Genomic DNA, 56,710 nt, shown 5'->3' on the forward strand with positions numbered 1-56,710 from the left:
GTGAACTGCACTGGACCAGCCCCACGGGCAGGCGCTACGTCGACCGACCGCCGAGCCGCGTGAGGTTTATAGAGACCGGGCCACCGGGGCCGACGCGACGAATCGAACGCCGAGAACCCGAGCGTGAACGCAGAGAACCCGAGCATGAACGAGACTTCGCGCATCACCCGTTCTGACGCGGGCCCTAACCTTGCGCATCTTCATTCCCATCATCAGGGCTACCGAGCATCCCAGCGCTCCAGCACCCGAGTGTCCAGTGCCCCTGTAGCCCCTAGTGTGGGTCGAGTGAGCCCGTACGCAGCACCGAGCCCCCCTGACGAGCGCTCCTCCGGAACAGCACCGCGGACCGCCGCCGGGCACCGCCGACGCGCGGGGCGAGTCATCGGAATCGGTGCAGGATCCCTCGCAATCGTGCTCGCGGCAGGCTACGCCGTCGTCTGCGCCATCGCTCCGCTGCCAGAACCGGTGGTGACGTTGGACGCACCCGCGGCGGTCACGATCTCGGCCGACGATGCCGGCGTGCGACGGGCGGTCGATGCCGAGCCGGAGCCGACCGCGATCGGATGGCTGCACGACGACGAGATCTGGACGAACACGCAGCGCCCAGCGCCGATCGCGAGCATCTCGAAGCTCGTCACCGTGCTCGTCGCGCTCGATGCAGCACCCGTGGCTGCGGGCGCCGATGGGCCGACGCACGTCTGGACGGCCGAGGACGCCGCGCGGCAGGCACGGTACGTCGCCGACGACGGCGTCGCGTTTCCCATACCCGTCGGCACCGAGGTGACCGCGCGTCAGATGCTGCAGCTCGCGCTCGTACCGTCGGCGAACGACTTCGCAGCCGCCTACGCGTACTCGGTGTTCGGCGGCAATGATGCGTTTCTCGCCGCGGTCCGGGCCTGGCAGGACCGCGAAGGTCTCGCATCGCTCTCGCTGTTCGAGCCGACCGGTATGGACGAGCGCAATGCGGCCACCGCGTCCGACGTGCTGCGCCTCGCGCGCCTCGCGCTCGCGAACGACACGGTCGCCGAGATCGTCGCGATGCCGCAGGTCTCCCTTCCATGGGGCATCGGCACCGTGGAGAACACGAACCCGCTGTACGGAGCGCTTGACGGTGTGATCGGCATGAAGACCGGGCGCACGAGTGTCGCCGGCTACAACCTCGCGGCGGCGCGCACGAGCGATGCGCTGGGTCGCGACGTCGTCCAGCTCGCCGTCGTGCTGGGCCGAGCGACGGCCGAGGATCGCCTGAGCGCGAGCCTCAGCATGTTCTCCGCGCTGGACGCCGCGCCCGCTCGCACGCAGATCGTGGCGCACGACGAGCGGGTCGGCACGGCGAGAACGGTCGACGGCGTCGAGATCCCGATCCTGATATCGGGCGACGGCGCCGAAGTCGTGCTCCTCCCCGGAGAAGCCGCAGAGCGAACGGTCGCCCTGGAGACGGGCGGGTTCTCCGAGGCCGGCGCGCCGGATGCCGGACTCACGGGGGCCGATGCCGAAGCCGGGCGACGAGTGGGCATCCTGCACCTCTCGGGCCCCACCGAATCCGACGAGCGCGCCTTCGACGTCGTCACGGGTGCCGCGATCACCGCGCCCGACTACGGCTGGCGCCTCACGCACCCCCGCGAGCTCTTCACCTGGAGCTGAGCCGGGCCCAGATCCGGGCCATTGCAGAACGGGGAATCGACCCCAACGACCTCAATCGAGCAGCGCGCCACCGGCGAGCCGGCGCACGACGCCGGTGAGATGGTCGACTCCCGCGACGAGATCGGCTTCCTCCGTGAACTCGTCGAGGCTGTGGGAGATGCCCGCGACGCTCGGCACGAAGAGCATGACGGTCGGCACCGTGTCCTTCATGTTGGTCGAGTCGTGCCCGGCGACCGTCATCACGCGATCATGGGTGAGACCGAGCTCCTCCGCGACCTCACGGGCGAGCTCGACGCCGGCTTCGGGGTACGGGTTCTGATCCCAGCTGTGCTCGGCCGTGACGGCGATCTCCACGCGATCCTCGCGCTGCACCCGCTCGATCGTGCGCTGCAGCGAGGCATGGGCCTCCCGGATCACGTCGGCGCTCGGCGAGCGCAGGTCGAGCAGCAACCGCACCTCACTGGCGACGACCACGGGCGAGTTGGGATACACGTTGAGCTCACCGCACGCGGTGTGCAGCGCGCCCGGCTCGAACTCGTCGACGAGCTCGCGCGCCGCCACGACGAGCCTGGCCGCGCCGAGCAGGGCGTCGCGCCGATCGACCATCAGCGTCGACCCGCTGTGCGCCTGCGCCCCGGTCACCGTGAATTCGAACTTGTGCGCCGCCCACGTCGCATTCACGAGACCGATCGTGACGCCGTCCTCCTCCATGCTCCGACCCTGCTGCACATGGATCTCGGCGTACGAGGCGACCTCGCGGCCCGAGTCGCCTCCGAATACGTCACCGGCGCCACGTTCCCCGATCGCATCGAGCGCGTCGCCGACCGTCACCCCTCGCGGATCGGTCGTCGCGAGCGCTGCGTCGAGCGGCATCTTGCCGGTGAACACCGAACTGCCCATCATCGAGGGCTTGAAGCGCGACCCCTCCTCGTTGAACCAGTTGACGACCGCGAGATTCACACGGGCAGCCGACGGATCGGCACGAAGCTCATCGGCCACGCGGAAGCACGCGTGGGCCGACGCCATCACGCCGAAGGCGCCGTCGAAGCGGCCGGCGGTCGGCTGCGAGTCCAGGTGCGACCCGGTCAGCACGTAGGGCGCACCGGGCACGAGTTCCAGCAGCCCGAACTGGTTGCCGGCCGCGTCGCGCTCGACCGTGAATCCGTGCTGCTCGAGCAGCTGCGCGAACCAGGCGCGCTGCTCGCCGTCGGCTGCGCTCGCGGCCTGCCGGTCGACGCCGTTCGTGCCCGGCACGGCACCGAAGCGCGAGTGCACGGCCCAGTCGGCGAGGAATGCGTCATCGAGGTGCTGCGTCATGGTCGTCTCTGTTCTCTCGTTCTTCACTGTCGTCTACTGCGCGACTGCCTCAGGCCGCGATCTCGTCGGATGCCGGTGGCATCACCCTGTCCGAGATCAGCACATGAATCAATGCGGGAGCATCTCCCGCGAGTGCGCGATCCAGCGCCCCCGCAAAATCCTCTGTGGCCTCGACGCGCTCACCGTGCCCTCCGAACGACCGCATCCAGGCCGCGAAGTCGGGATTCGCCATCCGCGTGCCCGACGGTCGACCCGGATAGTGCCGCTCCTGATGCTGCACGATCGTCCCGTAGATCCCGTTGTCGACCACGATCACCAGCGGCTTCCCGCCGTGCGCGACCGCGGTCGCGAGCTCCTGCCCGTTCATCATGAAATCGCCGTCCCCGCACACCGCGACCGCACGTCGATCGGGAAACACGAGTGATGCCGCGACGGCCGCCGGAACGGCGAGGCCCATCGCGCCGTTGCGCGCGCCCACGAGGCTCGCCGGGGTCAGGTGCTTCACGAACCGGTGCGCCCAGATCGTCGCGTTCCCCGCGCCGAAGGTGAGCACCGCCTCGCCCCGCAACCGCTCGTCGAGCTCGCCGAAGGCGACGCCGAGGTCGACTCCCGGATTCTCGACATCTGCCGGGATCCCCGAAGCGCCGGCGACACCGGGCACCGACGCGTCAGGTCGATGCGCCGCGAACCGCGCCTGAGCCACTGACCGGTCTCGCATCCACGAATCGTCGCGGTCGCCGCGAACTGCAGCGGCATCGACACCGGAGAGCGCCTTCGCGAAGGCCTCCGGCGTTGCGAGCAGGTGCTGATCGAGTCGCCCCGCATGCATCGTCGCCTCGGGATCGACGCCGACGAGCACGGTCTCCGCATCGAATCCGAGTCGGTATCCGTCGCTCATCACGTCGGATCGACCGCACCCGACGAACACGAGGAGGTCTGCCGCCGCATACGCGGCAGCGACCGCATCCGCGCGGCCGTACCCGAGCCAGCCAGCCCACGCGGCTCCGGCGTGCGGCACCGCGTCGTACGCACGCCAATCCGCGAACACCGGGACGCCTGCGGATTCGGCGAAAGCGAGCACCTCTCGGCCAGCTCCTGCATGCCAGCCGTCACCTCCGACCACGAACGCCGGGCGCTCGGCGCGGGCGATCCGTTCACCGAGCTCCTCGATCTCGGCACGTGACGGCTGCGGGTTCGGGGAGGCGATCCGCCCACTCGGCGCAGCCTCGGTCACGTGCACGAGCACGTCCTCCGGCAACCCGACCACGACCGGACCGGGGCGGCCGGAGGCCGCGACCCGCATGGCCTCCGCCACGAGCTCCCCCGCACGATCGGCGTCGTCGATCGTGAGCACCCGCTTCGCGGTCGACCCGAACCATCCGGTGAGACTGAACTCCTGGAACGAGTCCCGCTCACGGTCGGCCACCGGAATGAGCCCGACGAACAGCACCAGAGGGGTCGCGTCCTGCCACGCCGTGTGGATCGCGATCATCGCGTTCGACGCCCCCGGGCCGCGCGTCACCATCGCGATCCCCGGCACGCCCGTCAGGCGCCCCTCGGCGAGCGCCATGAACCCCGCACCGCCCTCCTGCCGACACACGACCGTCTCGATCGACGAATCGTGCAGACCGTCGAGCACGTCCAGGTAGCTCTCCCCTGGCACTGCGTAGACACGGGAGACCCCGTGCTGCTCGAGCGTGCGAACGATGAGATGACCGGCCGACTGCGACATACGATAATCCTTCCAAAAACGGTGTGAGTGAGACTGTGAAGTCCGGGGTCAGGGGCCGATCGGGAGCAGGGATGCGAGCGATTCGCCCGCGGCGATCCGCGCGAGCAGCTCGGGCTCGTCGCGATCCGATGCCTGAGCCGCGCTGAGCACCTCCGGGTCGATGCGGCCGCCCGGGAGGACGAGCACGCCGTGCGCGTCGCCGAGCACGAGGTCCCCGGTCGACACGGGCACGCCGCCGATGACGACGGGCTGGTCGACAGCGCTTCCCGCCAGTGCGCCGGTGCGTTTCGTCGTTCGAGCGGTGAGCCCGGTCGCGTACACGGCGAGCCGATCCTGCGTCTCGCGCAGCGCCTGGACGTCGGTGACCGGGCCGTCGACCACGATGCCGACCGCACCCTGCGCGATCGCAGCTCGCGCGGTGACGGCTCCGACGGGCGCGTGCGCACCGCCCGCGACCCGGATCACGAGCACCTCGCCGGGCCGGGCTGCGAGAAGCGCTCGGTTCACCTCGTACGCGTCGGGTTCGCGCAGGTCGAGGGTCCTCGCGAAACCGACGAGTTGCGGGCTCCGCGTGACCGGATGCACCCGGGGGTCGACGAACCCGTCTTCGATGAAGTGGCCGAGCGTCGGCAGCTCGACCTCGCGCAGAGCGTCGAGAAGCTGAGCGTGCTCGAGCGTCATGCGACGACCTCGGGCACCACCGCGACGCACTCGATCTCGAGCGCGATCTCCCAGATCGACACGCAGACCGTCGTCCTCGCGGGCAGGTCGTCGGTGAAGTACCGCGCGTACACGCGGTTGAACGGTTCGCGCTGCTCCGGAGATGTCAGGTAGGCGTTGACTTTGACGACGTGCTGCAGGCCGCTTCCCGCCGCAGCGAGCACTGAGACGAGGTTCTCGAGGCAGCGCGCCACCTGGTCTTCGAAATCGTCCGGCGCGGAGCCGTCTGCGCCGAAGGGCACCTGGCCCGTCGTGAAGACGAAGCCGTTGGCGACGACCGCCTGCGAATACGGACCCAGCACCGGGGCGAGCCCCGGTGCTGCGCTGATCCGCCGGATCACGGCGCGACGTCCACGCTGGTGGTCGCTTCCACCCGGTCGATGTTCTTCTGGCTGTTCTCCCCCAGCAGGAAGAGCGCCACGAACGACAGCCCTGCTGAGGCGGCGATGTACCAGGCGATCGAATCGCTCTGCCCGGTCAGGTTGAGGAGCCACACGGTCACGGCGGGGGTGATCGCCGAGCCCAGCAATCCCGAGAGCATGTATGCCACGGACAGCCCCGAATACCGCACCTTCGCTCCGAACAGTTCGGCGAGGAAGGTGGCGATCGGCCCGTAGTTCGCCGAGAAGGCGATCATCATCAGGCCGTACGCGAGGAACACGGCCGCGGGGTTGCCCGTGTTCAGCAACCAGAAGAATGGGAACGCGAGCAGGGCCTCAGCAGCGATACCCGCGGCGATGATCGGCTTGCGTCCGACTCGGTCGGAGAGCCGCCCGAAGAACGGGATGAAGAAGATGCCGAGCAGGCAGGCGACGAGCACGACCCAGAGCATGAGGTTCGCGGAGTACCCCTGCTCGCTCGTGCCGTAGTTCACTCCGGATGCGACCATGAGCGTGAAGCTCGAACCGGTCGACAGTGTCGCCACACCGCCGAGGATGACCTGCTTCCAGTAGTGGCGCATGAGGTAGGCGAACGGGAGCTTCGCCTTGGCGCCCTGTTCGCGCACCTGCTGGAAGCTCGGCGTCTCCTCGATGTTGAGTCGGATGTAGATGCCGACCGCGACGAGCAGCACCGATGCGATGAACGGAACGCGCCAGCCCCACGTGTACAGCGCTTCCGTCGACACCGTCGCCGTGACGATGAGGAAGGCGACGTTCGCGAGGAGCGTTCCGAACGGGACGCCCACCTGGACGAGCGATCCGTACCAGCCGCGGCGCTCCTGGGGAGCGTGCTCGACGGTCATCAGGACAGCGCCGCCCCATTCACCGCCGAGCGCGAGGCCCTGGATGATGCGCAGCGTCAGGAGGATGAACGGCGCCGCGATGCCGATCGTCGCGAAGTCGGGCACGAGACCGATGGCGAGCGTCGCGCCGCCCATGGTCAGCAGCGAGATGAGGAGCATCGATTTGCGGCCCAGACGATCGCCGAAGTGGCCGAAGAGGATCGCGCCGAGAGTGCGCGCGACGTAGGCGGCGGCGAACGTGAGGAAGGAGAGGATCGTTCCGACCGCCGGGGGCAGATCGGGGAAGAACACCTGATTGAAGACGAGCGCGGAAGCGGTTCCGAAGAGGAACAGGTCGTACCACTCGACCGTCGTGCCGATGACGCTCGCGGTGGCGATCTTCCTCATCTTGGATTGGTCCAGTCGTGCGCTGCGGACTTCCGTGTCCTGAGCGGGCGTCGTAGTCATCGAGTCTCCTGTGATTCGAGTGGCGATCGGGTCAGAGTTCACCCTCCCAGCGCTCCGAGGCCCCGACAAGCAGCATCTGCACACGAGTCCCGCGAAGTTCTAGTGAAATGCACAAGGGGCGAGCCGATCGATGGGCGATCAAGCAAAATGGGGTGTGTGATTGCTCAACCCTCCGCCGACACCCGCGACTGGTGGTCGGTCGCGCTGCAGCGGCTGGAGACCGATCTCCCTGCGCTCGTCGACGACTTCCTCGCCCGCCTCACTCGACTCAGGGGCGGGTACGCCTCCGTGCAGGAAGCCGACCTGCGGCAGACGGCCCATGACACGCTCTCCTACCTCATCGCGCGACTGGCCGGTCGACCGGTACCGCGCGGCCTCGTCGATCTGCCGCAGCGGCTCGGGGTGAGGCGCGCACGGCAAGGAGTCGATCGCGATCAGTTGCTGGAAGCCGTGCGGCTCGATTACCGGGTGCTCTGGGCCGGCCTCGTCTCGATCGCCGGCGATGCCCATGCCGACGAACTGGTGCAGCACGCTGAACCCGTGCTGACCTCGGTGGAGGACTACATTCACGCGGTGCAGGTCGCGTTCCTCGACGAGCGAGAAGCGCTCGCCTCCGACAGCCGCACCCAGGAGACACGGGCGTTCGCGCAACTGCTGGCCGCAGACGACCCGGCGGGCATCGCCGCCGAGATCGCTGCACGACTGCGGTTTCCGGCCGATGCGATATTCGAGATCTGCCTCATCCCGACGTTCTCGGCTGCTGACGCCCGCCGCATCGCCATCACGTTCGAGCGCACCCGGCAGCGCTTCTTCGCCTGGGACTTCGACGACAGCGTGCTGTTCGTCAGACCGCGCGTGGCAGGCGATCATCCGCTGACGAGCATCGGCGGCGTGCAGATCTCCACGGTTCGAGGCCTCGCCGCAGTGCCGCCTGCCGTCGAGTTCGCCCACCAGCTGCTCCCCTTCGCGACACCCGGGCGGCTGAGCGATGAGAACGACCTCTGGCTCGCCCTCGCGTCCGACACGGTCCTGTCAGCGATGCCGCAGGTCTTCTCCCATGCGCGTCACGCGATGCAGCAGGTTCGCGCGGACGAGCGCGCGCGGCTGCTCGACACGTTCGCGCGGTTCTGCGCGAACGGCTCGATCAAGCGCACGGCAGAGGAGATGTTCGTGCATCGCAACACCGTGGTGAACCGATTGCAGGCATTTCACCGCGTGACGGGGTGGGATCCGACCGTGCCGGCAGAGGCAGCGCGAGCCCTGCTGGCGTTCGGCCGGAACCCGGACCCGATCGATCAGGATCGCGAGTCGTAGCTCAGCGCACCGCCGAGCACGGTGGCGACGATGCCGAGTTCGGCCAGGTCGGGCGCCGTCAGCGGCGAAGCCGAGAACACGGTGAAATCGGCGAGCTTGCCGCGCTCGAGCGTTCCCTTGTCGGCGAACTGCCCCGTCGCGCGCGCCGCCCATTCGGTGTGCGTGCGCAGGGCTTCCTCCGGAGTGATGGCCTCGGCCTCGCCGAGCACGGTGTCGTTCTCCGTGCGGCGGTCGACGGCCGCCTGCATGCCGCGACGCAGATTGTTGTCAGCGACCGGCAGGTCGGAGGAGCCGGCGAGGATGATGCCGGCGTCGATCACGGACCGCCCGCGGTACAGCCAGTCCGCGCGGTCGCGGCCGACGCGATCCGCCATCTGATCGCCGAAGGCGCTGATGAACCCGGCCTGCGGCGTGACCGCCACCCGCAGCCGCCCGGCGCGCTCCACCTGGTCGGGTCGGGCGATGCCGAAATGCTCGATGCGGCACGGAACGTCGAGCCGTCCGTAGCGATCCTGCGCCTCCTCGATGAGATCGAGGGCGAGATCGATCGCCGCGTCGCCGATGGCGTGCAGGGCGAGCGGCCACCCGGCCCGGTATGCGCCGAGTGCGCGCTCGCGGTAGACCGCCGGCTCGTCGAGCAGATAGCCCGTGTTGTGCTCGTGCCCGCAGTAGTCCTCGGTCACGGCCGCTGTGGCTCCGAGCAGCGAACCGTCGAGGAAGACTTTGACGTGCCCGAAGCGCACGGCGTCATCGCCGAAGCCTGCACGGATGCCGAGATCGAGGCCCGCCCCTGCACCTTCGCCGGCGAAGTCGGTGGCGTGCCCGGTGAGCGGCCTGAGCGCGTCGATCGCGGGCATCAGCTGGGCGCGCGCGTGCAACCGTCCCCGCTCGGACGCCGCCTGGTAGGCCGCGACCTCGATGGGGCTGTGGCCGATCCATCCCCCGCCGACGCCTGCTTCGGTGAAGCTCGTGATCCCCTGCGCGGCGTACCGGCTGGTCGCCGCTTCGAGAGCCTCGACGAGTCGCTCGGTCGAGTAGGGCAGCAGCAGCGCCTGGACGAGCCCCTGCGCGGCTTCTTCGAGCAGACCGGTGGGCGCGCCCTGCGGGTCTCGCACGACGACGCCGCCGGTGGGGTTCTCGAAGTCGGCCCCGAACGCGCCGACGAGCCGGAGCGTGGCGCTGTTCGTGATCGAAGCGTGGCCGGAGGTGTGGCGCAGGTAGAGCGGGCGTTCGCCGGTGATCTCGTCGAGACGCGCGATGTCGGGGAACGCCCCGCCGTGGTGCGCCTGGTTGAAGCCCGTGCCGTGCACCCATGCGTCGGCGTCTCCGAGGGCGTCGAGACGCTCGACCTCGGCCGCGATCTGGGCGTACAGGGCATCGAGTCCGCGGGTCGTGCTGAGATCGATCGACGCGAGCCCGAGCCCCCACCAGGCGGTATGGCAGTGCGCATCGATGAGGCCTGGTGTGACGCACGCGTCGCCGAAATCGTGGGTCGTGACGGCTTCGAGGCCGGCGATCTCCTCGTCGAAGCCGACGATTCGGCCGTTCAGGACGCCGACCGATGTGACGGAGGGGCGCGCGGGATCCATGGTGAGGATCTCGCGAGCGGTGAGAATCAGGTCGAGTTGCATGGGGGTCTCCTCAGGCTGCGATCTCGTCGGCGGCGGGCGGCATGACGCTGTCGTCGATGAGCAGGTGGATGAGTGCTGGGCGGTCGGCTGCGAGCGCACGATCGAGCGCTCCGGCGAAGTCATCGGTGTGCTCGACTCGCTCGCCGTGCCCGCCGAAGGCGCGCATCCACTCGGCGAAGTCGGGGTTCGCCATGCGCGTGCCCGATGGGCGCCCCGGGTAGTGCCGCTCCTGGTGCTGCACGATCGTGCCGTAGATGCCGTTGTCGACGACGATGACCAACGGCGTGCCGCCGTGCGCGAAGGCGGTGGCGAGTTCCTGCCCGTTCATCATGAAGTCGCCGTCGCCGCAGACCGCGACCGAACGGCGATCGGGGAACGCGAGCGATGCCGCGACAGCTGCTGGCACCGCGAGGCCCATCGCGCCGTTGCGCGCGCCGACCAGGCTCGCAGGGGTGAGATGGGTGACGAATCGATGCGCCCAGATCGTCGCGTTGCCCGCGCCGAACGTCAGCACGGCCTGCCCCTCGAGGCGGTCGTCGAGTTCGCCGAACGCGACTCCGAGGTCGACGCCCGGGTGCTCGGTCTCCGCAGGGATCCCGGAGGCGCCGGCGACACCGGGCACTGACGCATCCGGTCGGTGCGCCGCGAAGCGCTGCTGCGCCTCCGACCGGTCGCGCATCCACGCGTCGTCTCGGTCGCCGCGGATGTCCGCGGCGTCGAGCGCGCCGAGCGCGGCGACGAACGACGCAGGGGACGACAGCACCTGCTGGTCGATGCGCCCGGCATGCATCGTGGCCTCCGGGTCCATCGTCACGAGCACCGTCTCGGCTCCGAAGCCGAGACGGTATCCGTCGCTCATCACATCGGATCTGCCGCACCCGACGAGCACCAGGAGGTCTGCCGCCGCGTACCCCGCCGCTACCGCGTCAGCGCGACCGTAGCCGAGCCAACCCGCCCACGCCGCACCCTCGTGCGGCACAGCGTCGTAGGCGCGCCAGTCGGTGAAGACGGGAACGCCCGCCGCGGCGGCGAACTCCAGCAGCGCGCGCCCCGCGCCGCCGTGCCAGCCGTCGCCGCCGGCGACAATCGCGGGCCGCTCGGCGCGGGTCAGCCGCTCGGCGAGCGCGGTGATCTCCGCATCCGAGGGCTGCGGGTCGGGTACCGCGATGGGCGCGCTCGGCGCGGCATCGGTCAGCTCCACCAGCACGTCCTCCGGCAGACCGATGACGACCGGGCCCGGACGACCGGCAGCTGCAGTGCGCAAGGCCTCTGCCACGAGCTCGCCCGCGCGATCCGCATCGTCGATGGTCATGACGCGTTTCGCCGTCGACCCGAACCAGCCCGTCAGGCTGAACTCCTGGAACGAGTCGCGCTCGCGGTCGGCGACCGGGATGAGGCCGACGAAGAGCACCAGTGCCGTCGCGTCCTGCCACGCCGTGTGGATCGCGATCATCGCGTTCGCAGCGCCGGGGCCCCGCGTCACCATCGCGACACCCGGCACGCCGGTGAGCCGCCCCTCGGCGAGCGCCATGAACCCGGCGCCGCCCTCCTGCCTGCAGACGACCGTGTCGATCGACGAATCGTGCAGACCGTCGAGCACGTCGAGGTAGCTCTCACCCGGAACGGCGTAGACGCGCTGCACGCCGTGCGCCTCGAGGGTGCGGACGATGAGGTGGCCTGCCGACTGTGACATGTGGTGCGATCCTTCCGGGGTACAACGGGATGAGAACGAGAAGGGCCGGTGCGGTCCCCTTCCGGAGATCCGCACCGACCCGTTCGATCAGTGCTTGAAGCCGGGCAGGTTCACGCTCAGGCGAGGCGCGACGGCGCCTGCGAATGCCGAGAAGAGGCTCAGGAAGATGAGCATCGCGGCAGCCGGCCACCAGTGGTTGGCTGCCGCGGCGACGAAGCCGGTCGCGAGCAGCGGGATGAAGCCCGAGAGCATGCCTGCGGTGTTCTGCGCCAGGCCGACGCCGGTGTACCGCGTCTTCGCCGGGAACAACCCGGTGAGCACAGTGCCGGAGGCCGCGTACGGCAGCGACAGGGCCGCGACGGCGAGCGTCATCGAGAGCACGACCAGCACGGGGTTGCCGGAGGCCAGCATGAGGAAGGCGGGGATCGCCACGACGGCGGACGTCACGCCGCCCCACAGGATGACCTTGCTCGCCCCGTACTTGGAACCGAGTACACCGCCCCAGATGAGGACGAAGATCTCGACGGTGGCGGCGACCATGCTGCCGAGCAGCATCAGCGAGGAGTCGTAGCCGAGCACGTTCACGCCGTAGTACACACAGAACGCGGTGACGAGGTAGAACCCGCCCACGCCGAGCAGTGCTGCTGCCATGCCGACGATGATCTGCTTCCAGCTGTGCTTGAAGGTGCTGGCCACCGGGGTCTTGTCGATCTCGCCCGACTCCTCGAGCTGACGGAAGACCGGCGATTCCTCGAGCTTCGAGCGGATGTAGACCGCGACGATGAGCAGCGGGAATGCGATCAGGAACGGGATGCGCCAGCCCCAGGAGCTGAAGCTCTCCTGCGACAGGATGAGCGTCATCACGAAGAATCCGCCGGAGGAGAGGATCGTGCCGATGGGCGAGCCGATCTGCGGGATCGCCGCGTACCGGGCGCGGAGGTGCAGCGGCGCGTTCTCGACCACGATCGTCATGGCGCCCGACCACTCGCCGCCGACGAAGAGGCCCTGGAGCACGCGCAGCAGCACGAGCAGGATCGGGGCGGCGATGCCGATGGCGGCGTAGGTGGGCAGCAGGCCGATGAGGCCGGTGACGATGCCGATGCCGACGATCGTGATCATGAGCACCTTGCGGCGACCGATGCGGTCGCCCATGCGCCCGAAGATGATGCCGCCGATGGGGCGCGCGGCGAGGCCGACGCCGAACGTCGCGAACGATGCGAGCGCCGCCGCAGTGGCGTTCTCGCTCGTGAAGTACTGGACGTTGAAGACCAGCGCGGCGGCGGCGCTGAACAGGAAGAAGTCGTACCACTCGAGTGCGGTGCCGATCAGCGCCCCGAGTGCGACCTTGTTGGCGTCTTTGACGCTGAGTTCTTGCGTGGCACCGTATTCGATCGATGCCGTGTGGGTTGTCTCGCTCATGCGTTCTCTCCGTCGAGGATGCGGGATCCGTGAGGTGCGGCTCTCGCGCGGTTGCGCGGGCGTCGGTACTCGATCATTGCAGGGAATCCGCACATCGCGGGTGCCATATCGCCCCCGAACGCGACAAGATTTCAGTGCATGTGCACATACACTGGCCGAATGGATGATCGTTTCGCCGACGCGCTCAGCGACACCCCCGAGGCAGCCGACCGGGATCGATGGCTCGAACTCCTCGCAGAGCTCGACCCGGAGTCGCTCACCGACCGGTTCCTCGCGCAGGTTGGGACGGTGCCCGGCTACGACCCGGCGCCCATTCCCGTCTCGGAACTGCGACGCACGGGCACGCTCTCATTCATCTCCCTGATCGAGGGGCTGCGCGCCGGCGGGTTCGCCGCGCCAGTGCCGGTCGCGACCGACGTCGGCGTGTCGCGAGCGCGCGCCGGCATCCCGCTCACCTCCCTCATGACGGCCATTCGACACGACTTCACCGTGCTGTGGGAAGCGCTCACCCGGGCGGCGACCGCCGAAGACGCGCAGCTCATCGTGCGGCACACGAACATCGTGCTGCGCACGGTCGACGACTACGTGCACCAGACCGAAGCGGCGTACCTCGCCGAGCTGCAGCGCATGAACGAAGAGCAGGCGTCAGTTCGGCAGGGCCTCATCGCAGCGCTCTTCCAAGACGTGCAACCGGGATCAGAGCGGCTCGAGACGATCGCCGCAGACCTGGGGCTCGGCGACGCTGCTCCGCTCCACGTCGTGGCCGCCGTCGATGACGACGTCGCCGCCCTGCGGGTGCACATCTCCGAGCTCGAGCGGGCGGGCGGGAAGGTGTTCACGCACCACCTCGGCGAGACGCTCATCGCATTCATGCGCCAGGTCGCCCTTCCCGGGTCGCGACTGTCAGAGGTCGCCGTGCGCGTGCTCGACCTGCGCGTCGGCATCACTCTCGCCCCCGGGGGCGTTGTCGACCTGCGACGCGCCGCCACCACCGCGGCGTCGCTCGCGCGCGCCTTCGTCGCCGACGAATCCGGCGCCATGACCTGGAGTCGCGGCTGGGCGCGGTTGGCCGCGCGCAGCCTGCTCGACGCCGGCAACCCGATCCTCGCCGATGTGCACGACGCGCTCGCCGGATGCACGCCGGCAGAGCGAGCGCGGCTCGAGGAGGCGGCGCGCAGCTACCTCGAGACCGGCAGCATCGGCGCGGCCGCCGATGCACTGTTCTGCCACCGCAACACGCTCGCGAACCGACTGCGCCGCTTCGCCGATCTCACCGGCGTCGACCCGCTCGTGCCCGCAGACGCCGCGCGCCTCGTCGTGGGGTGGGCCTAGGCGCCGCCCGACCCCGATCGCGTCAGGCGCGCACCGCTTCGAACGTCTTGCGATACCGGGACGGCGCGACGCCGTAGGCCGCGGCGAATCCCTGACGGAAGGTGACGGGACTGCCGAATCCGCACGCCTCCGCGATGTGCTCGACCGACCACTGGGTCGTCTCCAGCAGGCGACGGGACTCGTCGAGGCGGCGCGCACGCACCCAGGCGGCGGGCGTGGATCCTGTCGCTGCGTGGAATGCGCGCACGAACGTTCTGCGACTCATGTGCGCTCGGTGCGCGAGCCGGTCGACGGAGAGGGGTTGGTCCAGGTGGGCGAGCGACCAATCGAGCACGTCCGAGAACGGATCTCCGGCCGATGCCGCTGGGAGCGGTCGATCGATGTACTGCGCCTGCCCACCGTCGCGATGCGGGGCCACCACGAGACTGCGGGCGACGCGGTTCGCCGCGTCGGCGCCGAGACGTCCCCGCACGATGTGCAGGCACGCGTCCAGCCCGGAGGCGGTGCCCGCCGCCGTGAGCACGTCTCCGTGGTCGACGTAGAGAACCGTCTCGTCGAGATCGATGTCGGGGTGCCGCTCCGATACAGCGCCGAACGCCTGCCAGTGCGTCACGGCGCGGCGCCCCGCCAGGATTCCGGCGTCGGCCACGGGAATCGCACCGAGGCACAGACCGGCGATCGTCGCTCCTCGCGCGTGCCCGAGTCGAAGCAGGTCGAGGAGGCCGGAATCGGGCGACCGGCCGTCCTCGTACCACGAGGGCACCACGATGAGATCGGCCTCATCCGCGCGATCGGCACCGTGCACCCCGCTGAGCGTCAGCCCTTCAGCGGTGCGGATCGCGCCCGCCGTGTCTGAGAACAGCTCGGTGCGCCAATCGGCGAGACCGAGGCGGCGCACCTCGTCGAAGACCATCTGCGGGACAGCGAGATGGAACATGGTGACGCCGGGGAAGGCGTATATCGCGATCCGCATCGATGCTCCCGTCGTTCCGAGATTCAGTCTGGCCCGAAACCATCATATCGCGGCATTTCTGCCACTTGTGAGGGGGACTCCGATGACAGATCGTAGGGAGAGCATCCGCACCCGGATGCGCACCCGCTGACCTCCAGGAGCTTCCCATGGCATCCCCGCGCCGCGCCCTCGTCCTCGTCGACATCCAGCAGCAGTACTTCGACGGCCCACTCGAGATCCACTACCCGAGCATCACCGATTCACTCGCGAAGACCACCGCCGCGATCACGGCTGCGACCGAGGCCGGCATGCCCGTCGTGGTCGTGCAGCACGACGGCGGAGAGGGCGCCCCGGTCTTCAGCCCCGGCAGCGCGTCGTTCGCGCTGCACCCCGAGATCGAACGGCTCCGCACCGACGACTGGAAGCACGTCGTCAAGCAGTACAGCTCCGTCTACCCGGGCACCGGTCTCGCGGAGTGGCTGCGCGAGCGCGACATCGACACCGTCACGTTGGCCGGTTACATGACGAACAACTGCATTCTGGCATCGGCTGCGGAGGCAGAGGTGCTCGGCTTCACCACCGAGGTCCTGTCAGACGCGACCGGAGCGATTCACCTGTCGAACGCGGCGGGATCGGCCTCGGCCACGACCGTGCACCAGACGCTGATGGCGCTGCTGCAGTCCAACTGGGCCGCCGTCGCGTCGACCGATGAGTGGCTGACCGCCACCGCTGCCGGCACCTCGGTGCCCGCGAGCAACCTCATCGAGTCGGCCATCGCCGGCGCTCAGCACGCGGTGCAGTCGTAACGGGAGCCGGCTCCGAGCTCAGCGGAGACGATCGGCCACGATGCGCTGCAAGGCTTCGAGCGAGAGGGTGACCGACTCCACGTCGATGCGCTCATCGTTGCCGTGCACGCCCTCGCGGTACCGCTCATAGCTCCACTCGGGGCCGAGCAAGCCGAAGCCGTACGCTGGAATGCCGAGTTCGCGCAGCACTCGTGCGTCTGAACCGCCCGCCGCCATGATCGGTACGACCGGGGCGTCGGCGACCGCCTCGACCGCGCGCTCGATCGCGGCGAAGAGCGGCGTGTCCGACGGCGAGGCCGTGGCGGCCCACCCGCGCAGGTGCTCGATCTCGATGTCGTCGGCGAGGGGCCCGAGCACGGCGCGCAGCAGGCGATCGACCTCGGCGTCCGTCGTGCCGGGAAGGGTGCGGATGTCGAGGTCGATCGTGCCCATCGCGGGAATCACGTTGTGCGTCATGCCGGCGCGCAGCACCGTCGGCGACATGGTGATGCGCGAGACCGCGTGGGCGTATCCGGCGATGCCGCCGAGGTGCGGAAGCGCGGCGTCGAGGCGCACCGGATCGCGCAGTCGCTCGGCCAGCGCTGGATCCTGAATACGCGCGCCGACGAACGCGTTCCACAGCGGACCGAGCCGCGCGGCGGGCATCACCTCACCCAGACGCTGCAGCACCTCGCCCACGCGGTACGACGCGCTTTTCGCGCCGTACGGGATCGAGGCGTGGCCGGGTTTGCCGTGGATGATGAGCCGCCGACCGGCGGACCCCTTCTCGGCCACCTCGATCGCCACATGACGCCCCATGCGCATGCCACCCGACTCGGAGAGCGCTTCGGTGACGCGCACCGTCTCCGGGTGCTGCCGTACGAGCCAGTGGATGCCGTACTCCCCGCCGCCCTCTTCATCTGCGACCGCGAGCAGCACGAGGTCTCCTCGCGGCGGCTCCGGTGCCAGCGCCGCGTCGCGCAGCACGCAGGCGAATGCGGCGGTGAGGTAGAGCATGTCCACGGCGCCGCGGCCCCAGATCTCTCCGTCGATGAGATCACCGCCGAAGGGGTTTCTGGTCCACCCGTCGGGATCCACGGGCACGACGTCGAGGTGCCCGAGCAGTCCGAGCGAGGGAGCATCCGGGTCGGTTCCGCGCAGCCGCGCGACGAGCGAGGCTCTGCCGGGAGCCGATTCGAGCACGTGCGTCTCCACGCGGCCCGTGGCGACGGCCTCTGCGAGGAAGCGCTGCAGCACCCGCACGCTGCGAATCTCCTGCCCCGATGCGACACTGCCGTCGTTGACGCAGGCCTCGCGGATGAGCGATCGCAGCAGCGCGATGGTGTCGGCTGCCGACCCGCTCGCGGGGGCGGTCGAGGTCGGAGCACTCGATGCATCGCCGCGTTCAGACACCGCCAGCCACCTCCTCTTCCCGGGCCGCGCCCGCTTCACCCCTCCACCCTACTCGGGATGGAAACGGCGAGGATCAGGCCGTAACAGCGCGTTCGACGGAATCGAGGATCGCGGAGACGCCGGCGCGGTACACCGCCATGCCGTCGACTGCGAGCAGCGCATCGCGGTGGGCGTCCACGAGCGGGTAGTCGCTGAGGGTGATGGGCCCGAAGGTGCTGATCCAGGGAATCGATCCGTCGCGGGCGGCGTGGCCCCGCTGGAAGGCCTCGTTCGCCATCGCCGAGGAGTGCGCCAGCATGAACCCCGAGATCGCCGCGTAGAACCGGATGAGCGCGTCACCGCTCAACCCGGCCTCGACGAGCATTTCGAGCAGGAACTCGACGGCCGAGGCATCTCCGGGGCCGGCCGGGTCGGTGACCGCGCCCTCCTTGCCGATCGCCGGGTACTCGAGACTCAGCTCCGCGGTGCGCGTCACGACGATCTCGAGCCGTTCGCGCCACGTACCGGAGGATGCACGGCCGGCTTCTGACGCCCAGCCGCTGATGCGGTCGAGCGAGGCCCGCACCAGTTCGTCCTTGTTGCGGAAGTGGCGGTACATCGCCGAGGCGTCGACGCCGAGATGCTCGCCGAGACGCTTGAAGGTGACCCGCGAGGTCGGTTCGGTGCGGGCGAGCTCGAGCACCCCGTCGACGATGGTGCGCTGATCGAGCCGCACGCGTCTCGTGCTCGGACCACTCGCCACCATCGGCCTCCATCTTGATCGGTGCATCCGGCGCATTCCGGTGTGGGATCAGTGTAACCAGGCGGCGTCACGGAAAGTCAACGATCATGTCAACAACGTTGACTCAGCGCTCGATTGCGCATACCTTGAACACCTACGCATCGAAGAAGATACGCCGAAGGAGGCTGCGGTGACGCACACCCCGACCGCTGACACCGTGCTCGAGCACGGATGGGTCTACACCGGAACCGAGAGCTCCCCCGTCTACGGCGGGGTCGCCATCGCCGACGGACGCATACTCTCGACCGACCCCGACGAGGTGGCACGCGTCGCCGAATCAGCGACCACCCGCGTCGACCTCGACGGCCGACTGGTGATCGCCGGGTTCCAGGACGCGCACGTGCACCCCGTCATGGCGGGGGTCGAGCTGCTGAGCTGCGATCTCTCGGGCTGCGAGACGGCAGCGGACACGCTCGCCGTCGTCGCCGCGTACGCCGACGCGCACCCCGATCTCCCCTGGATCCAGGGGGCCGGCTGGTCGATGGACGCCTTCCCCGGCGGCACCCCCACCCGTCAGATGCTCGACGAGATCGTGCCCGACCGGCCGGTGCTGCTCGAGAATCGCGACCACCACGGCGCGTGGGCGAACACCCGCGCCTTCGAGCTCGCCGGGATCACCGCAGAGACGGCCGACCCAGCCGACGGGCGCTTCGAGCGCGAACCCGACGGCACCCCGGCCGGCACCGCCCACGAGGGAGCGATGAGCCTCTTCGGCGCCGTGCGGCCGCGGCCCACACTCGAGCAGGCGTACGCCGGGCTCCTCGCCGCGCAGCAGCACCTCCTCTCCTTCGGCATCACCGCCTGGCAGGACGCAGCGGTCGGCGAATTCATGGGCAGCCCCGACACGGTGCCGGTGTACCTGCGCGCGGCGCGGGACGGCGCGCTCAAGGTGCGCGTGCGCGGAGCGCAGTGGTGGAACCGGGAGGACGGCGACGCCCAGCTCGGGCCGATCCTCGCCCGCCGCGACGAGGTCGCGAGCCAGTGCCACCCCGACCAGCTCTCGCTCGCCTCCGTGAAGGTCATGGTCGACGGCGTCGCCGAGAACTTCACCGCTGCGATGCACGAGTGCTACCGGGATCACCACGGCAACGCGACCGAGAATCGCGGCATCTCGTTCTTCGACCCACGCGACATGGCGCGCTTCGTGGCCGCCCTCGACCGCGAAGGGATGCAGGTGCACTTCCACGCGCTCGGCGATCGCGCGGTCACCGACGCGCTCGACGCCGTGGAGCACGCCCGACAGGAGAACGGCGCGAGCGGAAACCGCCACCACCTCGCGCACCTGCAGGTCGTGCGCTCGGAGGACGTGGCCCGCTTCGCCCCGCTCGAAGCGACCGCGAACATTCAGGCGCTGTGGGCGTGCCACGAGGATCAGCTGGACACGCTCACGCTGCCCTTCCTGGCCGACGACGCCGAAGAGCACCACTACCCCTTCGGCGAACTCGTCGCAGCGGGTGCGCGCCTCGCAGCGGGAAGCGACTGGTCGGTCTCGAGCCCCGACCCCGTGCAGGCGATCCACATCGCAGTGAACCGGCGCTCGCCGCACAACGACCTGCCCCCGCTCGGCCCCGAGTCGCAGCGGCTCACCCTCGCGCAGGCGCTCGACGCCTACACGCAGGGCACGGCCCGAGTGAACCACCTCGATCACGTCACCGGACGCATCGAGCCCGGCTACTACGCCGACCTCACCATTCTCGACCGCAATCTCTTCGACCTCGCCCCTGCAGATCTGCACACCGCGCGCGTCGACGAGACATGGATCGGCGGCGAGCGCGTGTACTCGCGAGCGGAGGACGCAGCGTGACCCGCCGCCTGACCCGCCGCGGCATGCGCGGTACGGCCGCCCTCGGCACGGCGATCCTGCTCGTCACCGGCCTCGTCGGCTGCGGGCAGAGCGCCGTCGGCAAGGATGCCGGCACCTTCGAGCTGGAGGCGAGCACTCCCGCTCCCGTGGGCGAGATCGACTCGTACACGTGGGCGCTCGGCACCGAGCCGTATTCCCTCGACCCGGCGTACGCATTCGACTACGCCGACAACACGGTGCTCTCGAACGTCTGCGACTCCCTGCTCCGCTGGAACTCCGACCTGTCGGTCTCGCCCGGCCTCGCCACCGGTTTCGAGCACCCCGACCCGCTCACCTGGGTCTACACGATCCGCGAAGGCGTCAAGTTCCACGACGGCACCGAGATGACCCCGAACGACGTCGTCGTCTCGTTGATGCGGCACCTCGATCCCGAGGTGGCGTCGTTCTGGTACGACACCTTCAAGAACGTCGACACGATCGAGCAGACGGGCGAGCACGAGGTGACCGTGCGCACCGTCGTACCCGACTCGCAGTTCAATCAGCTGATGTCGGCGGCCCCCGGCGTCATCCAGTCGGCCGCGACCACCGAAGCGGCGGGTGCCGACTACGGCAACCAGTCGACCGGGGTCAACTGCACGGGCCCGTTCTCCTTCGGCGAGTGGCGCTCGGGCGAGTCGATCACCCTCGACCGCTTCGACGACTACTGGGATCCCGAGCTGCGCGCGAAGGCCGAGCAGATGACCTTCGTGATCCTCACCGACCCGAATGCGCGCGTCAACGCGCTGCAGACCGGCGAGATCGATGGCGCGTGGACGATCCCGAGCAACGCCATCGACGTGCTGCGGGCGAGCGACACCGGCAGCGTGCACTTCGGCCTGAACGCGACGGTGCAGAGCCTCATCGTGTCCGACATGGACGGCCCGCTCGGCGACGTGCGCGTGCGCCAGGCTCTGACCATGGCGCTCGATCGCGAGGCGCTCGTGCGCGCCGCCGTGCAGGGCTACGCGACGCCGACCGACGCGCTCACATCCGAATCGGTGTGGATCAACGGCGACCCAGAGGCCGCGAAAACCGCATTCGAGGACCTGCCGAACCACGACTACGACCTCGAAGAGGCGCGGCGCCTCGTCCAGGAGGCCGGCGCCGAGGGCGCGAAGATCACGTACGCGACCGCGTCGCTCGACGCCTCCTTCGATGTCATCTCCCAGGCGGTCGCGTCGGCGGGCGCCGAGATCGGCCTCGACATCGAGATCGACACCCGCACCCCGAACGCGTACACGCTGCTGTTCTCCGACCCCACCGCGCTCGAGGGCGTCGACCTGATGACGACGCGCTGGTACCTCTCGAGTACCGACCCGCTCGAGATGTACGCGGTGCTGCGCACCGGCGAGTTCTCGAACTACGGCCAGTGGTCGAACGACGAGTTCGACACCATCGTGAACGAGGCGCTGCAGACGGACGACGCATTCGAGCGCTCCCATCTGGCCGCCGAAGCGCAGCGCCTCACGAGCGAGGAGCTCCCCTGGATTCCGCTCTTCGACGTACCGACGACCCTGTGGCTCGGTGACCGGATCACGGGCGTCGATCCATCGATCTACTACATGTACTACCCCTGGGCCGCGACGATCGGGAAGGCGGAGTGATGACATCAACTGGCGCTGCTGCAAACGAGACGCGGGCCGTGCGACTGCGCGAGGACGGCACCTCGTCCGGCCCTCAGCGCGGGGGGCGCCGCAGTCGCGGCCGCCGCAGTGGGACGACCGCGCGGTTCGTGCTGGGACGCCTCGTCGGCCTCGTGGCGACGTTGTTCGCCGCCTCGCTCGTCGTATTCTTCTCCCGCTTCGTCGTGCCGGGCGACCCGGCGCGCTTCCTCCTGCGCGGCCGGAGCCCGAGCCCGGAGGCCATCGCCGAGGTCACGAAGCAGTACGGCCTCGACAAGCCCCCGATCGAGCAGTACCTCTCGTGGATCAGCGGCGTGGTGCGCGGCGACTTCGGCCGCTCGCTCCAATACCGCGACGACGTGTCGAGCGTGCTGCTGGCCCGGCTCCCGGTCACCCTCGAACTCGTCGCCCTCGCCGCGGTGATCATCGTGCTCTTCGGGCTCGCGGCCGGCATCTTCGCCAGTCTGCGGCGCGGCAAGCTGACGGATCGCGTGATCCTGATGACGTCGACGGCGCTCGGCGCGATGCCCGCCTTCGTCATCGCGATCCTGCTCATCGCGGTGTTCGCCGTGCAACTCGGCTGGTTCCCCTCCTTCGGCAGCGGAGACGCCGGCTGGGACCGCTTCATGCACCTGATCCTCCCCGCATTCGCCCTCGGCCTCGCGTTCGTCGCGCTCATCGCCCGGGTCACCCGCTCCTCGATGAACGAGCAGTTCGTGCGCGAGCACGTCGAGGTGGCCACCAGCCGCGGACTCACCCGGTCATCGGTGGTCTTGCGGCACGTACTGCGCAACGCGGTCGGTCCGATCCTGCTCGTCAGCGGCGTGCTCGTCGCAGGTCTCCTCGTCTCGAGCGCGATCGTCGAGCAGACGTTCGGACTCGCCGGCATGGGGTCGCTGCTCGTGCAGTCGGTCGATCGACTGGACTTCCCGGTCGTCCAGGCCATCGTGCTCGTCGTCGTCGTCGCCTTCGTCACCATCAACACCATCGTCGATCTCATCCAACCGCTGATCGACCCCCGCATCGCCGCAGGATCGGAGACCCGATGAGCACCTCTGCCTCCCAGGCCGCACCGCGGCCCGCCACCTCAGGATCGTCTCCGGATGTCCCGCCGAACGCCACCCGCGCCCTCACCGTGCCGAAGTCGCTGCGGCGCAGGCGCTTCTCCGTCCAGGCCACGGTGTCGCTCGTCTTCGTCGCGATCGTCGTACTCGCCGCGGCGCTCGCGACGCTGATCGCCCCCTACGACCCCGATCACGTCGACCTGCAGAACGTGCTCTCCGGCCCCAGCTGGGCGCACTGGCTCGGCACCGACGCGCTCGGCCGCGATCTGCTCACCCGACTGATGTTCGGCGCGCGCACCTCCCTCATCGGTCCGCTCATCGTCGTCATCGGCTCGACCGTGCTGGGCCTCCTGCTCGGCCTCATCGCCGCGTGGCGCGGCGGATGGATCGACGCCGTGCTCTCGCGCGTCTTCGACTTCCTGTTCTCGTTCCCGGCGATGCTGCTCGCGATTCTCGCGGTCGCGCTCTTCGGCAAGGGACTCTTCGCCCCGGTGCTCGCCATGACCATCGCCTACATCCCCTACGTCGCCCGGCTCACCCGCGGGCTCATCGTGGCGGAGCGCACCCGGCCCTACGTGCAGGCCTATCGAGTGCTCGGGTTCCGCGGATCGTGGATCGCCCTGCGCCGCGTGCTCCCGAACGTCGTGCCGACTGTCGGCGCCCAGTCGACGCTCAACTTCGGCTACGTGCTCGCCGACCTCGCCGCCCTGTCGTTCATCGGCCTCGGCGTGCAGGCCCCCACCGCCGACTGGGGCTCCATGATCAATGAGAGCCGCGGGGCACTCATGAGCGGGGCGCTCCTGCCGACGTTCGTGCCCGCCGCAGTCGTCGTGCTCGTGGTGGTCGCCATCAACATCATCGGCGAAGAACTGTCCGACCGCATCGGAGGCAACTTCTCATGACCCAGCTCCTCGATATCGCAGATCTCTCCCTGCGCGTTCCCGGACGCGGCCCGCTGCTGAACGGGGTGTCGCTGTCGGTCGCCTCCGGCGAATCCGTGGCCCTCGTCGGCGAATCCGGATCGGGCAAATCGCTCACCACCCGGGCTGCTCTCGGCCTGTTCCCCGACCACGCATCGCTCGCAGGGTCGGTACGCGTCGGCGACATCGACACCGTGACGGCGAGCGAGGCGCAGCTGCGCACGATCCGCCGCACACGTGCGTCGATGATCTTCCAGGACCCCCGCGCCGGCATCAACCCGGTGCGCACACTCGGCGACTTCCTGACCGAGACACTGGTGCGCTGGCACGGACTGAGCCGATCCGACGCCGCGGCGCGCGCCGTGGCTCAGCTGGAGCAGGTCGGGTTGCCGCGTGCCGCCTCGCTGCTCGACCAGTACCCGCACCAGCTCTCGGGCGGCATGCTGCAACGCGTGATGATCGCCGCAGCTCTGCTCGATTCACCCGATCTGCTGCTGTGCGACGAACCGACCACCGCGCTCGACGTCACCACCCAGGCCGGCATCGTCGATCTGCTCCGCGAGCAGCAGGCGGCACGAGGGATGGGCATGCTGTTCATCACGCACGACCTCGGGCTCGCCGCATCGCTGTGCGAGCGCGTCGTCGTGCTGCGCGGCGGGCTCGTGGTGGAAGCGGGCGCGACCGAGTCCATCTTCCAAACGCCTCGTGAGGCTTACACTCGCGAGCTGCTCGCCGCGACACCGCGCATCGAGGTGCGAGAGGTTGTCACCGGTGCAGCGGGCGCTTCGGCGCCTGTGGACCCCCCGCTGATCGTGGCCTCGGGGCTCACGAAGCGCTACCGGGTGACGGGGCGCGACGATGTGACGGCGCTCTTCGACGTCGACTTCTCGCTCGCGCGCGGCGGATCGCTCGGCATCGTCGGCGAATCGGGCTCGGGCAAATCGACGCTCGCGCGCATCCTCGTCGGGTTGGAGCAGACCGACGAGGGAGAGCTGGTGGTCGAGGGCGTCACGCGACCCGATCGCGCGCTCTCGGGAGCCGAACGCCGGACACTCGCATCCAGCACCCAGATGGTGTTCCAGGATCCGTATCTCTCGCTCGACCCCCGCATCGCGATCGGCCGTTCAGTCGCCGACGTCGTGCGCCTGCACGCCGGCGGAACGCGTCGAGACGCCGAGTCGGCGGCCGGCGCGCTGCTGGAGCGCGTCGGCATCCGGCCCGACCAGCTCGCCGCGAGGCCGAAGGCTCTCTCGGGCGGGCAGCGGCAGCGCGTCGCGCTCGCGAAGGCGCTCGCCGCGAAGCCGAAGCTGCTCGTGCTCGACGAGGCGACGAGCGCACTCGACGTGTCGGTGCAGGCGCAGGTACTCGAACTCATCGAGGAGGTGCGCGAGCAGTTCGGGCTCACCATCGTCTTCGTCACGCACGACCTCGCCGTCGTCTCTCGGATCTGCGCTGAAACCCTCGTGATGCAGCGCGGCGAGGTCGTCGAGTACGGAACGACGACGCAGATCCTCACCGACCCGCAGCAGGAGTACACGCAGCGCCTGATCGCGTCACGGCCCGAACCGCTCTGGCTGCAGGCGGCGTAGGGGCGGGTGGGCGTTTCGGCGGCGGGTGAGCGCTTCGGCGGCGCCGCGTCGGTTATGCCCCGCCGCGGAGGAAGTCGATGCCGAACCGCTTGAAGTCTCGCGCGCCCGGCGCGTTGAAGTGGTGCCGTCCTTCGATCTCCACGAACGTGCCGTTCGGCAGCTGTGAGGCGAGCTGCTTCGAGTCGTCGAAGATGCGATCCTCGGTGCCGGTCGCGACGAGCACCGGCTGCTGCGGCGGACGCCCCATGTCGGGGTTCTCGTCGCCGAACCGCATACCTCCGGCGAGAGCGATGAGCGCTCCGAGATCGTTCTCGGGCACGCGCTCGGCGAGCCTGACGTAGTTCTGCGTGGCCTGGTCCGTGACGGGCGTGCCGTGCTCGAGGTAGGCGTTCGCCTGCGCGAGGTCCAAGCGGCCGAGCGGGCGCCCGTCGGGAATACCGCCCAGCACGGCTCGCTCGATCCGGTCCCCGAGGTCGACCGCCACGTGCCAGCCGACGCGCGCGCCCAACGAGTACCCGAGGTAGAGCACCGGGTCGATCATGTACGTGTCGAGGATCGCCTCGACGTCAGAGACCAGGAGCGGCATCTGGTAGTTGCGCGGCTCGACCGGCTTCTCGCTCATGCCATGCCCGCGCTGATCGATGCCGAGCACGCGGAATCCCTCGCGCAGCAGCCCGCCGACCCAGCCCGTGCTCACCCAGTTGTCGCGGCAGCTCGACGCGAAGCCGTGCACAGCCAGCACTACGGGGGCGTCGTCGTCGCCCCAGGTATAGGTGGCGAGGCGGAACCCCTCTTCCGACATCACATACACGGGCTCTGGCATCTCGGGAATCAGCGGGATCGACACCCCTCTATTGTGGCGGGTGCGCCCATCAGGGCTCTTCAGGGCGGGCTCGACGCCTCCGAGCCGCCGCCGTATGCCGTCGATCCGCGATCTACAAGCCCCGCGCCTGGTTTTGCGTGTTGCGGACCGCGGATCCCATGCAGAACGCGACTGTCAGTTCTGCCGAAGAATCTGCTGCTCGTGGGTCAATGGGTAATCGATGAGCGCTCGCCCGTCGAGGTCTTCTCGATGCATGTCCACCGCTGTGATCCGACTGTTCTCGTACGTCGTGTAGTAATAGACGCCGGTGTCGGTGTTGCAGCAGGAGGAGTAGATGGTGATCTCGAACTCGCCTGGAGAAACCTCCACGCACCCGCGCTGCTGGGCGACGGATCCGAGGATCTGGAAGAACTGACTGATCGATTCCGACTCCGTTTCCCCGGACACCGAGTTCAGCTTCGTGAACGCGGCTCTGACGAATCGCGACGCGGACGACAGATCGCCGGGCAGGCCGATCGCGCCCATCCCCCGACTGTAGATATCGAACTCCAGCTCATCTGAGAAGTGCGTCTCCGGCGGGTGCTTGGAGAGGTGCATGAAGTTGTTCAAGTTGAACATCTGCATGTCGAACGGAGGATTGTTGGTGAGCACCCCGACCGGGTTGTCGTACACCCTCAGCCCTTCCGCGACGCTCTCCACAGTGATCGATTCGGTCCGATCAGAGATGATCCAGTGCAGCGGCGACAACGGGAAGGTCTCGTTGAACGAGATGTCGACGAGGTTCATCGTTTCGAGCGCCGACTTCACCTCACCCACGGTTTCGAACTGCCCCAGAATCCACGGGATGAACTCGAACGGAGTGATGTCGGTCCGGCCCGGCGCCTCGGGGTGGTAGACCGCGTTCCCCGGGAAGTTGAGACCCGCCATGCTGAGGCCCTGTTCGTTCGTCGCGTCGTAGTACAGGGGGTACCCGTCGGCGATCGTCGCCATCCCGATCATGGCGTGATGGGTCTCCAGCGACTCTGATCTGCGGAATGCGAACGGGAAATTGCGCGGCGTCACGGTGACCGTCTCGTTGTACGAGAACTCCAGGTCGAGATTGCGACCGAAGTAGTGGTCCCGCGTGGTGTAATTCGCCCCTGTGCACATGCCGTCCTCCGATGTGAGCCCGCCCGTTCCGCGTGGTGCGGACAGCCTACGTCCGCGACCTCCATTGCGCCACGGGGTCGATGCTCGCGAGGTTTCACTCGACGTAGTCGGATGCCGCACGCTCGATCGGCATCCACAGTTCCCTGGTCGCGGTTCTGAAGTCCTCTGCACGATCGACGACCGCGACGATCGAGGGCCCCTCTCGCAGCCGCCACGGGTTCGATGGGAACCAGTCCGTCGCCGACGCCGCGTAGCTCTCCTGCAGCGCGGCGGGGTACGGGCCCGTCGCTCGGAAGACGACCCAAGTCCCGGCGGGAACCTCGATCATGTCAAGGTCGTCGGGCGCATCGGTCGCATTCTCGACTGCGACGCCGTGCATGTACGTGAGCTCACTGCCCTCCTCGAAGTCGGGGCTGACGTCCGCACTGATCTGCAGCAATCCCCCGGGCTCGCAGTTGCTGAGCGCTTTGAGGCGTTCATGCTCCCCATCGGGCATGGATGCAATGTGCTGCTGAATGTACGGGTTCGCGCCGTCGTGGATGAGCGGGACGCGTGCGGTGCGGCCGACGAGTCGAAACGCAGGTCGTTCAGCGAGGCGAGTGTGCATAGTGGTGTTCCCTTCGACGGTCAGGCGCAGCCGCAGCTGAGGTTGCGCGCGAAGGGGGCCGCCATGCTGCCGCACGTGAGCGGCGCTCACGCCGTGCACCGCGCGGAACGCTCGGTTGAACGCTTCAGTAGAGCTGTAGCCGTATCGCACCGCCACGTCCAACATGCCCGTGTGCTCGATCACTTCCGTCGCGGCCACCGTCATGCGACGCCGGCGCACATACTCGGAGAGCGGCAGCCCGGCGAGCGAGGAGAACATGCGCCGCAAGTGATACTCGGTCGTTCCCAGCGCGCTTGCGAGCTCCGACACGTCGAGGTCGTCCGTGAGGTGCGACTCGACGTGATCGATCAGCGCATTGAGTTCGGTGATCATGGCGACCCCCTTCCAGAACGAGTCTGCCGAACCGCGGCAGGACGCATCCGATAATCCCGGTCCGATGCGATCCTACGACGCGCGATTTCTCACCGCAGGACGCTCATGCGCCGTGCTCCGTGCGCCGTGTGCCGTGCAGGTCCGCGAGGAGCGAATGAACCACTCCGCTCTACTGCGGACGCACGGAATAACCCCGCTGAAGCGCGAGAAAAGGCCCCTGACCCGCGAAGAATCGCTGGTCAGGGGCCTTTCCGCGGCGCTCGGCCGGAACCGCCTTAGAAGTCCCAGTCCTCGTCTTCGGTGGCGACGGCCTTGCCGATGACGTACGACGAGCCCGAGCCGCTGAAGAAGTCGTGGTTCTCGTCGGCGTTGGGCGAGAGCGACGAGAGGATGGCCGGGTTGACGTCGGTCATCTCCTTCGGGAACATCGGCTCGTATCCGAGGTTCATCAGCGCCTTGTTGGCGTTGTAGTGGAGGAACTTCTTGACGTCCTCGGTCAGGCCGACGGGGTCGTAGAGGTCGGCCGTGTATTTGACCTCGTTCTCGTAGAGCTCGTACATGAGCGAGAACGTGTAGTCCTTGAGCTCCTGGCGGCGCTCCTCGGTCTCGTTCTCGAGGCCCTTCTGGAACTTGTAGCCGATGTAGTACCCGTGCACGGCCTCGTCGCGGATGATGAGGCGGATCAGGTCTGCCGTGTTGGTGAGCTTGGCGTGGCTCGACCAGTACATCGGCAGGTAGAAGCCGGAGTAGAAGAGGAAGGACTCGAGCAGCGTCGAGGCGACCTTGCGCTTCAGCGGATCGTCACCCTCGTAGTAGTCGGTGATGATCTGCGCCTTCTTCTGCAGATTCGGGTTCTCCATCGACCAGCGGAACGCGTCGTCGATCTCCTGCGTGGAGCAGAGCGTCGAGAAGATCGACGAGTAGCTCTTCGCGTGCACCGATTCCATGAACGCGATGTTCGTGTAGACGGCCTCCTCGTGAGGGGTGATCGCGTCGGGGATCAGCGACACGGCGCCGACCGTGCCCTGGATGGTGTCGAGCAGCGTGAGGCCCGTGAACACCCGCATGGTGAGCAGCTGCTCCTGCGGGGTCAGGGTCGCCCACGACTGCACGTCGTTCGACAGCGGCACCTTCTCGGGCAACCAGAAGTTGTTGACCAGACGGTTCCAGACCTCGAGGTCTTTGTCGTCTTGGATCCGGTTCCAGTTGATCGCCTGCACGGCGTGGCCCAGCTTGAAGTTCATCGGGTTCTCTCTACTCCGGTGGATTCTCGATACCTATGCGCGGGTCGGGCGCATCACAGCATGCAGCTGACGCACTCCGACATGTCCGTGCCCTCGAGCGCGAGCTGCCGCAGACGGATGTAGTAGATCGTCTTGATGCCCTTGCGCCATGCGTAGATCTGCGCCTTGTTGATGTCGCGCGTCGACGCCGTGTCTTTGAAGAACAGCGTGAGCGACAGGCCCTGATCGACGTGCTGCGTGGCCGCGGCGTAGGTGTCGATGATCTTCTCCGGGCCGATCTCGTAAGCGTCGGTGTAGTACTCGAGGTTCTCGTTCGTCATGAACGGAGCCGGGTAGTACACGCGCCCGAGCTTGCCTTCCTTGCGGATCTCGATCTTCGACGCGATCGGGTGGATCGAGCTCGTCGAGTTGTTGATGTACGAGATCGAGCCGGTCGGCGGCACGGCCTGCAGGTTCTGGTTGTAGATGCCGTGCTGCATCACGCTGACCTTGAGCTCGAGCCAGTCCGCCTGGTTCGGGATCACGATGCCCGCCTGCTCGAACAGCTCGGCGACGCGCGCCGTCGCCGGCGCCCACTCCTGCTCGGTGTACTTGTCGAAGAACTCGCCCGACGCGTACTGCGAGTCCTCGAAACCGCCGAAGACGCTCTTTCGTTCGATCGCGATGCGGTTCGAGGCCTGCAGCGCGTGGAACAGCACGGTGTAGAAGTAGATGTTCGTGAAGTCGATGCCCTCTTCTGAGCCGTAGTGCACGTGCTCACGAGCGAGGTAGCCGTGCAGGTTCATCTGGCCGAGGCCGATGGCGTGCGACTGATCGTTGCCGTCCTCGATCGAGCGCACGGAGGAGATGTGGCTCTGATCGCTGACCGAGGTGAGGGCGCGGATCGCGAGTTCGACGGTGCCGCCGAGGTTGCCGCCGTCCATCGCCGCGGCGATGTTCATCGAGCCGAGGTTGCAGGAGATGTCCTTGCCGATGTCGCCGTAGCTCAGATCCTCGTTGTACGTGGTCGGCGTATTGACCTGGAGGATCTCGGAGCACAGGTTCGACATGTTGATGCGGCCCTTGATGGGGTTCGCACGGTTCACGGTGTCTTCGAACACGATGTAGGGGTAGCCCGACTCGAACTGCAGCTCGGCGATCGTCTGGAAGAAGTGGCGCGCGTTGATCTTCGTCTTCTTGATGCGCGCGTCGTCGACCATCTCGGAGTACTTCTCGGAGATCGAGATGTCGCCGAAGGGCACGCCGTAGACGCGCTCGACGTCGTACGGCGAGAACAGGTACATGTCCTCGCCCTTCTTGGCGAGTTCGAACGTGATGTCGGGGATCACGACGCCGAGCGACAGCGTCTTGATGCGGATCTTCTCGTCGGCGTTCTCGCGCTTCGTGTCGAGGAAGCGCATGATGTCGGGGTGGTGCGCCGACAGGTAGACGGCGCCGGCGCCCTGACGCGCGCCGAGCTGGTTGGCGTAGCTGAAGCTGTCTTCGAGCAGCTTCATCACGGGGATGATGCCGGAGGACTGGTTTTCGATCTTCTTGATCGGCGCCCCGGTCTCGCGAATGTTCGAGAGCAGGAGCGCGACGCCGCCGCCGCGCTTCGAGAGCTGCAGCGACGAGTTGATGCCGCGCGAGATCGACTCCATGTTGTCTTCGATGCGGAGCAGGAAGCAGGAGACGAGCTCGCCGCGCTGCGCCTTGCCGAGGTTCAGGAAGGTGGGCGTCGCCGGCTGGAACCGGCCCGACACGATCTCCCGCACGAGTCCCCGGGCGAGTTCGCGATCGCCCTCGGCGAGGCCGAGCGCCGACATGACGACGCGGTCCTCGAAGCGCTCGAGGTAGCGCTTGCCGTCGAACGTCTTCAGGGCGTAGGAGGTGAAGAACTTGAAGGCGCCGAGGAACGTCGGGAAGCGGAATTTCATTGCGTACGCTTCGTTCGTCAGCTCTTCGATGAACGGCACCCCGTACTGCTCGATCAGGGCCGACTCGTAGTAGTCGTTGTCGATCAGGTAGCGCATGCGCTCTTCGAAGTTGTGGAAGAACACCATGTTCTGGTTGACGTGCTGCAAGAAGTACTGACGGGCAGCCTCTCGGTCGCGGTCGAACTGAATGTTCCCGTCGGCGTCGTAGAGGTTGAGCATCGCGTTCAGCGCGTGATAATCCATGTCGCTGATCTTCGACGATTCGAGTCCGGGCTCCATCACCGCAGGTGCCGTGTCAGCCGTTGTTACTGTCGAGACCAAAACTGTTCCAATCCTTCTTGGACGGCGATGACGTCGTCCGGCGTTCCAAAGAGTTCAAATCGGTAGAGGAAGGGCACTTGGCACTTCCTGGCGACGATGTCGCCGGCGATTCCGTAGGCCTCACCGAAGTTGGTGTTGCCCGCGGCGATCACCCCGCGCAGGTGCTTGCGGTTCTCCTCGACGTTGAGGAACTTGATGACCTGCTTCGGCACGGCCCGTGTTTCCGGGCCGCCTCCGTATGTGGGGAGCAGCAGTACGTAGGGCTCGGTCGCCCGGAGCGGCTCGTCGCCCGCGCGTACCGGGATCCGCTCGGCCGGACGGCCGAGCTTCTCGACGAACCGGTGCGTGTTGCCGGAGACGCTGGAGAAGTAAACGAGATCCGCCATGCGCTCCTCCTTCTTCCAGCGCCGAAAATACTGAATGGGGCGAGAACCATGCGTGTTCCCGCCCCGTCCCATCAGCCTTACGCGAGGCGACCCGCGAGCTCCGAGATCTTGTCGGGGCGGAAGCCCGACCAGTGCTCGTCGTCGGTCACCACGACGGGAGCCTGCAGGTAGCCGAGCTCCTTCACCGCTTCGAGCGCCGTTTCGTCTTGAGAGAGATCGAGAATGTCGTACTCGATGCCCTTGCTGTCGAGCGCCCGGTAGGTCGCCGTGCACTGTACGCACGACGGCTTGGTGTATACGGTGATCGCCATGTCACGCCCTTCGGTAAAAATCTCTTCCGCCCCGTCCGAGGCACTACATCTAGTGAACCACACCGGGGCCGACCACAACATGATGTAGTTACACCAATGTAGTTTTGCACCGACTTTTCCCGGATCCGGGAGCCGGATTGGGGAGAACTTTCGGCGCGTTTTCGCACTTCTCCCTCACTTATCCCCAACGTCGCCAGCCCCAAAAAATTCCACTTTCCACACACGTCTCGGCGTGTCGGGCGAGGCGTCGGATGAGCACCCCTCAACTCACCGAAACAGGCCACAGCAGCTCCCTTCCATCGGCCTGAAACCAGCGCAGCACGAGCAGCGCATCGGGAGCGACGGAGGCGACCTCGGCCCGTGAGCCGCGCAGCACTACGCGCAGCCGCTCACCGGGCAGCACGGTGTGCGGCAGCGACAGGCCCAGCAGCCCGTCGCCCGCGAGGGAGAAGCGGACCGCATCCAGAGCCATCGTGCTCGTGTTCTCCACTTCGATCACCCCGCTCGCCGACCGCTGAGCCACCCGCCAGGGAACGACGACCGCACTCTGCGAGGCCTCCTGCGCCGACACCGCAGCGCCGACCGCCGCGCGCGGGGGCACGGCCGCGAGGGCAGCGGCCGCGGCCGAACGCGGTTGCAGCCGGGCTGAGAGGCGGAAGGGGATCATGTGTCGATGATCGCGGAACCCACCGACATTCATGGGGAGCGCCAACAGTCATATGGAGCGCCTCTGCTCGCGCGGTGACGGCCCGTCACTGACATCAGCACGAAGGCGACTCACCCTGGGCCACCCCGTCTGACCCTGGCTCACTCCGGCAGATACTCCTCCAGTGCCAGAAGCGCCGGCTGCGAGCGCTCATCGGCGACCGCAGCGGCCCCGACCGCGCAAGCTGCGGCGAGCGCCGCGTCCTCCGGCACACCACTGATGAGCGCCGCTACGAGCGCGGCGCAGAACGCGTCACCCGCGCCCACGGTGCTGCGCACCGCCACTGCCCGCGACGAGGCGCGCGCCACGACGACGCCGTCGCGCAGCAGCTTCGCGCCATCGGCCCCGAGACTGACGGCCACGAGCGGGCCGGCGGCGCGAGCGTCGGCGCCCGCGGCCTCACGACCGGCACCGCCCGCCCGGTCCCCGTGCAGGGCCGGGATCGCCGCGAACTCGGTCTCATTCACGATCACGAGATCCGCGCGCTGCAGCACCTCTGCCGGCAGCTCAGCCGCAGGAGCCGCGTTGACCGCGAAGAAACCCGTGCAGGCGCGCGCCGCATCGACGACGACGGGCATCGGCACCTCGAGCTGCACGAGCACCGCCTCACCGGGGGCGAACGCGTCGGCCGGCACCGACACCGCCGCGTTCGCCCCGGGGCACACGCTGATCTGGTTCTCCCCGGCGGCGTCGATGCCGATCAGCGCCACGCCGGTCGGCTCGCTCGCCGTGCGCACCCCCGACGCCTCCACCCCGGCATCGACGAGCGCGGCGCGCACCAGCGCCCCATCCGGGTCGTCGCCCACCGCGCCGATCATCCGAGTCGTGATGCCGAGCGCTGCTGCGGCGATCGCCTGATTCGCGCCCTTGCCGCCCGGCAATCGCGAGAAGGATCCCCCGCCCACCGTCTCCCCGGGGCGCGGCAGCGTCGCCGTGCGAGCGATGAGATCCATGTTGATGCTGCCGACGGCGGCGAGGCGGGGCGAACGCGGCATTGCGGACCTTCCTGGAGAGCGGAGAACTGCGGGCGATCCGGATCGCATCACACGTGATGGTACGAGCGGTTCGCCGATATCTCCTGCGAACGATACAACTGCTCGACGAGCATGAGGCGCACGAGCTGGTGCGGGAAGACGAGCTGAGACAGGCTCCACACGAAGTCGGCGCGCGACCGCACCCGGTCATCCACGCCGTACGCGCCGCCGATGATCACCGTGACCGTTTTGCCCGAATCGAACGCCCCCTGCAGGGTGCGCGCGAGCGACGGAGAGTCGACGTTGCGGCCGCGTTCGTCGAGCAGCACGACGAACGCGTCGCGATCCAGCTTGCCGAGCAGCCGGTCGGACTCCTCGGCCCGGGCCGCATCGCCCTCCCGCGACGAATGCGGCAGCAGCTGCCACGCCGCGTCGAACGGCTTGCGCAGCCGCTTCTCGTACCGGCCGATGCCGTCGGACACCCAGCTCTCGTGCTTCTTGCCGACGGCGAGGATTCTGACGCTCACGCCCGCTGCGTCTCGAGATACTCGCCGATGCGCCCGATCGCCTCGGTGAGCACCGGAATCGCCGGCAGGGTCACGAAGCGCAGGTGATCCGGCGTGGGCAGATTGAACCCTCGGCCGTTCGTCACCAGCACATGGGTCGCCCGCAGCACGTCGATGACGAACCGCTGATCGTCGACGATCGGATACACCTCGGGGTCGAGCCGCGGGAAGAGATACATCGCCCCTCCGGGCAGCTCGCAGCTGACACCGGGAATCTCGGTGAGCAGTCGGTGCGCGGTGTCCCGCTGATCGCGGAGGCGCCCTCCCGGAGCGCAGAGCTCGGCGATGCCCGACCAGTTCGAGGCGGGCGAGAGCGCCACGGGGATCGCGTGCTGCGCGGGGACGTTCGCGCACATGCGCATGTTCGCGAGCAGCTGCAGGCCTTCGAGGAAGTCTCGGGCGCGATCGCGGTCGCCGGAGATCGCGAGCCAGCCCGCCCGGTAGCCCGCGACGCGCTGCGCCTTCGAGAGGCCGCTGAAGGTGAGGCAGAGCGTGTCGCGCACGTGCAGCGCGGCGTGCTCGTGCTCCACCCCGTCGTACAGGATGCGCTCGTAGATCTCGTCGGCCATCAGCACGATGCCGTGCCGCTCGGCGAGCGCTGCGAACCCGCGCACCAGCTCGGCCGAGTACACCGCGCCCGTCGGGTTGTTCGGGTTGATGAGCACGATGCCCTTCGTCGCGGGCGTGACGAGGCGCTCGATCGCTGCGAGATCGGGCATCCACCCGTTCGACTCGTCGCAGGGGTAGTGCACCGCGAGGCCGCCCGACAGGGTGACCTGCGCCGTCCACAACGGGTAGTCGGGCGACGGGACCAGGATCTCGTCGCCCTCATCGACGAGCGCCTGCACGACCAGCGAGATCATCTCGCTCACCCCGTTGCCGATGAACACGTCGTCGGGGGTGATGCCCGGGACGCCCTCCTCCGAGTAGTACCGCGCGACGGCCTCGCGCGCCGGTAGGATGCCCCGCGAATCGCTGTATCCCTGCGCCTCCGAGAGGGCCTCCTGCAGACGTTCGACGATCTCGGGCGGCGCCTCGAACCCGAACGGCGCCGGGTTGCCGATGTTGAGCTTCAGGATCCGATGCCCCTCCCGTTCGAGGCGCTCGGCCTCCTGGAGGATCGGTCCGCGCACGTCGTAGCGCACCCCTGCGAGCTTCCGTGACTGGGTGATGTTCCGCACGGTCACGATCCTACGGTGCCGGCCGCAGGGTGCGCCTGCGCCCGACCAAAACTGCGAGCGGGGTCACTTTCGGAGTGTGTCGCGGTCGAACTGGCCACAACACACTCCGAAAGTGACCCGGCTGCGGTAAAGGTGACTCACTTCACGGCCGCTGACGGGCCGCTCAGCGCTCCGAGAGCACCGGGACGGGGCGCCGGAAGCCGCGCGTCGCGACGGCGAGCATCACGACGCCGAGCAGCAGCCATGCGCCGCCGATCGCGTACGCCTCCGGGTGCAGCTTCGAGAACAGATACAGGTCGACCGCGAAGCCGGCGACCGGGATCACGCTCAGCAGCACGGTGACCGCGATCGGCCGGGCGGGCGCGGCATTCCGCCAGATCCAGACGAGGAGCGCGATATTCACGAGCGCGAATGCCAGGAAGGCCCCGAAGTTGATGTACGCCGTCGCCTTGCCGATGTCGAGGAGCATGCCCAGCATGCCGATCGCCCCGATGAGGAGGATGTTGATCCACGGTACGCGGAACGCGGAGCTGAGCCGCCCGAACACCGCGCGGGGAAGCACGCCGTCGCGTCCCATCACGAAGAGCAGGCGGCTCGATGTGGCCTGGATGGCGAGGCCCGATCCGAATCCTGCGATCACACTCACGAGATTGTTGACGTTCGTGAACGCGGCGCCGCCGGCGAAGATCGACAGGGTGTATCCCGCGGTATCGGCGTTCTCGAACACACCGCCGGGATGCACGAGCTGCATGAGGAACGACACCCCGACGAAGATGCACCCGCCGATGAGCACGGCCAGCACGATACCCCGAGGGATGTCTCGCCGCGGGTGCTTCGTCTCCTCGCTCAGGGTGCTGATCGCATCGAAGCCGAGGAACGAGTACGCGGCGACGGCGGCCGCCGAGCTGACTGCGACGATATTCGTCTGATCGTTCCACATCGCGGTCGACGGAGCCCCGCCGGCCTCTCGGCCGAGGAAGAGGAGCAGCACGATGACGAGGGCGGCGACGGACGCCATCGCGGTGATCGTGAGGACGATGTTCACGCGATCGGCGAGCGCGATGCCCAGCAGGTTGATCACCGTTGTCGCGCCCACGTTGACGAGCAACCACACCCAGAGCGGAATTCCCGGGAACTGCGCGTGCAGATAGGTCGACTGGATCAGCCAGGCCACCATCGGCAGGAACAGGTAGTCGAGCAGGATCACCCATCCCGCGAAGAACCCCACGACGCGGCCGAGCGTCTTGCCGACGTAGGTGTAGGCGGATCCGGCAGTGGGGTAGGCCCGCGCGAGCACCGCGTAGGCGATCGCGGTGAGGAGCATCGCCGCAGTGGCCACGAGGTACGCCGTGGGTGCGGCGCCCCGACTCGTCTCGGAGACGACGCCGAAGGTCGAGGTGACGATGCTCGGGGACATGTAGGCGAGCCCGAAGAACACGACGCCGAGCAGTCCGAGGCGCGGGAGAAGCTTCGCGGGTTGCGCCGTCTGCAGCGCGGTGTCGGCACTCATGCCTTCGTCTCCGCTCGGCGGGGCGTCCAATTCGTCGGCGTGATGCGCCCCCCGTACAGCGGGAGGTCGATCGGAGCATCGCTCGCCCGGAACTGCGACCAGGGCCGGGAGACTCCTGCGGTGCCGAATGCTCGCACCGCCTCCACCTGCCCGAAATCGATCACGGCGGTGAGGATCTCCTGCTCGGCGGTCGCGGAGCTCATGCGGGTCGCGCCGTCGGGATCCACCACGAGCGACCGGCCCCGCCCCGTCGGTGCGGCCGCGTTCACGGAGGCGATCCACACCTGGTTCATGATCGCGTTCCCGCGGACGATCGCGAGCTCTTGATCGCGGTCGCTCGTGTTGGTCTGGACCAGATTCAGGATGAGGTCAGCCCCGTCCCACGCCAGGTGGCGTGCGTGCTCCGGGAACCAGATGTCGTAGCAGATGGAGAGGCCGATGCGGCCGTAGCCCGGCATGTCGAAGACGGTGAACTCCCCACCGGGAGCGCAGGCCTCTGCCGGGCGCCACGGGAAGATCTTCCGGTACGTCGCGTGCACGTCGCCGTCGGCACCGAACACCACTGCCGCGTTGTGCACGCGGCCGTCTTCGGCGCGCTCGTAGAAGGAACCCGGAACGAGCCAGATCCCGAGTTCGGCGGCGAGGGCGGCGAGCCGAACGAACCGCTCATCGCTGAGTGGCCGGGCGAGGCGCTCGACGTCGGGTGAACCGACCGGGGTGTCGAGGTGCAATTCGGGGTAGACCCAGAGTGTCATCTCGGGGTGGGCGGCGGTGCTCCTTCTGAGATGCTCCTCGAAATCGGACAGTGTGATGGCGTGGTGCTGCACCAGCGCAACACCGAGTGATCGGCTCATAGCCTTCCTTCCATTAATTACTGAAACTTTAAATAACTAATGCGCACGTGTCAACGCTCTCGACCTGCGCGTCTGGAAGAATGAACCCATGGCCCGCCCTCGCAATCAAGAAGCACGCAAGCGGGAGCTCGTATCGGTCACATCCCGTCTCCTCATCGAACGGGGCCAGGCAGGCGCTCGCCTCGTCGATATCGCCGAGGCGGCATCGCTCACCCCCGCTGCCGTCAGCTACTACTACCCGGATCTCGCCGACCTCTACGCCGACACCTACGAGACGGCGACCGAGCAGTACCTCACGCGGCGCCGCCAGCAGGTCTCCGAGATCGCACCAGCGGTGGAGCGCCTCGTCGAGTGCATCGCGTTGGGCGTTCCGCACGCGGGCACGAGCTCACGCGCGGCCACCGTGCTGCTGATGGAGCTCTCCGCGCTCGCCATCAGGCGGGAGCGGATCGTCGCCTCCGGGCTGGAGTTCGAGGCCGAGCAGCTGCGACTCTTCGGCGAGATCCTCGACCAGGGCGTCGCGGAGGGGACGATGCGATTGCCCTACGGAGCCCTGGAGACGGCCCGGGCGATTCTCGCGGTCGAAGACGGGATCGCGATCCCCGTCGTGGCCGGCCGCCTTCCGTCGGATGAGGCCCTGCGGGTCACCCTGTCGGTGGCGACCTCGCTGACGGGGGCGGATCTGCTCGCCGCCCGCGGCTAGTCACGGCCGTCCGCCGCGCCACCCATTACTGCGCCGCGCCGCCTCACCGCCCCACTGAGCCGGGTCATTTTGGGAGGGTGTTGCGTCCGCAACGCGCGCCGACACCCTCCCAAAGTGACCCGGCTCCGGCAACAGACAGACAGCCAGGGGGGGGCGCAACCGCCGAGCGCGGCGCTACTGCTGCTGGTCGTAGAGCTCGGCGTAGGCGCCGCCGATGGCGAGCAGCTGCTGATGCGTGCCGTGCTCCAGGATGCGCCCGCCGCCGACGACGTAGATGCGGTCGGCGTCGACGATCGTCGAGAGGCGGTGCGCGATCGCGATGGTCGTTCGGCCGCTTCGCGCATCCTCGAGGGCGTGCTGCACGATGCGCTCGTTCACGGTGTCGAGCGCGCTCGTCGCTTCGTCGAGCACCAGCACGCGCGGGTTCTTGAGCAGCACGCGGGCGATCGCGATGCGCTGCTTCTCGCCGCCCGAGAGTCGGTAGCCGCGCTCGCCCACGATGGTGTCGTATCCGTCTGCGAAGCTCTCGATCGTGTCGTGGATGTTCGCGAGCCGGGCGGCGGCCTGCACCTCGTGCAGTGACGCGTCGGGCTTCGCGTACTGCAGGTTGGCCAGCACCGAGGCGTGGAAGAGGTAGGGCTCCTGCGTCACCACGCCGATGCGATCCATCAGCCCCTCCTGGCGCAGTTCGCGCACATCGTCGTCGCCGTAGCGCACGCTGCCCGCTGTCGCGTCGTACAGGCGGGGCACGAGCGACCCGATCGTCGTCTTGCCCGATCCGGATGCGCCGACGAAGGCCACGAACTCCCCCGGTTCCACGTGAAACGACACGGAGTCGAGCGTGGGCCGATCGTCGGGCCCCGCGTCGGGGTAGCGGAAGGAGACGGAGTCGAACTCGATGCGGCCCGCGCGGCCGGGCTCATCCGACGGCTCGCGGGCATCGGCGGCGTCGACGATGGCCGGCTTCAGGTCGAGGTACTCGAAGATGCGGGCGAACAGCGCCTGCGAGGTCTGCAGGTCGAGCGTGATGCGCATGAGCGCGATGAGCGGGAAGAGCAGCCGCGACTGCACCGTGGTGAACGCGACGATGGTACCGGCGGTGATGCCCGGGTCGAACCCCTCCCCCTGGCCGCGTGCGATCAGCCACCCCGAGACCAGGTACACGATCGCCGGCACCGCGGAGAGAAAGACCTGCACGAGCGCGAAGAACAGCTGCCCGCTCATCGTCTGCCGCACCTGCAGGTCGATCTGGTTGCGGTTCTCGGCGGCGTACCGCTCGGTCTCGGCGCTCTGCCGCGAGTAGGTCTTCGCGAGCAGCACCCCGGAGATCGAGAGCGCCTCCTGCGTGATCGCGCTCATCTCCGACAGCGATTCCTGCGTGTGACCCGCGATCTTGGCGCGGATCTGGCCGACGCGGCGCTGCGCGATCACGAGGATCGGCATGACGACGACTGCGATCAGCGTCAGCTGCCAGCTCAGCAGCAGCATGGCCACCGCTGCGGCGACGACCGTGACGGTGTTGCCGATGATGTTCGACACGGTGTTCGTGAGCACGTTGGCGACGCCGCCCACGTCGTTCTGCAGGCGCGACTGGATCACACCGGTCTTCGTGCGGGTGAAGAAGCCGAGCTCCATCGATTGCAGGTGGGAGAAGAGTTTCACCCTGAGGTCGCCCATCACCCGGTTGCCGACGCGCGCCGTGAAGAGCGTCTGCACGATCCCGAGCCCGGAGGAGACGATGAAGACGGCGATCATCGCCCCGACGAGCCAGGCGAGCACTGCGAGATGCGGGCCGCCCCCGTCGAGCGGGAAGAGGCCGTCGTCGAACACTCGCTGCGTGAGCAGGGGCGGGAGGATGGCGAGCGCCGCAGACACCAGCACCAGCGCGATGATGACGACGAGCTGCATGCGGTACGGCCGGAACAGCGCGGCGATGCGCCGCCCGAGCCCCTCGACGGCGGGAGCGTCGCGGTTCAGCTTGCGCTGCAGCTCGGCGTCTCCCGCCGAGATGCGGGATCCCCTCCCGACCGGCCCGCCACCCATGCTCATGCTTCGGAGAATAGCGCGCCGCGATGCACTCCGGAGGCCGTGTTCGCCGGAGGCTGGTGCGCGACACTCACCGAATCGGCGCGCTGCGCAACCCCGCCGCGTCCGCCGACAGCGGATTTTCGGCGCGAACTCGGGCCTCATCTGGTGTTCCCGTATGTCAGCGCATGCTCGGGCGAGTACCCCCGGGTCGCATCTTCAGGCGGTTGCGAATACCCTAATAGATCTGACGTGCAGGGGGACGGAGGTGTCCGGCCCTCTTCACGCGTGCCCGAGCGCGGATTTCGCCCCGGGAGTCGACCGAAACGGATCCGAATGTCCCAGACCCCCCGCGTGGAACCGCACGCTGCTCAGGCATCCCCGGTTCCGGCAGCGGGCGAGCGCCGCGGGGTCGGCGCCGCGCATGCGAAGGCGATTCTCTTCGGCGAGCACGCCGTCGTCTACGGCGCCCCGGCCATCGCCATCCCCGTCGACAGCCTGACGGCGGAGGCGACGATCGACGTGGGCGGCGCTGCGGGGCTCCGGATCGCCAGCTCCCTCTACACGGGACCGGTCGCGGGTGCGCCCGCGCGACTCACCCCGGTCGTCACGGTGATCCGCGCCGCCCTCGAGCGGGCCGGACTCCCGGAACTCGCGCGGTGCGAAGCGAACAGCAGCACCGCCGCGAACAGCAGCGCACCCGGCACGGTCGCGGAGGGGCCCGGCGCGACCGTGACCATCGCGAGCTCCATTCCGCACGAGCGAGGCCTCGGCTCGAGCGCCGCGGTCGCGGCCGCCATCGCGCGCGCCGCGTTCGACCTCGCGGGCGCCGAGCTCGACAGCGAGACGCTCTTCGACCTCATTCAGACGGCGGAGCGCGTCGCCCACGGCACGCCGAGCGGCATCGACGCCCGCACCGTGGCGGCGACCGGAGCCATCCGGTTCAACCGCGGCTCGGTGGCTCCGATCCGGATCGGCGAGCCGCTGATCCTCGCGTTCGCAGACACCGGCCACCCCGGCTCCACCGCTCAGGCGGTGGCATCCGTGCAGGCGCTGCGCGCACGCGAGCCGGCGTCGACCGACGCGCTGCTCTCGCGACTCGCCGAGATCGCGGAGCACTCGATCGACGATCTCGCTACGGGTGATCGCGGTGCGGTCGGCGCCGCGATGAGCGAAGCCCACGCGATCCTGCATCGCGTCGGCGTCAGCTCGGATCGCCTCGACGCGATCGTCGCCGCCGCGTGCGACGCCGGCGCGACCGGGGCGAAACTCACCGGAGGCGGGCTCGGCGGCTGCATCATCGCGGTCGCCGACTCCGAAGCACACGCCGAGCAGATCGGCGTCGCCATGCGCGGCGCCGGCGCCGAACGCACCTGGACCGTGGAGGTTCCCGCCGTATGACGACCGCAACCGCCCGCGCGTATCCGAACATCGCCCTCGTGAAGTACTGGGGCAAGCAGGACGAGGATCTGATTCTGCCCGTCGCCGGCAGCCTGTCGCTGACGCTCGACGCCTTCCCCACGACGACGACCGTCGCGCTCGACGCAGCGACCGGCACCGATACCGACATCGACACGTTCAGCCTGAATGGCGCGGTCGCGAGCGCCGACGCGACAGGGCGGGTCACCCGGTTCCTCGACCGGGTGCGCGAGCTCGCCGGATCCGAGACCCGTGCGACCGTCACGTCCACGAACGAGGCGCCGACGGGGGCGGGGCTCGCGTCTTCGGCCTCGGGGTTCGCCGCCCTCGCGACCGCCGCAGCCGCCGCGTACGGCCTCGATCTCGATCGCCGCGACCTCAGCCGCCTCGCACGCCGCGGATCCGGGTCCGCATCGCGCAGCCTCGTCGACGGCCTCGCCGTCTGGCACGCCGGCGACGACGCGCATTCGTACGCCGAAGCCGTTGCAGGACCGGATATGCGGATGGTGATCGTCACGGTCGATACCGCTCAGAAGGCCGTCTCGAGCCGAGCGGCGATGCGGCGGACCGCGCTCACGTCCCCGTTCTTCCCCGCGTGGATCTCATCGACCGAGGAGTCGCTCGCGGCGATGCTCGAGGCCTGCGCCGCCGACGATTTCACCCGGGTGGGACGCATCACCGAGTCGCACGCTCTGCGCATGCACGCGGTGATCCAGTCGTGCGACCCGCCGATCCGCTACCTCGCTCCCACGAGCGTCGCCGTCTTCGACGCGGTCGCGGCACTGCGCGAGCAGGGTCTCGAGGCGTACTCGACTGCGGACGCCGGCCCGAACGTCGCCGTCATCGTGCGGCCGGAGCAGGCGGAGGACCTGCGCGACGCCCTTGCGGGCTTCGGGTCGGTGCGGCTCGTCGGCGCGGGCGACGGCGCGCGCCTGATCGATGCGGGAGCGACTGCGGCGGCGGAAGCCAGACCCGGAGCCGGCGCATGATCGAGCAGCGTGCGCCCGGCAAGCTCTACATCGCAGGCGAGTACGCCGTCGTCGACCCGGGGCAGCCCGCCGTGATCGTCGCGGTCGACCGCTACATCACGGTGCAGCTCACCGAGGGATCGCAGGTGGGCCGCGTGCGTTCGAGCGCCTACGGCCGCTCCCCGCTCGTATGGGTGCGCGACGACGCGAACGACCGCATCGTGCTCGAGCACCAGCCCTACGACTACGTCTTCGCAGCGATCACCGCCGTCGAACAGCTGCGCTCGGAGCTCAGCCTCCCGCCCCGCTATTACGATCTCGACATCAGCAGCGAGCTCGACGATGTCAGCGGCCGCAAGTTCGGGCTCGGCTCCTCGGCCGCGGTGACCGTCGCCGTCGTCGCCGCGCTCGACGAGTTCTACAGTCTGGGCCTCAGCCGGGTCGACCGCTTCAAGCTCGCCCTGCTGGCGACCATCGAGGTCGCGCCAACGGCTTCGGGCGGCGACCTCGCGGCGAGCACCTTCGGCGGCTGGATCAGCTACGCCTCCCCCGACCGGGGCGCACTGCGCACGTACCGCGCCGCGCACGGCGTCTCCGCCGCGCTGGCGGCATCGCAGCAGTGGTCCGGGAGCGGCGTGACGCGGCTCGACCACCCCGACGCGGTGCAGCTGCTCGTGGGCTGGACCGGATCTCCGGCCTCGACCGAACGGCTCGTCGAGCAGGTGCGCACCTCGGACAGCCGCACACCGGTCCAACCGTACGCGACGTTCATCGAAGACAGCAGCGCTCTCGTCGACGCCCTCGTCGACGCATTCGGACGGGGCGGGGCGGGAGCCCCCGAGGTCATCGGACGGGCTCGCCGAGTGCTGCAGCGGTTGAGCGCGTCATCGGGCATCACCATCGAGACACCGCAGCTGCAAGCGCTCTGCGACATCGCCGAGCGCCACGGGGCTGCGGGCAAGCCGTCGGGAGCCGGCGGAGGCGACTGCGGTATCGTGCTTGCGGACGCGGATCTCGCGACCGACCCCATCTTGCGCGAGTGGGAGGCCAACGACATCCGTCGCCTCAGCCTCGCTCCGCACCCCGCGTCAGGAGGCGTCGATGCATTCTGATCTCGATTCGGACCAGGTGTCCGCAGCTCTTCCGCCCGCTCTCGAGACCGACGGCTCCCGCGCGGCCCGCAAAGACGAGCACGTCGACCTCGCGCTCGGACAGCAGGGCGACGGCGCCGCGCACAACGAATTCGACGACCTCGACTTCGTGCATCAGGCGCTCGACGGCGTCGACGCCGAGCGCGTCGATCTCGGTGTGGGCATCGCCTTCGGCGCCGGCCCTCAGCACGCCGCCGGCGAATGGCACTGGGAGACGCCGTTCTACGTCAACGGGATGACGGGCGGAACCGATCGCACCACGCGCATCAACCGCGAGCTCGCGATCGCAGCGCGTGAGACAGGTCTGCCGATGGCCAGCGGCTCCGTATCGGTCGCGCTCGACGATCCAAACGCTGCACGGGGCTTCGCCGTGATCCGCGCCGAGAACCCCGACGGCTTCGTCATGGCGAATCTCGGCGTCGGCCGGCCCGCCTCCGACGCTCCGCGTGCCGTCGAGCTGCTCGGCGCGAACGCGCTGCAGATCCACGTCAACGCGGTGCAGGAGACGGCGATGCCGGAGGGCTCGCGCGACTTCTCGTCGTGGATCTCGTCGGTCGAGCAGCTCGCAGCCGCCTCGCCGGTGCCCGTCGTCGTGAAAGAGGTCGGCTTCGGCCTCAGCCGCAGCGCGCTGCGGCACCTCTCCGATATCGGCGTCGGCATCGCCGATGTCGGCGGCCGGGGCGGCACCGACTTCCTGCGGATCGAGAACGCGCGTCGTTCGGCCGGCGAGTACGCGATGCTCGCCGGCTTCGGTCAGTCGGCGCTCGCGAGCCTGCTCGACGCCCCGCGGAACGCGCCGACGCTGCTCGCATCGGGAGGCGTTCGCACGCCGTTCGACGTGGTGAAGGCGCTCGCCGCCGGCGCCCAGGCCGTCGGCGTCGCCGGCGCCTTCCTCGCCGCCATCGGCAGCGACGGCGCGTCCGGCGGCGCCGAGCGCCTCATCGCGCTCGTCGACGACTGGAAGCTGCGCACCCGGGCCGTGTACGCGCTGCTCGGCGCGGTCACACGCGACGATCTGCTCGCCACCGATGTCATCCTGCGCGGCAGGCTCAGGGAATTCTGCGCCGACCGCGGCGTTAACCTCAGTGCGCTCGCGCTCCGCTCGGAGGCGCGACGCCCGTGAACTTCACCCAGCACCCACGCACTCACTCACGAAGGAAGCCATGAGCGTTCCCGAACAGGCCCACCGCGAGACCGTCACGGAGATCCCGACCAGCTGGGTCGGCCCGATCAGGATCACGGGATCCTCGGTCTCCGGCGAGATCTCGGTGCCCCTCGCCACCTACGAGACACCGCTCTGGCCGTCCGTCGGACGCGGTGCTCGCGTCTCCCGCGCCGTCGAAGGCGGCATCCGCACCGTCGTCACCGGTGAGCGGATGACCCGGTCCGTGCTCTTCACGGCGCGTGGCGCTGTCGGTGCGCAGATCGCCGCGCAGACCATCGAGGCCCGCCTCGGCGAGTTGCAGGAGGTCGTCACCGCTGGCAGCCGTCACGCGAAGCTGCTCGAGGCGCACCCCGAGATCGTCGGCAACCTGCTGTTCGTCCGCTTCGCGTTCACCACGGGTGACGCGTCGGGTCACAACATGGTGACGAACGCGGCCGATGCGCTCATGGAGCGGATCCTGTCGTGGGGGCTCGAGATCGAATACGGCTCCATCTCTGGCAACTACTGCTCCGACAAGAAGGCGACGGCGGTGAACGGGATTCTGGGCCGCGGGCGCAGCGTGGTCGCCGAGATCCTGATCCCGCACGAGCTCGTCGCGAGCGGACTGCGCACCGACGCCCAGCGCGTCACCGACATGGTCGTGCGCAAGAACCTGGTGGGCAGCACCATCGCCGGCGCGATCCGCTCGGCGAACGCCCACTACGCCAACATGCTGCTCGGCTTCTACCTGGCGACGGGGCAGGACGCGGCGAACATCGTCGAGGGATCGCAGGGGATCACCTACGCGGAGAACCGGGAAGAGGGGCTGTACTTCTCGTGCACCGTGCCCCACCTCATCGTGGGAACGGTCGGCAACGGCAAGCACCTGCCCCACATCGAGGAGGCGCTGACCCGCATCGGCTGCCGGGAGGATCGGGAGCCGGGCGAGAACGCCCGCCGTCTCGCCGAGCTCATGGCCGCCACCGTGCTCTGCGGCGAGCTCTCGCTCATCGCAGCGCAGACGAACCCGGGCGAACTCATGGCTGCGCACCTGCGCATCGAGCGGAAGGAGACGCCGAACGCATGACCTCCATCGGCATTCACGACATCGAACTGGCGACCACGCACCACCTGCTCGACCTGGGCACGCTTGCCGAGACGACCGGCGTCGACCCTGCCAAGTACCGGCTCGGCCTCGGGCAAGACGAGTTCAGCGTTCCCGCGGCTGACGAGGACATCGTCACCATGGGCGCCACCGCCGCGCTCGCGCTGCTCGACCGGAACGGACTCGACGGGGTGCGCACCCTGCTGTTCGCGACCGAGTCCGGTCTCGACCATTCGAAGGCTGCCGGCGTCTTCGTGCACAAGCTGCTCGGACTGCCGCCCCAGGTGCGCGTCGCCGAGATCAAGCAGGCCTGCTACGGCGGCACCGCCGCGATCCAGGCCGCCGTCGGTATCGTGCAGCGCAACCCGAACGAGCGCGTGCTCGTGATCGCGAGCGACATCGCGCGCTACGCGCTGGACTCCCCCGGTGAGCCCACGCAGGGCGCGGGCGCCGCAGCGATCCTCATCGGCGTCGATCCGGCCCTCGTCGAGATCGAGCCCGCCTCAGGGCTCTTCTCCGCCGACGTCGACGACTTCTGGCGGCCGAACGACTCGTCGACGGCGATCGTCGACGGCGCTCTGTCGATCTCGGCGTACCTCGACGCCATGACGGGCGCCTGGGACGATCTCGCCGCGCACGGCGGTCCCGCCTTCACCGAGATCGACCGCCTCGTCTACCACCAGCCGTACACGAAGATGGCGCGCAAGGCGCAGGCTCGCCTGGGCGAGCACACGGGCGTTGACCTCGGCGATGACGGCCTCGTGCCGGGCGCGATCTACAACCGTCGCCTCGGCAACGCGTACACCGCCTCACTGTACGCCGGCGTCGCCTCGGTGCTGGACCACGAGCGAGACCTCGTCGGCAAGCGCCTCGGCATGTTCAGCTACGGCTCCGGCAGCGTGAGCGAATTCTTGACGGGTGTGGTGCAGCCGGCGGCCGCATCGCGCAGCGACCACTTCACCTCAGTGCTCGACGCGCGAGTTCCGCTCAGCGTGCCCGAATACCGCGAGCTGCACGCGCGCGAGCTGCCGAGCAACGTCGACGTCGAGACGCCGCGCGTCACCGAGGCTCCGTTCCGCTTCGCCGGTCTGCGCGGCAGCGCCCGCCGCTACGAGCGCCGCTAGGCGCCCCCTCGCCGAGCCCCTGCCTGCGCGCAGAACCCCTGCCGAGATCACGTATTCTCGGCAGGGGTTCGGCGTCTCGGCGGGTGTTCGGCGCCCGCCGAGGCTCAGTCGTCGGAGGCGGTGACCTTCACTTCGATGTTGCCGCGCGTCGCCTTCGAGTACGGGCACACCTGGTGCGCGGCGTCGGCGAGTTCTTGAGCCTGCGCGTGCTCGAGATGCGGGAGCACGACCTCGAGCTCGACTGAGAGCTCGAAGCCCCCGTCGACGTTGCTCAGGTGCACGCGGGAACCGACACTGGAATCCGCGATGTCGACCTTCTTCTCGCGCGCAACCGCCTGCAGGGCGCCGTGGAAGCATGCGGCGTAGCCTGCGGCGAACAGCACCTCGGGGTTCGGGGCGCCGCCGGGGCCGCCCATCTCCTTCGGAGCGCGCAGATCGGTGTCGACGAGCCCGTCGACGGTCTTGACGTGGCCATTGCGCCCGTCTCCGGTCGCGAGTGCCTCAGCGGTGTACATGATGCTCATCGGTTCCCCTTTCACGTGCCGGGCTCTCGTACCGGCCTCGCTCGCAGGCTACGCCCTGGGGCTGGCACTGCGCCGATACTCGCCAGAAGTCAGCTCAGAGCGGACACGGATCTCCCCCCGATCACGCTCTCGGGCTCCGGTACCGCGACCTGCTCCACGTCGCGTCCGCCCCGTGCCCGGCGAATGGCCTCGGCCACGATGAGGACGACGAGATTGGGGACGAGGGCGATGAGGCCGGAATCCCAGCTGCCGATCGGGATCTCCGCGAACGTGATGACCGCCACGGTGAGCGCGCCGGTGGCGATGCTGAGCCCCACCGGCCAGGCGCCGACCCGCACGCGGTCGGCCAGAGCGATCGCGATCGCCGGGGCGAACTGCGTGGTGCACCCGTAGGTGAGCAGCAGCAGGGCCCCGATGTCCGAGCGCACGAGACCGAAGGCGAGCGCGAGGCCGATCGCGACCACGATGACGAGGTAGTTCACCGTCATGTGGTGCTTCGCGCGCAGCTCGCCGATCACGTTGCGGGTGACGAGAGTGGAGATTCCCATGACGATCGCGGACGCCGGTACCATCGCCGCTGAGGCGCCGGCGATCGCGACGATTCCCACGAGCCAATCCGGGAGGATCTCGCCGGACATGGTGAGCAGCACCGTGTTGCCCGTCGTATCGCCCGGCAGTACGAGCACCGCTGCGAGGCCCACCGTGATGGGCAGGAAGAGCACGAGCTGGTAGATCGGCAGCCACTTCGCGTTGCTCCGCAGCACCTCACCGCTCTTCGCAGCGAGCACCGGCGGCCAGAGGTGCGGCAGCGTGTTGAAGCTCGACCCGATGACCGTGACCAGCGTCGCCGTGATGAAGAAGACGGGATCGTAGCCGTCGACGTGCATGGTGAGCAGCACGGGAGCCTCGCGCGCGATCTGGCCGAAGATCTCGGGAATCCCGCCGAATGAGATGATGAGCCCGGCAGCGATGACGACCATGGCGACGACCATCATGATGTCTTTCAGGATCGCCACGCGGGCGATGCCCTTCAGTCCCGACCATGCGACGAAGACGGCGACCAGAATGCTCGCCACGACCATGCTGAGCCCGCGGGCGCGCTCGCTCCCAGTGGCGAGTTCGACGATCAGGCCGAGACCGGTGATCTGCAGTTGCAGGTACGGGATGAGGGCCAGAGCACCGATCACCGACACGATGCGACCGAGCCAGCGGCTGCGGAAGCGGTCCTCGAAGAAGTCTCCCAGGGTCAGGTATCCGCGACGCTGCCCGAACTCGCGGATGCGGGGCGCCACGAAGTACAGGCCGAGCCACGAGATCGTCAGGTAGGCGACGGCGAACGTCGCGCTGACGCCCCCGCCGAACGCGATGCCGGCGAGCCCGAGGAAGCTGAACGTGGTCAGCGACTCTCCCGCTTGGAGGAACCACGAGGTCCATTTCGGATTGCTGCGCTCGCCGACGGTCCAGTTGCTCATACTCTTCTGGCGGCGTCGGCTCGCGACGCCCAGTGCGCCGATCAGCACAATGCCGACGACGATCATGATGGAGAGTGTCATCGCACGCCCTCGCTGCCCTCTGCGGCGATGCGAGCCGCGCGGATCTGCTCGATCTGCTGGGTGGCGAAGCGCTCGGCCTCCTGCAGATCGGCCTCACGTCCGCCGGCGCGCAGGTAGAGCATTTCGACGACCTGCAGAGCGGCGACTGAGAGCAGCACCATCAGCGCGCTCCACACCAGCACTGCGGGAAGGCCGAGCCAGAGCACGGGCTGCTGGGCGAAGGGCAAGAACGGAATCGCGAAGAATCCGAGGGCCGGAACGCTCACGATCGCGAGCCTTCCGAGAGTGAACAGTCGAGGTTTCATCGTGCTTCATTGCTCCAATGGTGAGAGGCGGTCGGAAGTTCTGGGGAGTGACGGGCGAAGCCCGTGAGGGCCTCGTAGGCTCTGGCGATCCCGAGCAGCCGGTGATCGCTGCCGAACGGCCCGACCATCTGCAGGCCGACGGGCAGCGACTCGCGTGTGAAACCGGCGGGTACGGAGAGCGCCGGCACGCCGAGCACGGTGATCGTCGTGGCCGCGCGCATCCAGTCGAGGTAGTGCGCTTGCACCTCACCGGCGATGGTGCGCGGGTAATCCCAGTCGACGGGAAACGGCGCGACCGTCACTGCCGGCGCGAGGAGCACGTCGAAGTTCTCGAAGAAGCGCGCGGCCCCGCGCATGAGTGCGGTCTGGCGCTCTTGCGCGCTCATGATGTCGCGTCCGGTCAGCGAGCGCCCCTGCGTGATATTCCAGGTGAGGCGCTCGTTGAAGTCTTCTGGGTCGGCGTCGAGCGCATCGCCCCACGTCATCTCGAATTCGGCTGCGCGCAGGGTGAGGAAGGCGTCTGCTGCGCCGCTGAGATCGGGGCAGGCCGTTTCGACGCTCGCCCCCGCTTCCGCCAGCAGCGCGACGGCGCGTTCGAGCACCTCGGCGACGTCAGCCGAGAGCGGCGCGTTGCCGCCGAGCGTCGGCGCCCAGGCCACCCGCAACCCGCGGAGGTCTCGGGGCTCGCCCGCGGCGCCCAGGGACGGCGCGGCGATCGGGGTGCGCGCATCTGGAGTTCCGATCACCGAGAGCAGCAGTGCGACGTCGTCGACGGTACGCCCCATCGGCCCGGCGGTGGTGAGCGGCGTGAGCAGATTGGTCGATTCGGCTTCGGGAACCACTCCCGGCGAGGGCCGCAGTCCGACGACATTGCAGAAGGAGGCGGGGTTGCGAAGCGAGCCGCCCATGTCGCTCCCGTCGGCGAGCGCGACCTGGCGAGCGGCGAGCGCCGCAGCCGCCCCGCCGCTGCTTCCCCCCGCCGAACGGTCGAGCGCGTACGGATTGCGCGTCGCACCGAAGACTCGGTTGACGGAGTGAGAACCGGCGGCGTACTCGGGCACGTTCGTCTTCCCGATGACAATGGCTCCGGCTTCCCGCATGCGCCGCACGTGCAGTGCGTCGCGCTGCGGCACGTGTTCGGCGTGGCGGATCGAGCCGTATGTCGTACGCATGCCTGCGGTGTCGTGGGTGTCTTTGATGCCGACCGGGAGCCCGAAGAGCGGAAGTCTCGGGTCGGGCCCCTCGGCGTCGAGCTGCGCTGCCCGTCGCAACGCCGAGGCGGCATCCACCGTGACCATCGCGTTCACTGCCGCGCCGCGCTCGATGCGCGCCAGATACGCGGTCACCGCCTCGACGGCGCTGATGTCACGGGCACCCAGTGCCGCTCGGAGTTCCGTGGCGGAGAGTTCGGCCGGATCGGCCATAGCGCATTCCCATCGTCATTGACTTACTACTACGGTCAGCAAGTTAACCACGACTTTGGATTTACGCCAACACCGACGCAAAAGTTTTCGTTTTGCGCTTCTCAGGCGGCGATGATGCGTCCACTTCGCTTGACCACTCGAGTGACGAGCGCCGGATGCAGGCGACCGACCCTCGTGGTCCACTCCTCGTGCAGCAGTCGACGCACGTGCGGCAGGTCGTCGGCCGCGAAGTGCGCGATGAGCGAATGCTCGCCGAGCAACTCCGCGACGTACCGACTCTCGGGCAGATCGGCGATCGCCTCGCCCACCGCCCGCACCTCGCCGGGGACGCAGTCGATGCGCACGCACGTTTCGATGCCGAACCCGAGCAGGTGCGGATCGATCAGCACGCGCGCAGCGACGGCTCCGCGCGCATCGAGGTCTGCGAGCCGTTTCCTCGCAGTCGGCTCGGTGACCCCCGCGAGCTCGGCCAATTCGGCGATTCCCGCTCGCCCATCCCGTTCGAGCGCTTGAACGATCGCACTGTCGGCGGCGTCGAGGCGCTCTGGCGGCGCCGTCGACTCCTCGACGCGGGCCCGCGATCCGAGCATCGACGTCTCGGCCGCCGTCAGCAACCCCGGCTGCCAGTCGGCGTTCGTCTTGAAATAGTGGAGCACCGGCGTAGCCGACACCTCGAGCACACCGGCGTACGCGGGAATGACCGAGAGCGTCATCGTGCCGAGATCGAACATCTGCTCGTGCACCTCGACCAGCACGCTCGACGGGTTCGCGAGAACGAAGACGTAGACGACTCCCGGGTGCTGTGCGAGCTCCTCCGCCAGTGATTCCAGACGAGACGGCTTGCAGGTGATCTCGATCACGCAGGTGGGGCCGAGATTGCGCAGCCCGACCACCGAGAGCATCCCCGACTCCAGCAGCACCCTGCCGCGGCGAGCGACCGTGCGCAGTGGCTCGTCGAGCGCACGGGCGACACTGCTCCAAGGCGCTCTGCCGTCGACCTGCAGTGCGCCGACGATGCGGCGATCCAGCTCGGAAAGCACGTCATCCACGTGTGGGCCTCCTCAGTGCGCGTGTTCTCTCGATCGTAGTCACCGCACGACGGTCACCGCTCCGGCGGACCGGTTCGGTCCAACACATCACCCGCGCGAGTGCAATCCCCTGGCCCCTCCGGCGACTTCGACGGAGGGTGGAGTGCATGACGAACGCAGACGAGATCAAGCAGCCCCTCGACCACCTCCCGCCGCAGGACGAGCGCGACGCCGCACACGAAGCGCCGACCGAAGCGGACAAGCCGAGCTACCCGACCTCCGGCGAGACCCCCTCCGGCGCGACGCAGGCATCGCCCGACACCGCGGCGGAACCGAGTGAGCCCAACCGTCACGGGATCGACAAGCTTCCGCCCTCCGGTCGGTGACACCGCCCCCGGCTCCTCGCGGCGACGCGCCGGATGCGCTCCCCGATTCGAACTTCCCCGGCTGCCGCGATACGGTTGTCACGTGCCGCGGGGTGGAGCAGTTCGGTAGCTCGCCGGGCTCATAACCCGGAGGTCGTGGGTTCAAATCCCGCCCCCGCAACGAAGACAATGCCCCTGGTCCGGAGTCCGCTCCGCACCAGGGGCATTGTGCTGTGTGCGAGCACTGATGCGGTCGATGCGGTCGACGCCGCACGTTTCAGCCGCTGGATCAGCGAACGACGTCGTAGATCACCTTCACGACCCCGTTCCCGTAGGCCTCCGACTCCCGGACCACGAGTTTCTGCTCGCCGGGCACACCGCTCGGGAAGACCCGCTTCCCCGTGCCGAGCAGCACCGGGAACACCAGCAGGTGATACCGGTCGATCAGTCCGGCGCGCGACAGCCGGCGGGCGAGCTCTCCGCTGCCGTGGATGAAGATCGCACCCCGTCGGATTCCTTGAGCGCCGCGACATCCGCCTCGGAGCGCAGCACGGTGCTCGGCCCCCACCCCGCTACGAGCCCTTCGGGGTCGAGGCTCGACGACACGACGTACTTCGGGAGATCCCGGTACGCGGCATGATCCTCGGAATCCCGCCAGATCGGGGCGAAGGCCTCGTAGCTGCGTCTCCCGAACATCAGCGCCGTCGTCTCCTCGAGCTCCTCGCCCTTCAGCGAGAACGCCGCCTCGTCGAACGGCGTGCGCATGACCCACCCGCCGCTCGGGTGCCCCTCGCTCGGGCCGCCGGGCGAGTCCATCACCCCGTCGAGCGTGATGAATCCGGTCCACAGGAGTTCTCGCGCCATCATCCGTCCCCTGCTCGTACCGCACTGTCGCGCCCGGAGCCCGTGATGCCCGCCGGCGATGACTCCCATGAGAAGCACCGTCGTCGACGTGCGCTGAGCAGGTTCACCCGGAGCTACAGATCCCCGAGCTCCTCGAGCACCCGCTGCGCGACGCCGAACGCGGAGTTCGCCGCCGGCACCCCGCAGTAGAGCCCGGCCTGCAGAATCACTTCTTTGATCTCGTCGACGGTGAGCCCGTTGGCGCGCGCCGCGCGCACGTGCATCGCGAGCTCAGCGTCATGACCGAGCGCGATCAGGGCGGTGAGCACCGCCACGGAGCGCGACCGCCGGTCGAGCCCTGGCCGCGACCAGATGTCGCCCCACGCGGTGCGCGTGATGAAGTCCTGGAAGTCGGCGGTGAACGGGGTCATCTGCGCATTCGCGCGATCGACGTGCGCGTCCGAGAGCACGGCGCGGCGCACGGCCATGCCCTGCTCGAAGCGCCCCGCGTCCGACAGCCCGCCTGCTCCTGCGCCCACTGATCCCGTCGCGTCACTCGACTCGGCGTTCATGCCCGACCCCCTCCGCTCGCGTCCGCACCGAAGAACGCGAGGAGCGCCTCCGCGACGGCGGAACCGTTCTCTGCCGGAGGCTGATGCGCCACGTCCTCGATCATCAGTCTCCGCGCATTCGGGATGCCCGCGACGAGCTCGTCCTGCCGTTCCTCGGGAGCGACCTGGTCCTCGCGGCCCCCGAGCGCGAGGACTGGGATGCGAATCTCACCGAGCCGGTCTCGCAGGTCGTACGTCGCGAGCGCCTCCGCGCAGCGAGCGTACCCCTCGTCGGATGTGTCTTGCAGCGCGTGCAGAATGCGCCCGGTCAGCTCGGGCTCGCGGCTGATCGATTCGGGCGCGAACCACGCCTGCGCGGATGCCGCGATGAGCGCCGAGGTCGATCGCGTGCGCACCGTGGCCGCACGCGTCTTCCAGTGCTCCGACGAGCCGAGCGATGCGGCCGAGGCGAGACTGGCCGCACGCGTGACGACATCGGGGTGCCGCAGTGCGAGCGTGAGGGCGAGCGCACCGCCGATCGAGACCCCAGCGAAGTACGCGGTGCCGATCGTGCCCGCCAACTCGCGCACGCGATCTGCCACGACATCGGCGAGCTCGTCGAGCGTAAACGCGTCCGTGGGCACCGGCGCGACTCCATGGCCGGGCAGGGTGAGCAGCGACACGCGGTAATCCTTCACGAGCAGCGGCACGACGGGCTCCCAGATGAGCGGGCCGGTGCCCAGGGAGTGGGCGAGCACGATCAGCGGCGCACCGTCGGCGCCGATCGGTTCGGTGAGTGCGATTTCTGGGGCGGTCATCCTGGCTCCTCGGTCGGGGCGGGCGCGTCGGCTGCGGGGCGGGCGCCGCCCTCCTGGGCAGCGCCGGGTGCGAGCGCGTGATCGACGAGCCCGTGGGCCAGGCCGGTGTACTGCGCAGGATCAGCCAGCTGTGCGATCGTCGGCCCTCCTCGGGCGGCGAGAGCATCGACGAGGCCGGGCTCGGCGTGCAGCGCGTCGGCGAGCCCCGCCCCGCCCCGCACCCGCGACACGATGTCGCGCACCCGCTCGGGGCCGATGATCGCGCCGAGCACGATCGAGAGCCGCTCGGCGACGATCAGGCCGTTCGTCATCCCCAGATTGCGTGCGATCGCGTCGGTGTCGACGGCGAGACTCACGGTGAGCTCGGCGGCATGGGCACTCGCGCCGAGCGTGACGCGGAGCAGCTCGCGCAGCGTCTGCCACTCGGCGTGCCACGCCCCATCGGGTCGCTCGTCGACGGCGAGCGCCGCAGCGGCGTGCAGCGTCGCGCCGAGATGAGGTGCGCGGATCGCCGCGGAGCGGATCAGCACGGAATGCGCCGGATTCCGCTTCTGCGGCATCGCTGATGATCCACCGCCGCGCGACTCCGCGACCTCGCCGATCTCTGTGCGGCTGAGGGTCGCCACATCGGCCGCCAGCACGCCGAGTGCATCGACGCACTGCACGAGTGCGTCGCCCAGCTCGGTGATCGGCCAGCGCACCGTGTGCCACGGCCCGTCCGGGGTCGCGAGCCCGAGCTCTGCGGCGAACGCCGCGGGGAGCTCCCCCGCAGCGCGCACGGCGCGCTCGTCCGAACCGAGCTCTGCGCGAGCGATGGCGACGTATCCCGCCATCGTCCCGCCCGCCCCGGCGATCTGCACCGGGAGCTCCGACAGCGCGCCTGACAGACGGTCGGCGGCGCGCCGCACCCCGCGCAGCCACCCGGCGACGCGCAGGCCGAAAGTGGTCGGCACCGCGTGCTGAGTCAGGGTACGGGCGACGGCGACGCGATCCTGCTCGGTGCTCGCGAGCCGCGCGAGCGCGGTCTCCGTCTGCCGCAACCGCTGCAGCGTCTCCCGGCCTGCCCGGTGCGCGATCAGCATGAGCGCGGAGTCGAGCACGTCTTGACTGGTCGCACCGCGGTGCACCCAGTGCCGCAGCTCGGGGGCGGTGCGGTCGCGGAGTTTCGGCACCAATGGGATCACGGGGTTGCCGCCGCCCGGGGCCTCCGCCGCGAGCTGCGGCAGCCAGGCGTCGAAGCCCGCGCAGACGTCGCCCGTTCCGCTCCAGCCGAGGGCGG

Annotated in this window: 52 protein-coding genes and 1 tRNA gene (1 of these 53 cut by a window edge); 18 read left to right on the top strand and 35 right to left on the bottom strand. The window is 68.8% G+C overall.

From position 1 onward, the window contains the following. Positions 1-285: 285 nt before the first annotated feature. Entirely contained in the window at positions 286-1,644 is a 1,359-nt protein-coding gene (locus ABFX18_RS03440) for a D-alanyl-D-alanine carboxypeptidase family protein (RefSeq protein WP_346057401.1), read from the top strand. Positions 1,645-1,695: 51 nt separating this feature from the next. On the opposite strand, the gene ABFX18_RS03445 is transcribed toward ABFX18_RS03440, so the two are convergent. From ABFX18_RS03445 to ABFX18_RS03465, 5 genes are read right to left on the bottom strand one after another with little or no spacing between them, the layout of a single operon-like run. Then, complete coding sequence (locus tag ABFX18_RS03445; RefSeq protein WP_346057402.1) at positions 1,696-2,961, bottom strand: M20 family metallo-hydrolase; 1,266 nt, start codon at positions 2,959-2,961, stop codon at positions 1,696-1,698. Between the two features lie 49 nt (positions 2,962-3,010). Further along, positions 3,011-4,693, bottom strand: coding sequence for a thiamine pyrophosphate-dependent enzyme (locus tag ABFX18_RS03450; RefSeq protein WP_346057403.1), 1,683 nt, complete (start codon positions 4,691-4,693; stop codon positions 3,011-3,013). A gap of 48 nt (positions 4,694-4,741) precedes the next feature. After that, the gene (locus tag ABFX18_RS03455; RefSeq protein ID WP_090146244.1) at positions 4,742-5,374 is read right to left on the bottom strand and encodes an RraA family protein; all 633 of its coding nucleotides are present in this window, start codon (positions 5,372-5,374) and stop codon (positions 4,742-4,744) included. Beyond that, the gene (locus tag ABFX18_RS03460) at positions 5,371-5,754 is read right to left on the bottom strand and encodes a Rid family hydrolase (RefSeq protein WP_200330438.1); all 384 of its coding nucleotides are present in this window, start codon (positions 5,752-5,754) and stop codon (positions 5,371-5,373) included. The genes ABFX18_RS03455 and ABFX18_RS03460 overlap by 4 nt, the downstream gene beginning before the upstream one ends. Beyond that, entirely contained in the window at positions 5,751-7,103 is a 1,353-nt protein-coding gene (locus tag ABFX18_RS03465; RefSeq protein WP_234037115.1) for an MFS transporter, read from the bottom strand. The genes ABFX18_RS03460 and ABFX18_RS03465 overlap by 4 nt, the downstream gene beginning before the upstream one ends. Positions 7,104-7,259: 156 nt before the next feature. On the opposite strand from ABFX18_RS03465, the gene ABFX18_RS03470 reads away from it, so the two are divergent. Then, complete coding sequence (locus tag ABFX18_RS03470) at positions 7,260-8,417, top strand: RsbRD N-terminal domain-containing protein (protein ID WP_346057404.1); 1,158 nt, start codon at positions 7,260-7,262, stop codon at positions 8,415-8,417. Here ABFX18_RS03470 and ABFX18_RS03475 read toward each other — a convergent pair. From ABFX18_RS03475 to ABFX18_RS03485, 3 genes are all read right to left on the bottom strand, one after another. Further along, on the bottom strand, positions 8,399-10,048 hold the full coding sequence (locus ABFX18_RS03475; protein ID WP_346057405.1) for an amidohydrolase: 1,650 nt from the start codon (positions 10,046-10,048) through the stop codon (positions 8,399-8,401). The two genes, ABFX18_RS03470 and ABFX18_RS03475, sit on opposite strands and share 19 nt — an antisense overlap. 10 nt (positions 10,049-10,058) lie before the next feature. Next, positions 10,059-11,741, bottom strand: a complete 1,683-nt coding sequence (locus ABFX18_RS03480; RefSeq protein WP_090146238.1) for a thiamine pyrophosphate-dependent enzyme — start codon at positions 11,739-11,741, stop codon at positions 10,059-10,061. Positions 11,742-11,828: 87 nt separating this feature from the next. Then, entirely contained in the window at positions 11,829-13,160 is a 1,332-nt protein-coding gene (locus ABFX18_RS03485) for an MFS transporter (protein ID WP_090146236.1), read from the bottom strand. 159 nt (positions 13,161-13,319) lie between these two features. On the opposite strand from ABFX18_RS03485, the gene ABFX18_RS03490 reads away from it, so the two are divergent. After that, complete coding sequence (locus tag ABFX18_RS03490; RefSeq protein ID WP_346057406.1) at positions 13,320-14,492, top strand: RsbRD N-terminal domain-containing protein; 1,173 nt, start codon at positions 13,320-13,322, stop codon at positions 14,490-14,492. A gap of 22 nt (positions 14,493-14,514) precedes the next feature. Here ABFX18_RS03490 and ABFX18_RS03495 read toward each other — a convergent pair whose 3' ends face one another. Then, complete coding sequence (locus tag ABFX18_RS03495; protein WP_346057407.1) at positions 14,515-15,465, bottom strand: GlxA family transcriptional regulator; 951 nt, start codon at positions 15,463-15,465, stop codon at positions 14,515-14,517. 146 nt (positions 15,466-15,611) lie between these two features. On the opposite strand from ABFX18_RS03495, the gene ABFX18_RS03500 reads away from it, so the two are divergent. Further along, positions 15,612-16,250 (top strand): isochorismatase family protein, encoded by a 639-nt coding sequence (locus ABFX18_RS03500; RefSeq protein ID WP_346057408.1) that lies wholly within the window; start codon positions 15,612-15,614, stop codon positions 16,248-16,250. Between the two features lie 18 nt (positions 16,251-16,268). Here ABFX18_RS03500 and ABFX18_RS03505 read toward each other — a convergent pair whose 3' ends face one another. Next, positions 16,269-17,642: a M20/M25/M40 family metallo-hydrolase gene (locus tag ABFX18_RS03505; protein WP_346057409.1), complete on the bottom strand. Its 1,374-nt coding sequence runs from the start codon at positions 17,640-17,642 to the stop codon at positions 16,269-16,271. 73 nt (positions 17,643-17,715) lie between these two features. Next, positions 17,716-18,387 carry a TetR/AcrR family transcriptional regulator gene (locus ABFX18_RS03510; protein ID WP_234037116.1) on the bottom strand — a complete coding sequence of 224 codons (672 nt, stop codon included), beginning with the start codon at positions 18,385-18,387 and terminating at the stop codon, positions 17,716-17,718. A 166-nt stretch (positions 18,388-18,553) separates the two neighbouring features. Here ABFX18_RS03510 and ABFX18_RS03515 point away from each other — a divergent pair, with 166 nt between their 5' ends. Genes ABFX18_RS03515 through nikE form a run of 5 tightly spaced genes read left to right on the top strand, consistent with a single transcriptional unit; the run spans position 18,554 to position 25,461 of the window. Beyond that, positions 18,554-20,227 (top strand): amidohydrolase, encoded by a 1,674-nt coding sequence (locus ABFX18_RS03515; protein ID WP_346057410.1) that lies wholly within the window; start codon positions 18,554-18,556, stop codon positions 20,225-20,227. Then, positions 20,224-21,870 carry an ABC transporter substrate-binding protein gene (locus tag ABFX18_RS03520; protein ID WP_336662652.1) on the top strand — a complete coding sequence of 549 codons (1,647 nt, stop codon included), beginning with the start codon at positions 20,224-20,226 and terminating at the stop codon, positions 21,868-21,870. The genes ABFX18_RS03515 and ABFX18_RS03520 overlap by 4 nt, the downstream gene beginning before the upstream one ends. After that, a complete protein-coding gene (locus ABFX18_RS03525) occupies positions 21,870-22,937 on the top strand; it encodes an ABC transporter permease (protein ID WP_346057411.1) in 1,068 nt (355 codons plus the stop codon). Before ABFX18_RS03520 ends, ABFX18_RS03525 begins: the two co-directional genes overlap by 1 nt. Next, complete coding sequence (locus tag ABFX18_RS03530) at positions 22,934-23,854, top strand: ABC transporter permease (RefSeq protein WP_249290822.1); 921 nt, start codon at positions 22,934-22,936, stop codon at positions 23,852-23,854. Before ABFX18_RS03525 ends, ABFX18_RS03530 begins: the two co-directional genes overlap by 4 nt. Beyond that, a complete protein-coding gene (gene nikE / locus ABFX18_RS03535) occupies positions 23,851-25,461 on the top strand; it encodes a nickel ABC transporter ATP-binding protein NikE (protein ID WP_346057412.1) in 1,611 nt (536 codons plus the stop codon). The genes ABFX18_RS03530 and nikE overlap by 4 nt, the downstream gene beginning before the upstream one ends. A gap of 52 nt (positions 25,462-25,513) precedes the next feature. Here the strand turns inward: nikE and ABFX18_RS03540 are convergent, their stop codons facing one another. From ABFX18_RS03540 to ABFX18_RS03600, 13 genes are all read right to left on the bottom strand, one after another. Then, on the bottom strand, positions 25,514-26,308 hold the full coding sequence (locus ABFX18_RS03540; RefSeq protein ID WP_346057413.1) for an alpha/beta fold hydrolase: 795 nt from the start codon (positions 26,306-26,308) through the stop codon (positions 25,514-25,516). A 150-nt stretch (positions 26,309-26,458) separates the two neighbouring features. Then, the gene (gene bsh, locus ABFX18_RS03545) at positions 26,459-27,433 is read right to left on the bottom strand and encodes a choloylglycine hydrolase (RefSeq protein ID WP_346057414.1); all 975 of its coding nucleotides are present in this window, start codon (positions 27,431-27,433) and stop codon (positions 26,459-26,461) included. A 94-nt stretch (positions 27,434-27,527) separates the two neighbouring features. Further along, positions 27,528-28,412 carry an AraC family transcriptional regulator gene (locus ABFX18_RS03550; protein WP_346057415.1) on the bottom strand — a complete coding sequence of 295 codons (885 nt, stop codon included), beginning with the start codon at positions 28,410-28,412 and terminating at the stop codon, positions 27,528-27,530. Between the two features lie 275 nt (positions 28,413-28,687). Then, a complete protein-coding gene (gene nrdF, locus ABFX18_RS03555; RefSeq protein ID WP_010155851.1) occupies positions 28,688-29,656 on the bottom strand; it encodes a class 1b ribonucleoside-diphosphate reductase subunit beta in 969 nt (322 codons plus the stop codon). 53 nt (positions 29,657-29,709) lie between these two features. Then, complete coding sequence (gene nrdE, locus ABFX18_RS03560; RefSeq protein ID WP_346057544.1) at positions 29,710-31,851, bottom strand: class 1b ribonucleoside-diphosphate reductase subunit alpha; 2,142 nt, start codon at positions 31,849-31,851, stop codon at positions 29,710-29,712. 26 nt (positions 31,852-31,877) lie between these two features. After that, on the bottom strand, positions 31,878-32,279 hold the full coding sequence (gene nrdI / locus ABFX18_RS03565; protein ID WP_090146214.1) for a class Ib ribonucleoside-diphosphate reductase assembly flavoprotein NrdI: 402 nt from the start codon (positions 32,277-32,279) through the stop codon (positions 31,878-31,880). A gap of 77 nt (positions 32,280-32,356) precedes the next feature. Further along, entirely contained in the window at positions 32,357-32,590 is a 234-nt protein-coding gene (gene nrdH, locus ABFX18_RS03570; RefSeq protein WP_090146211.1) for a glutaredoxin-like protein NrdH, read from the bottom strand. A 262-nt stretch (positions 32,591-32,852) separates the two neighbouring features. Beyond that, complete coding sequence (locus tag ABFX18_RS03575; RefSeq protein WP_346057416.1) at positions 32,853-33,257, bottom strand: hypothetical protein; 405 nt, start codon at positions 33,255-33,257, stop codon at positions 32,853-32,855. Positions 33,258-33,397: 140 nt separating this feature from the next. Then, on the bottom strand, positions 33,398-34,291 hold the full coding sequence (locus tag ABFX18_RS03580) for a PfkB family carbohydrate kinase (protein WP_346057417.1): 894 nt from the start codon (positions 34,289-34,291) through the stop codon (positions 33,398-33,400). A 47-nt stretch (positions 34,292-34,338) separates the two neighbouring features. Then, on the bottom strand, positions 34,339-34,797 hold the full coding sequence (locus ABFX18_RS03585; protein ID WP_200330460.1) for a 23S rRNA (pseudouridine(1915)-N(3))-methyltransferase RlmH: 459 nt from the start codon (positions 34,795-34,797) through the stop codon (positions 34,339-34,341). Then, on the bottom strand, positions 34,794-36,017 hold the full coding sequence (locus ABFX18_RS03590) for a pyridoxal phosphate-dependent aminotransferase (protein WP_346057418.1): 1,224 nt from the start codon (positions 36,015-36,017) through the stop codon (positions 34,794-34,796). Before ABFX18_RS03590 ends, ABFX18_RS03585 begins: the two co-directional genes overlap by 4 nt. A gap of 163 nt (positions 36,018-36,180) precedes the next feature. Beyond that, on the bottom strand, positions 36,181-37,527 hold the full coding sequence (locus ABFX18_RS03595; RefSeq protein ID WP_346057419.1) for an APC family permease: 1,347 nt from the start codon (positions 37,525-37,527) through the stop codon (positions 36,181-36,183). Beyond that, complete coding sequence (locus ABFX18_RS03600) at positions 37,524-38,381, bottom strand: carbon-nitrogen hydrolase family protein (RefSeq protein ID WP_346057420.1); 858 nt, start codon at positions 38,379-38,381, stop codon at positions 37,524-37,526. Before ABFX18_RS03600 ends, ABFX18_RS03595 begins: the two co-directional genes overlap by 4 nt. A gap of 88 nt (positions 38,382-38,469) precedes the next feature. Here ABFX18_RS03600 and ABFX18_RS03605 point away from each other — a divergent pair, with 88 nt between their 5' ends. Further along, on the top strand, positions 38,470-39,084 hold the full coding sequence (locus ABFX18_RS03605) for a TetR/AcrR family transcriptional regulator (RefSeq protein WP_200330470.1): 615 nt from the start codon (positions 38,470-38,472) through the stop codon (positions 39,082-39,084). Between the two features lie 174 nt (positions 39,085-39,258). Here ABFX18_RS03605 and ABFX18_RS03610 read toward each other — a convergent pair whose 3' ends face one another. Continuing rightward, entirely contained in the window at positions 39,259-41,127 is a 1,869-nt protein-coding gene (locus tag ABFX18_RS03610) for an ABC transporter ATP-binding protein (RefSeq protein WP_346057545.1), read from the bottom strand. A gap of 318 nt (positions 41,128-41,445) precedes the next feature. On the opposite strand from ABFX18_RS03610, the gene mvk reads away from it, so the two are divergent. From mvk to ABFX18_RS03640, 6 genes are read left to right on the top strand one after another with little or no spacing between them, the layout of a single operon-like run. Further along, positions 41,446-42,510 carry a mevalonate kinase gene (gene mvk / locus ABFX18_RS03615; protein ID WP_346057421.1) on the top strand — a complete coding sequence of 355 codons (1,065 nt, stop codon included), beginning with the start codon at positions 41,446-41,448 and terminating at the stop codon, positions 42,508-42,510. Continuing rightward, on the top strand, positions 42,507-43,517 hold the full coding sequence (gene mvaD / locus ABFX18_RS03620) for a diphosphomevalonate decarboxylase (protein ID WP_346057422.1): 1,011 nt from the start codon (positions 42,507-42,509) through the stop codon (positions 43,515-43,517). Before mvk ends, mvaD begins: the two co-directional genes overlap by 4 nt. Further along, on the top strand, positions 43,514-44,608 hold the full coding sequence (locus ABFX18_RS03625) for a phosphomevalonate kinase (RefSeq protein ID WP_346057423.1): 1,095 nt from the start codon (positions 43,514-43,516) through the stop codon (positions 44,606-44,608). Before mvaD ends, ABFX18_RS03625 begins: the two co-directional genes overlap by 4 nt. Beyond that, positions 44,598-45,770: a type 2 isopentenyl-diphosphate Delta-isomerase gene (fni, locus tag ABFX18_RS03630; RefSeq protein ID WP_346057424.1), complete on the top strand. Its 1,173-nt coding sequence runs from the start codon at positions 44,598-44,600 to the stop codon at positions 45,768-45,770. Before ABFX18_RS03625 ends, fni begins: the two co-directional genes overlap by 11 nt. Positions 45,771-45,810: 40 nt before the next feature. Further along, on the top strand, positions 45,811-46,878 hold the full coding sequence (locus ABFX18_RS03635) for a hydroxymethylglutaryl-CoA reductase (RefSeq protein ID WP_090146187.1): 1,068 nt from the start codon (positions 45,811-45,813) through the stop codon (positions 46,876-46,878). Beyond that, positions 46,875-48,020: a hydroxymethylglutaryl-CoA synthase gene (locus ABFX18_RS03640; protein ID WP_346057425.1), complete on the top strand. Its 1,146-nt coding sequence runs from the start codon at positions 46,875-46,877 to the stop codon at positions 48,018-48,020. Before ABFX18_RS03635 ends, ABFX18_RS03640 begins: the two co-directional genes overlap by 4 nt. Positions 48,021-48,124: 104 nt before the next feature. Here the strand turns inward: ABFX18_RS03640 and ABFX18_RS03645 are convergent, their stop codons facing one another. From ABFX18_RS03645 to ABFX18_RS03665, 5 genes are all read right to left on the bottom strand, one after another. Continuing rightward, positions 48,125-48,544: an organic hydroperoxide resistance protein gene (locus ABFX18_RS03645; RefSeq protein ID WP_090146175.1), complete on the bottom strand. Its 420-nt coding sequence runs from the start codon at positions 48,542-48,544 to the stop codon at positions 48,125-48,127. Between the two features lie 89 nt (positions 48,545-48,633). Continuing rightward, positions 48,634-50,097 carry a sodium:solute symporter family protein gene (locus ABFX18_RS03650; protein WP_200330480.1) on the bottom strand — a complete coding sequence of 488 codons (1,464 nt, stop codon included), beginning with the start codon at positions 50,095-50,097 and terminating at the stop codon, positions 48,634-48,636. Continuing rightward, the gene (locus ABFX18_RS03655; protein WP_346057426.1) at positions 50,094-50,363 is read right to left on the bottom strand and encodes a hypothetical protein; all 270 of its coding nucleotides are present in this window, start codon (positions 50,361-50,363) and stop codon (positions 50,094-50,096) included. The genes ABFX18_RS03650 and ABFX18_RS03655 overlap by 4 nt, the downstream gene beginning before the upstream one ends. Before the next feature lie 35 nt (positions 50,364-50,398). After that, a complete protein-coding gene (locus ABFX18_RS03660) occupies positions 50,399-51,826 on the bottom strand; it encodes an amidase (RefSeq protein WP_346057427.1) in 1,428 nt (475 codons plus the stop codon). 101 nt (positions 51,827-51,927) lie between these two features. After that, positions 51,928-52,875, bottom strand: a complete 948-nt coding sequence (locus ABFX18_RS03665; protein WP_346057428.1) for an Lrp/AsnC family transcriptional regulator — start codon at positions 52,873-52,875, stop codon at positions 51,928-51,930. Positions 52,876-53,021: 146 nt separating this feature from the next. Between ABFX18_RS03665 and ABFX18_RS03670 the strand changes: the two genes are divergently transcribed. Both ABFX18_RS03670 and ABFX18_RS03675 read left to right on the top strand, forming a co-directional pair. Next, positions 53,022-53,240 (top strand): hypothetical protein, encoded by a 219-nt coding sequence (locus tag ABFX18_RS03670; RefSeq protein ID WP_346057429.1) that lies wholly within the window; start codon positions 53,022-53,024, stop codon positions 53,238-53,240. Positions 53,241-53,326: 86 nt separating this feature from the next. Further along, positions 53,327-53,400, top strand: a tRNA-Met gene (locus ABFX18_RS03675). 108 nt (positions 53,401-53,508) lie between these two features. Here the strand turns inward: ABFX18_RS03675 and ABFX18_RS03680 are convergent. From ABFX18_RS03680 to ABFX18_RS03700, 5 genes are all read right to left on the bottom strand, one after another. Continuing rightward, positions 53,509-53,733 carry a dihydrofolate reductase family protein gene (locus tag ABFX18_RS03680; protein ID WP_346057546.1) on the bottom strand — a complete coding sequence of 75 codons (225 nt, stop codon included), beginning with the start codon at positions 53,731-53,733 and terminating at the stop codon, positions 53,509-53,511. After that, complete coding sequence (locus tag ABFX18_RS03685; RefSeq protein WP_346057430.1) at positions 53,664-54,083, bottom strand: dihydrofolate reductase family protein; 420 nt, start codon at positions 54,081-54,083, stop codon at positions 53,664-53,666. Before ABFX18_RS03685 ends, ABFX18_RS03680 begins: the two co-directional genes overlap by 70 nt. 113 nt (positions 54,084-54,196) lie before the next feature. Next, the gene (pcaC, locus tag ABFX18_RS03690; protein ID WP_346057431.1) at positions 54,197-54,634 is read right to left on the bottom strand and encodes a 4-carboxymuconolactone decarboxylase; all 438 of its coding nucleotides are present in this window, start codon (positions 54,632-54,634) and stop codon (positions 54,197-54,199) included. Then, on the bottom strand, positions 54,631-55,431 hold the full coding sequence (locus ABFX18_RS03695; protein ID WP_346057432.1) for an alpha/beta fold hydrolase: 801 nt from the start codon (positions 55,429-55,431) through the stop codon (positions 54,631-54,633). The genes pcaC and ABFX18_RS03695 overlap by 4 nt, the downstream gene beginning before the upstream one ends. Then, a protein-coding gene (locus ABFX18_RS03700; RefSeq protein ID WP_346057433.1) for a lyase family protein crosses the window boundary here: on the bottom strand, positions 55,428-56,710 show its 3' portion. It continues 196 nt past the right edge of the window; only the last 1,283 of its 1,479 coding nucleotides appear in the window; its start codon lies beyond the right edge, outside the window — the gene reads right to left on this strand; it ends in the stop codon at positions 55,428-55,430. Before ABFX18_RS03700 ends, ABFX18_RS03695 begins: the two co-directional genes overlap by 4 nt.

Source organism: Leucobacter alluvii (assembly GCF_039530485.1).
Taxonomy (GTDB): domain Bacteria; phylum Actinomycetota; class Actinomycetes; order Actinomycetales; family Microbacteriaceae; genus Leucobacter; species Leucobacter alluvii.

Bases quoted from the DNA above. Each gene is read 5' to 3' on its own strand.
- ABFX18_RS03445 (WP_346057402.1), bottom strand. From the start codon at position 2,961: ATGACGCAGCACCTCGATGACGCATTCCTCGCCGACTGGGCCGTGCAC.
- ABFX18_RS03450 (WP_346057403.1), bottom strand. From the start codon at position 4,693: ATGTCGCAGTCGGCCGGTCATCTCATCGTTCGCACGCTCGAGCAGCAC.
- ABFX18_RS03455 (WP_090146244.1), bottom strand. From the start codon at position 5,374: ATGACGCTCGAGCACGCTCAGCTTCTCGACGCTCTGCGCGAGGTCGAG.
- ABFX18_RS03465 (WP_234037115.1), bottom strand. From the start codon at position 7,103: ATGACTACGACGCCCGCTCAGGACACGGAAGTCCGCAGCGCACGACTG.
- ABFX18_RS03475 (WP_346057405.1), bottom strand. From the start codon at position 10,048: ATGCAACTCGACCTGATTCTCACCGCTCGCGAGATCCTCACCATGGAT.
- ABFX18_RS03480 (WP_090146238.1), bottom strand. From the start codon at position 11,741: ATGTCACAGTCGGCAGGCCACCTCATCGTCCGCACCCTCGAGGCGCAC.
- ABFX18_RS03485 (WP_090146236.1), bottom strand. From the start codon at position 13,160: ATGAGCGAGACAACCCACACGGCATCGATCGAATACGGTGCCACGCAA.
- ABFX18_RS03490 (WP_346057406.1), top strand. From the start codon at position 13,320: ATGGATGATCGTTTCGCCGACGCGCTCAGCGACACCCCCGAGGCAGCC.
- ABFX18_RS03495 (WP_346057407.1), bottom strand. From the start codon at position 15,465: ATGCGGATCGCGATATACGCCTTCCCCGGCGTCACCATGTTCCATCTC.
- ABFX18_RS03500 (WP_346057408.1), top strand. From the start codon at position 15,612: ATGGCATCCCCGCGCCGCGCCCTCGTCCTCGTCGACATCCAGCAGCAG.
- ABFX18_RS03510 (WP_234037116.1), bottom strand. From the start codon at position 18,387: ATGGTGGCGAGTGGTCCGAGCACGAGACGCGTGCGGCTCGATCAGCGC.
- ABFX18_RS03525 (WP_346057411.1), top strand. From the start codon at position 21,870: ATGACATCAACTGGCGCTGCTGCAAACGAGACGCGGGCCGTGCGACTG.
- ABFX18_RS03530 (WP_249290822.1), top strand. From the start codon at position 22,934: ATGAGCACCTCTGCCTCCCAGGCCGCACCGCGGCCCGCCACCTCAGGA.
- nikE (WP_346057412.1), top strand. From the start codon at position 23,851: ATGACCCAGCTCCTCGATATCGCAGATCTCTCCCTGCGCGTTCCCGGA.
- bsh (WP_346057414.1), bottom strand. From the start codon at position 27,433: ATGTGCACAGGGGCGAATTACACCACGCGGGACCACTACTTCGGTCGC.
- ABFX18_RS03550 (WP_346057415.1), bottom strand. From the start codon at position 28,412: ATGATCACCGAACTCAATGCGCTGATCGATCACGTCGAGTCGCACCTC.
- nrdF (WP_010155851.1), bottom strand. From the start codon at position 29,656: ATGAACTTCAAGCTGGGCCACGCCGTGCAGGCGATCAACTGGAACCGG.
- nrdE (WP_346057544.1), bottom strand. From the start codon at position 31,851: ATGGAGCCCGGACTCGAATCGTCGAAGATCAGCGACATGGATTATCAC.
- nrdI (WP_090146214.1), bottom strand. From the start codon at position 32,279: ATGGCGGATCTCGTTTACTTCTCCAGCGTCTCCGGCAACACGCACCGG.
- nrdH (WP_090146211.1), bottom strand. From the start codon at position 32,590: ATGGCGATCACCGTATACACCAAGCCGTCGTGCGTACAGTGCACGGCG.
- ABFX18_RS03575 (WP_346057416.1), bottom strand. From the start codon at position 33,257: ATGATCCCCTTCCGCCTCTCAGCCCGGCTGCAACCGCGTTCGGCCGCG.
- ABFX18_RS03580 (WP_346057417.1), bottom strand. From the start codon at position 34,291: ATGCCGCGTTCGCCCCGCCTCGCCGCCGTCGGCAGCATCAACATGGAT.
- ABFX18_RS03595 (WP_346057419.1), bottom strand. From the start codon at position 37,527: ATGAGTGCCGACACCGCGCTGCAGACGGCGCAACCCGCGAAGCTTCTC.
- ABFX18_RS03600 (WP_346057420.1), bottom strand. From the start codon at position 38,381: ATGAGCCGATCACTCGGTGTTGCGCTGGTGCAGCACCACGCCATCACA.
- ABFX18_RS03605 (WP_200330470.1), top strand. From the start codon at position 38,470: ATGGCCCGCCCTCGCAATCAAGAAGCACGCAAGCGGGAGCTCGTATCG.
- ABFX18_RS03610 (WP_346057545.1), bottom strand. From the start codon at position 41,127: ATGGGTGGCGGGCCGGTCGGGAGGGGATCCCGCATCTCGGCGGGAGAC.
- mvk (WP_346057421.1), top strand. From the start codon at position 41,446: ATGTCCCAGACCCCCCGCGTGGAACCGCACGCTGCTCAGGCATCCCCG.
- mvaD (WP_346057422.1), top strand. From the start codon at position 42,507: ATGACGACCGCAACCGCCCGCGCGTATCCGAACATCGCCCTCGTGAAG.
- ABFX18_RS03625 (WP_346057423.1), top strand. From the start codon at position 43,514: ATGATCGAGCAGCGTGCGCCCGGCAAGCTCTACATCGCAGGCGAGTAC.
- fni (WP_346057424.1), top strand. From the start codon at position 44,598: ATGCATTCTGATCTCGATTCGGACCAGGTGTCCGCAGCTCTTCCGCCC.
- ABFX18_RS03635 (WP_090146187.1), top strand. From the start codon at position 45,811: ATGAGCGTTCCCGAACAGGCCCACCGCGAGACCGTCACGGAGATCCCG.
- ABFX18_RS03640 (WP_346057425.1), top strand. From the start codon at position 46,875: ATGACCTCCATCGGCATTCACGACATCGAACTGGCGACCACGCACCAC.
- ABFX18_RS03645 (WP_090146175.1), bottom strand. From the start codon at position 48,544: ATGAGCATCATGTACACCGCTGAGGCACTCGCGACCGGAGACGGGCGC.
- ABFX18_RS03650 (WP_200330480.1), bottom strand. From the start codon at position 50,097: ATGACACTCTCCATCATGATCGTCGTCGGCATTGTGCTGATCGGCGCA.
- ABFX18_RS03660 (WP_346057427.1), bottom strand. From the start codon at position 51,826: ATGGCCGATCCGGCCGAACTCTCCGCCACGGAACTCCGAGCGGCACTG.
- ABFX18_RS03670 (WP_346057429.1), top strand. From the start codon at position 53,022: ATGACGAACGCAGACGAGATCAAGCAGCCCCTCGACCACCTCCCGCCG.
- ABFX18_RS03685 (WP_346057430.1), bottom strand. From the start codon at position 54,083: ATGGCGCGAGAACTCCTGTGGACCGGATTCATCACGCTCGACGGGGTG.
- pcaC (WP_346057431.1), bottom strand. From the start codon at position 54,634: ATGAACGCCGAGTCGAGTGACGCGACGGGATCAGTGGGCGCAGGAGCA.
- ABFX18_RS03695 (WP_346057432.1), bottom strand. From the start codon at position 55,431: ATGACCGCCCCAGAAATCGCACTCACCGAACCGATCGGCGCCGACGGT.